Origin of the sequence: Paenibacillus sp. FSL H8-0048, from assembly GCF_038002825.1 — a bacterium.
In the GTDB taxonomy this organism is placed as follows: domain Bacteria; phylum Bacillota; class Bacilli; order Paenibacillales; family Paenibacillaceae; genus Paenibacillus_AQ.
This window is the reverse complement of the sequence record NZ_JBBODF010000001.1, coordinates 5,013,419-5,071,089: the sequence shown is the minus strand read 5'-3', so window position 1 is coordinate 5,071,089 and position 57,671 is coordinate 5,013,419. Positions and strand designations below refer to the sequence as shown.

43 protein-coding genes (2 of these 43 running past the window's edge) are annotated in these 57,671 nt (G+C 55.2%); 20 read left to right on the top strand and 23 right to left on the bottom strand.

From position 1 onward, the window contains the following. Nucleotides 1–1,005, bottom strand: the 5' end (the start) of a protein-coding gene (locus NSU18_RS21760; protein ID WP_341016053.1) for an ATP-dependent DNA helicase. It extends 1,311 nt beyond the left edge of the window; the window shows 1,005 of its 2,316 coding nt (coding positions 1–1,005); its start codon is at nt 1,003–1,005; its stop codon lies off the left edge, out of view. Between the two features lie 213 nt (nt 1,006–1,218). On the opposite strand from NSU18_RS21760, the gene NSU18_RS21755 reads away from it, so the two are divergent. After that, complete coding sequence (locus tag NSU18_RS21755) at nt 1,219–3,147, top strand: LTA synthase family protein (RefSeq protein ID WP_341150035.1); 1,929 nt, start codon at nt 1,219–1,221, stop codon at nt 3,145–3,147. A gap of 435 nt (nt 3,148–3,582) precedes the next feature. On the opposite strand, the gene NSU18_RS21750 is transcribed toward NSU18_RS21755, so the two are convergent. Further along, entirely contained in the window at nt 3,583–4,014 is a 432-nt protein-coding gene (locus tag NSU18_RS21750; RefSeq protein ID WP_341016051.1) for a MarR family winged helix-turn-helix transcriptional regulator, read from the bottom strand. A gap of 238 nt (nt 4,015–4,252) precedes the next feature. Between NSU18_RS21750 and NSU18_RS21745 the strand changes: the two genes are divergently transcribed. Beyond that, a complete protein-coding gene (locus NSU18_RS21745; RefSeq protein WP_341150034.1) occupies nt 4,253–5,947 on the top strand; it encodes a methyl-accepting chemotaxis protein in 1,695 nt (564 codons plus the stop codon). A gap of 124 nt (nt 5,948–6,071) precedes the next feature. Here NSU18_RS21745 and NSU18_RS21740 read toward each other — a convergent pair whose 3' ends face one another. The 5 genes from NSU18_RS21740 to NSU18_RS21720 all read right to left on the bottom strand — a co-directional run bounded on the left by NSU18_RS21740 (nt 6,072) and on the right by NSU18_RS21720 (nt 15,537). After that, nucleotides 6,072–8,081, bottom strand: coding sequence for a putative bifunctional diguanylate cyclase/phosphodiesterase (locus tag NSU18_RS21740; protein ID WP_341016049.1), 2,010 nt, complete (start codon nt 8,079–8,081; stop codon nt 6,072–6,074). Between the two features lie 225 nt (nt 8,082–8,306). Beyond that, nucleotides 8,307–9,971 (bottom strand): hypothetical protein, encoded by a 1,665-nt coding sequence (locus NSU18_RS21735; RefSeq protein WP_341016048.1) that lies wholly within the window; start codon nt 9,969–9,971, stop codon nt 8,307–8,309. Further along, complete coding sequence (locus NSU18_RS21730) at nt 9,964–10,764, bottom strand: ABC transporter ATP-binding protein (protein WP_341016046.1); 801 nt, start codon at nt 10,762–10,764, stop codon at nt 9,964–9,966. The genes NSU18_RS21735 and NSU18_RS21730 overlap by 8 nt, the downstream gene beginning before the upstream one ends. 194 nt (nt 10,765–10,958) lie before the next feature. After that, the gene (locus NSU18_RS21725) at nt 10,959–14,699 is read right to left on the bottom strand and encodes an S-layer homology domain-containing protein (protein ID WP_341150033.1); all 3,741 of its coding nucleotides are present in this window, start codon (nt 14,697–14,699) and stop codon (nt 10,959–10,961) included. 73 nt (nt 14,700–14,772) lie between these two features. Beyond that, nucleotides 14,773–15,537 carry a hypothetical protein gene (locus NSU18_RS21720; protein WP_341150032.1) on the bottom strand — a complete coding sequence of 255 codons (765 nt, stop codon included), beginning with the start codon at nt 15,535–15,537 and terminating at the stop codon, nt 14,773–14,775. Nucleotides 15,538–15,869: 332 nt separating this feature from the next. On the opposite strand from NSU18_RS21720, the gene NSU18_RS21715 reads away from it, so the two are divergent. Next, nucleotides 15,870–17,240, top strand: coding sequence for a dicarboxylate/amino acid:cation symporter (locus NSU18_RS21715; RefSeq protein ID WP_341016042.1), 1,371 nt, complete (start codon nt 15,870–15,872; stop codon nt 17,238–17,240). A 94-nt stretch (nt 17,241–17,334) separates the two neighbouring features. Here the strand turns inward: NSU18_RS21715 and NSU18_RS21710 are convergent, their stop codons facing one another. Genes NSU18_RS21710 through NSU18_RS21695 form a run of 4 tightly spaced genes read right to left on the bottom strand, consistent with a single transcriptional unit; the run spans nt 17,335 to nt 21,075 of the window. Then, nucleotides 17,335–18,330 (bottom strand): Gfo/Idh/MocA family protein, encoded by a 996-nt coding sequence (locus tag NSU18_RS21710; RefSeq protein ID WP_341150031.1) that lies wholly within the window; start codon nt 18,328–18,330, stop codon nt 17,335–17,337. Nucleotides 18,331–18,344: 14 nt separating this feature from the next. After that, complete coding sequence (locus tag NSU18_RS21705) at nt 18,345–19,298, bottom strand: 1,4-dihydroxy-2-naphthoate polyprenyltransferase (RefSeq protein ID WP_341150030.1); 954 nt, start codon at nt 19,296–19,298, stop codon at nt 18,345–18,347. A 32-nt stretch (nt 19,299–19,330) separates the two neighbouring features. Further along, the gene (locus NSU18_RS21700; protein ID WP_341150029.1) at nt 19,331–20,104 is read right to left on the bottom strand and encodes a DUF6081 family protein; all 774 of its coding nucleotides are present in this window, start codon (nt 20,102–20,104) and stop codon (nt 19,331–19,333) included. Nucleotides 20,105–20,154: 50 nt separating this feature from the next. Continuing rightward, nucleotides 20,155–21,075, bottom strand: coding sequence for a prenyltransferase (locus NSU18_RS21695; RefSeq protein ID WP_341150028.1), 921 nt, complete (start codon nt 21,073–21,075; stop codon nt 20,155–20,157). 171 nt (nt 21,076–21,246) lie between these two features. Here NSU18_RS21695 and NSU18_RS21690 point away from each other — a divergent pair, with 171 nt between their 5' ends. The 6 genes from NSU18_RS21690 (at nt 21,247) to NSU18_RS21665 (ending at nt 29,797) form a co-directional block, all read left to right on the top strand. Continuing rightward, nucleotides 21,247–23,616, top strand: a complete 2,370-nt coding sequence (locus NSU18_RS21690; protein WP_341150027.1) for a bifunctional diguanylate cyclase/phosphodiesterase — start codon at nt 21,247–21,249, stop codon at nt 23,614–23,616. 122 nt (nt 23,617–23,738) lie between these two features. Further along, nucleotides 23,739–24,362, top strand: a complete 624-nt coding sequence (locus NSU18_RS21685; RefSeq protein ID WP_341016035.1) for an acetate uptake transporter — start codon at nt 23,739–23,741, stop codon at nt 24,360–24,362. Nucleotides 24,363–24,623: 261 nt separating this feature from the next. Beyond that, complete coding sequence (locus NSU18_RS21680; RefSeq protein ID WP_341150026.1) at nt 24,624–26,768, top strand: bifunctional diguanylate cyclase/phosphodiesterase; 2,145 nt, start codon at nt 24,624–24,626, stop codon at nt 26,766–26,768. Nucleotides 26,769–26,852: 84 nt separating this feature from the next. Then, nucleotides 26,853–27,164, top strand: a complete 312-nt coding sequence (locus tag NSU18_RS21675; RefSeq protein ID WP_341150025.1) for a hypothetical protein — start codon at nt 26,853–26,855, stop codon at nt 27,162–27,164. Between the two features lie 457 nt (nt 27,165–27,621). Beyond that, a complete protein-coding gene (locus NSU18_RS21670) occupies nt 27,622–28,098 on the top strand; it encodes a DsrE/DsrF/DrsH-like family protein (RefSeq protein WP_076080972.1) in 477 nt (158 codons plus the stop codon). A 181-nt stretch (nt 28,099–28,279) separates the two neighbouring features. Further along, a complete protein-coding gene (locus NSU18_RS21665; protein WP_341016030.1) occupies nt 28,280–29,797 on the top strand; it encodes an aminotransferase class V-fold PLP-dependent enzyme in 1,518 nt (505 codons plus the stop codon). Here NSU18_RS21665 and NSU18_RS21660 read toward each other — a convergent pair. Then, nucleotides 29,783–30,421 (bottom strand): TVP38/TMEM64 family protein, encoded by a 639-nt coding sequence (locus NSU18_RS21660; protein ID WP_341016029.1) that lies wholly within the window; start codon nt 30,419–30,421, stop codon nt 29,783–29,785. The two genes, NSU18_RS21665 and NSU18_RS21660, sit on opposite strands and share 15 nt — an antisense overlap. Before the next feature lie 108 nt (nt 30,422–30,529). Between NSU18_RS21660 and NSU18_RS21655 the strand changes: the two genes are divergently transcribed. The 5 genes from NSU18_RS21655 (at nt 30,530) to NSU18_RS21635 (ending at nt 36,072) form a co-directional block, all read left to right on the top strand. After that, nucleotides 30,530–33,646, top strand: coding sequence for an ATP-binding protein (locus tag NSU18_RS21655; protein ID WP_341016027.1), 3,117 nt, complete (start codon nt 30,530–30,532; stop codon nt 33,644–33,646). A gap of 2 nt (nt 33,647–33,648) precedes the next feature. Continuing rightward, the gene (locus NSU18_RS21650; protein WP_341016025.1) at nt 33,649–34,767 is read left to right on the top strand and encodes a response regulator; all 1,119 of its coding nucleotides are present in this window, start codon (nt 33,649–33,651) and stop codon (nt 34,765–34,767) included. A gap of 82 nt (nt 34,768–34,849) precedes the next feature. Continuing rightward, nucleotides 34,850–35,047 carry a hypothetical protein gene (locus tag NSU18_RS21645; protein WP_341016024.1) on the top strand — a complete coding sequence of 66 codons (198 nt, stop codon included), beginning with the start codon at nt 34,850–34,852 and terminating at the stop codon, nt 35,045–35,047. Next, entirely contained in the window at nt 35,040–35,216 is a 177-nt protein-coding gene (locus NSU18_RS21640) for a hypothetical protein (protein ID WP_341150024.1), read from the top strand. Before NSU18_RS21645 ends, NSU18_RS21640 begins: the two co-directional genes overlap by 8 nt. Nucleotides 35,217–35,397: 181 nt before the next feature. After that, entirely contained in the window at nt 35,398–36,072 is a 675-nt protein-coding gene (locus tag NSU18_RS21635) for a hypothetical protein (protein ID WP_341016023.1), read from the top strand. A gap of 213 nt (nt 36,073–36,285) precedes the next feature. Here the strand turns inward: NSU18_RS21635 and NSU18_RS21630 are convergent, their stop codons facing one another. From NSU18_RS21630 to NSU18_RS21615, 4 genes are read right to left on the bottom strand one after another with little or no spacing between them, the layout of a single operon-like run. Continuing rightward, complete coding sequence (locus NSU18_RS21630; RefSeq protein WP_341016022.1) at nt 36,286–36,522, bottom strand: hypothetical protein; 237 nt, start codon at nt 36,520–36,522, stop codon at nt 36,286–36,288. 1 nt (nt 36,523) lies between these two features. Next, the gene (gene hydA / locus NSU18_RS21625; protein ID WP_341016020.1) at nt 36,524–37,951 is read right to left on the bottom strand and encodes a dihydropyrimidinase; all 1,428 of its coding nucleotides are present in this window, start codon (nt 37,949–37,951) and stop codon (nt 36,524–36,526) included. Nucleotide 37,952: 1 nt separating this feature from the next. Then, nucleotides 37,953–39,242 carry an NAD-dependent dihydropyrimidine dehydrogenase subunit PreA gene (gene preA, locus NSU18_RS21620; protein ID WP_341016019.1) on the bottom strand — a complete coding sequence of 430 codons (1,290 nt, stop codon included), beginning with the start codon at nt 39,240–39,242 and terminating at the stop codon, nt 37,953–37,955. Between the two features lie 31 nt (nt 39,243–39,273). Then, entirely contained in the window at nt 39,274–40,665 is a 1,392-nt protein-coding gene (locus NSU18_RS21615; RefSeq protein ID WP_341016017.1) for an NAD(P)-dependent oxidoreductase, read from the bottom strand. Nucleotides 40,666–40,969: 304 nt separating this feature from the next. On the opposite strand from NSU18_RS21615, the gene NSU18_RS21610 reads away from it, so the two are divergent. Continuing rightward, nucleotides 40,970–42,658 carry a PucR family transcriptional regulator gene (locus tag NSU18_RS21610; protein ID WP_341016015.1) on the top strand — a complete coding sequence of 563 codons (1,689 nt, stop codon included), beginning with the start codon at nt 40,970–40,972 and terminating at the stop codon, nt 42,656–42,658. Here the strand turns inward: NSU18_RS21610 and NSU18_RS21605 are convergent. From NSU18_RS21605 to NSU18_RS21580, 6 genes are all read right to left on the bottom strand, one after another. Continuing rightward, complete coding sequence (locus NSU18_RS21605) at nt 42,624–43,991, bottom strand: aspartate aminotransferase family protein (protein ID WP_341016013.1); 1,368 nt, start codon at nt 43,989–43,991, stop codon at nt 42,624–42,626. The two genes, NSU18_RS21610 and NSU18_RS21605, sit on opposite strands and share 35 nt — an antisense overlap. A gap of 30 nt (nt 43,992–44,021) precedes the next feature. After that, the gene (locus NSU18_RS21600; RefSeq protein ID WP_341016011.1) at nt 44,022–45,485 is read right to left on the bottom strand and encodes a CoA-acylating methylmalonate-semialdehyde dehydrogenase; all 1,464 of its coding nucleotides are present in this window, start codon (nt 45,483–45,485) and stop codon (nt 44,022–44,024) included. A 99-nt stretch (nt 45,486–45,584) separates the two neighbouring features. Further along, nucleotides 45,585–46,694: an ABC transporter substrate-binding protein gene (locus NSU18_RS21595; RefSeq protein ID WP_341016009.1), complete on the bottom strand. Its 1,110-nt coding sequence runs from the start codon at nt 46,692–46,694 to the stop codon at nt 45,585–45,587. A gap of 209 nt (nt 46,695–46,903) precedes the next feature. After that, a complete protein-coding gene (locus NSU18_RS21590; RefSeq protein WP_341016006.1) occupies nt 46,904–47,758 on the bottom strand; it encodes an ABC transporter permease in 855 nt (284 codons plus the stop codon). Beyond that, nucleotides 47,758–48,570: an ABC transporter permease gene (locus NSU18_RS21585; protein ID WP_341016005.1), complete on the bottom strand. Its 813-nt coding sequence runs from the start codon at nt 48,568–48,570 to the stop codon at nt 47,758–47,760. Before NSU18_RS21585 ends, NSU18_RS21590 begins: the two co-directional genes overlap by 1 nt. 2 nt (nt 48,571–48,572) lie before the next feature. Beyond that, nucleotides 48,573–49,355 (bottom strand): ABC transporter ATP-binding protein, encoded by a 783-nt coding sequence (locus NSU18_RS21580; RefSeq protein ID WP_341016003.1) that lies wholly within the window; start codon nt 49,353–49,355, stop codon nt 48,573–48,575. 582 nt (nt 49,356–49,937) lie between these two features. On the opposite strand from NSU18_RS21580, the gene NSU18_RS21575 reads away from it, so the two are divergent. The 3 genes from NSU18_RS21575 to NSU18_RS21565 all read left to right on the top strand — a co-directional run bounded on the left by NSU18_RS21575 (nt 49,938) and on the right by NSU18_RS21565 (nt 54,250). Then, nucleotides 49,938–51,530, top strand: coding sequence for a histidine kinase N-terminal 7TM domain-containing diguanylate cyclase (locus NSU18_RS21575; RefSeq protein ID WP_341016001.1), 1,593 nt, complete (start codon nt 49,938–49,940; stop codon nt 51,528–51,530). A gap of 272 nt (nt 51,531–51,802) precedes the next feature. Continuing rightward, nucleotides 51,803–52,648, top strand: a complete 846-nt coding sequence (locus NSU18_RS21570; RefSeq protein ID WP_341015999.1) for a DUF72 domain-containing protein — start codon at nt 51,803–51,805, stop codon at nt 52,646–52,648. 117 nt (nt 52,649–52,765) lie between these two features. Next, on the top strand, nt 52,766–54,250 hold the full coding sequence (locus NSU18_RS21565; protein WP_341015998.1) for an alpha-amylase: 1,485 nt from the start codon (nt 52,766–52,768) through the stop codon (nt 54,248–54,250). Between the two features lie 788 nt (nt 54,251–55,038). Here the strand turns inward: NSU18_RS21565 and NSU18_RS21560 are convergent. After that, complete coding sequence (locus NSU18_RS21560) at nt 55,039–55,647, bottom strand: biotin transporter BioY (RefSeq protein ID WP_341150023.1); 609 nt, start codon at nt 55,645–55,647, stop codon at nt 55,039–55,041. A 285-nt stretch (nt 55,648–55,932) separates the two neighbouring features. Here NSU18_RS21560 and NSU18_RS21555 point away from each other — a divergent pair, with 285 nt between their 5' ends. Both NSU18_RS21555 and NSU18_RS21550 read left to right on the top strand, forming a co-directional pair. Then, nucleotides 55,933–56,685, top strand: coding sequence for an ATP-binding cassette domain-containing protein (locus NSU18_RS21555; protein WP_341150022.1), 753 nt, complete (start codon nt 55,933–55,935; stop codon nt 56,683–56,685). Next, a protein-coding gene (locus tag NSU18_RS21550) for an ATP-binding cassette domain-containing protein (protein ID WP_341015995.1) crosses the window boundary here: on the top strand, nt 56,682–57,671 show its 5' portion. 831 nt of this gene lie beyond the right edge of the window; the window shows 990 of its 1,821 coding nt (coding positions 1–990); its start codon is at nt 56,682–56,684; the stop codon falls past the right edge of the window. Before NSU18_RS21555 ends, NSU18_RS21550 begins: the two co-directional genes overlap by 4 nt.

Here is a 57,671-nt window from a genome sequence, read left to right as displayed (position 1 = left end):
AAACGGGCAGACCTGATGCTTATGGGCATAGCCGGCAATCGTCTCCCGGGTCATCAGCGTCTCATGCTCCAGCATGTCAATCAGCGCGCCATTGATCCGGTCATAGTACCCTTCTGCATAAGCGCAGGACTCCGTGCCGCAGATGCCTTCCTCCCGGAAGCAGGCCTTCTCCTTCGCCGTCAGCGCAATGACATGCAGATGCAGCCCGCGGCGGTTCAGCATCGCGGCCGCCTCCTGCGCCGCGATCCGCGTAACAGTCTTGGCGGTCAGATAGAAGATACCGGCTGCCTTGCCTTCGCCCAGCGCTTTGACCGCCGGGAACAGGGTGGACATGGTTTTGCCGATGCCTGTCGGTGCCTGGGCGAAGAGGTTCGCCCCCTCAGCAATGGAGGTGTAGACTGCGGCTGCGAAATGGCGCTGGCCGGGCCGGTAGGCTGAGAACGGAAAGAACAGCGCCGTGATACTCTCCCCTCTCTTCGCCTTATACCGGACCATCATCTCGGCATACGGTGCATACCTGCTTATGGTCTCTAGCGCAAAGGCCGTCAGTGCTTCGCGGGACATCTCCCGGTAGAGACTGTACTGCGCCTCGCTTCCCCGCTGTACATAGGTAAGCTTCACGTGGATATAGGGAAGCTCAAGATCTGTTGCCAGCATGTAAGCGTACATGTAAGCCTGGGCCCAGTGTACGTGCTTCCCTTCAAAAGCAGGGTCCGGGATTCCGGCCATGGACTTAATTTCCTCCACTGTCAGGCTCCCATCCTCTGCCGTAAGCAGGCCGTCGCAGCGCCCGTCAATCTGGAACAGCAGCTCTCCGTAAGGAATTCCGGTCTTCAAATAGACCTCCTTGCGGTCTCCTTCCTTGTATTGCTTCTGGATCAGCTGATGGCTGCGTGTCCCCTCCGCCATGGCGGCTCCGCTGCGGAAGCCCGGCTCCAGACTGCCGCTGCTGTAGGCAAATTCTACAAGCGCCCTCACGGACAGTGTGATTTCTGTATGCTCCATCCGTCCCCACCTCCAATAATTTCCGCCAGCTTCCGCTGCGTAAGGCTCATATTCTTCGGTTAACGCCGATATTCCCCCGCCTGAGGGAGTGGCCTGCGCCGGATTCGTTCTAGCCGTAGTTTACGCGCGCTTCAGGGAGTATACGGCCGCTTCTGATTTTTGACATTCCTTCCCTGGCACTGCATAATAAGTTCTATTGATAATGGTATTCTTATGTCCTCATGCCGCTGTTTCCTATCAGCCGGAAACCTGTTCATTCTTCAGAAAGAAGGCGAAGCTGTGTCATCCCAAACTGTGAAACGATGGCTCCTTAAGCCATTTGTGTTCTTTTCCATTCTTTTTCTGTTCAAAAGCCTGCTGGCCTGGGGTGTAATCTTTGATGATCTGAAATTCTGGCAATCGCTGCTGACGGAGCTGCCCTTTGTCTGGGCCCTGTTTTTCCTGATTGAGCGCTTTGCCTCCAGACGGAAGCTCGGCTATTACATGACGGTCAATCTGCTGGTTACCGCGATCTTTTTTGCCGCCATTATGTACTTCAAATATTACGGGGTCATTGTCACTTACCATGCCGCCGAGCAGGTGAACCAGGTCACGGCTGTCAAGAACAGTGTATTCTCCTTGATGGACCCTTATTATCTGCTGATTTTCACCGATATTATCGTGCTGGGCTTCTACTTCTTCATTAACAAGAACGGCCGCACTTATAAAAAAGACCAAATCAACCGTCCGAATGGCCGGACGCTGCATGTCGTACTGTTCGCGGTCTCGCTCGGACTCTGCCTGTTCAATATTCTTCCGAATAAGGCGAGCATGAATGAGATCAAGAAGGCCCAGGAGATGGGCATCCTTAATTATGAAGCATACACGATCTTTGCCAAAGATAAAACCGAGCTGGTAGAGGCCAGTAAAATCACACAGAGCACGATTAACCAGCTCAAGGGCATCGACCCTTCAGCAGTCTCGGCTTATGCCGGTGCTGCCAAGGGCAAGAATCTGATTGTGATCCAATTGGAGTCCTTTCAGAACTTCCTGATGGGTCTTAAGGTAGACGGCCAGGAGATTACCCCTAACCTGAACCGTCTGATGGAACAGAGCCTGTACTTCACGAACTTCTATCAGATGGTCGGCCAGGGCAACACCTCCGATGCGGAATTCGTGGTCAATTCGTCCTTCTATATTCCTCCGCAGGGTGCGGCTACCATGTCTTATGTCGACAAGCAGCTGCCAAGTCTGCCCCGTCTGCTGGGAGACAACGGCTATCAGACAGCCACGTTCCACACCAACGTGGTGGAATTCTGGAACCGGGGCGAGCTATACAAGGCCCTCGGCTGGCAAAAGTATTACGATCACCAGTTCTTCGGTGACGAGGATGCCTTCTTCTTCGGTGCTTCCGATGAGGTGCTCTACCGCAAATCCTCGGAGAAGCTGAAGGAAATGAGTGATGCTGGCAAGCCGTTCTATGCCCAGGTCATCTCCATGTCGGCGCATCACCCGTTCACTATTCCTGAAGAGAAGCACAAGATGAAGCTTCCTGAGCGGTATGAAGGAACCTTTGTCGGCGATTATGTGCGGTCGCAGAACTATGCGGACTACGCCTTCGGACAGTTTGTAGATGAACTGAAGGCGAATGGTTTATGGGAGAACAGTCTGGTTATGGTCTACGGCGACCATATGGGACTGCCGATCTATTCGCTGGATCATGACGACAAGCAGCTAATGAAGGAAATCTACGGATATGATTACAGCTACGCCAATATGCTCAACATTCCGCTGCTCATCCATGGCGAAGGAATTGCTCCGCAGAAGCTTGCACAGGTAGGCGGAGAAGTCGATATTATGCCTACAGCCGCCGGCCTGCTGGGGGTATCGATGGATAAGAACATTCATTTCGGCCAGGATCTGCTCAGCCAGTCCTACAATTTGCTGCCTCAGCGGTATTACCTGCCTACCGGCTCCTTCATTTCCAGCTCTGCCCTGCTGATTCCGGGCAACAGCTTCGAGGATAATACCCAATATCCGCTGGCTACCGGAGGTACTGCTCCGGCCGGCAACGAGGATGAATACAACCGCGCGCTGCGGCTGCGCCAGCTGTCTGACAGCTACGTTACACAATTGCCGGACAAAGAACCTGCCGCAGAATAGCCAGTTTTGGGGTAAGCTTGGGCTTACCCCAAAACTGGCTTATCTTTTAAAAAAATCATCCTAACGGATGATTAGGACTACCTTCGCGCGAGCACAACGTATGCTGTTTTCCACATACATTTGGTCCATATGGGTGCTTGTGAGCACAATGTATGCTGTTTTCCACATACATTTGGTCCATATGGGTGCTTGCGAGCACAACGTATGCTGTTTTCCACATACATTTGGTCCATATGGGTGCTTGCGAGCACAATGTATGCTGTTTTCCACATACATTTGGTCCATATGCCGCTGTATCAGCCCAATGGATTTTATTTTAAGGAAAATAATAAATAAGGGTACACTTGGACTTATCCCAAAGCATATAAAATCCATCAAGACAAGAGGCAGCGTCTCTCCTTAGTGGAGAAGCGCTGCCTCTTTGTAATGCTTATGTTAACGCTCCTGATTCTCCAGCATGAGATAATAATCCGCGAAGTTCTCCAGCTCTGCCGGCTCCAGAATGGCCAGATGCTCTTCCAGCAGCAGCAGTGACCGGCGCTGTGCTTCTTCCAATACCTCTTGTCCCTTGCCCGTGATCGTGACGATTACCGCTCTGCGGTCGTTCTCGTCCGTCACGCGGGCGATCAGCTCCAGCAGCTCCAGCCGGTCCAGCATGACGGTGACTGCACTGGACTTCACTTCCATCTTGTCCGCCAGCTGAATCACCCGTGCCTGCTTCTCCTGAAAGATCATATGCAGCAGCCCGAATTGCGGCACAGTCAGCCCCAATTCCTTATGCATTGACATCTGCGACATAATTCTGCGCTGAACCTTCCACATGGATAATCCCACACGTTCGATCAAAGGATTGACTTCTTGTGACATTCCTTCAGCTCCCAGTCCGTTTGTTCTGCTTCAAGCCTACCATTATACCGGTCCGACATTCAATATTTTTTGAATAAGCGCCTATTTTTCAATGATTTTTTATACATAATCCATCATTTTCCGACACAAAAATTCTTTTTTCTGACGTATGCTCAAACCGCAGCGTATGCGCTATAATCGTAGCAGTGAACCCCATAATTCACTTAATCTTTTAGAGTCAGGGCTGGTGATATTTGTTATGAAATTGGCAACAAAATTAACATGGATGATGCTGATTGTATTGCTGTTGGTTGGTTCATCCATAGGCTTCTTCGGTTATCATGCTGCTTACAAGCAGATCGATGAAGCTGCGGGCATTGAATTGGTAGGCTGCGCGAATATAACTACCGGCCTTATCGATCCTGCCGACATAACCGCTCTGGCTGCCGGGGATACCAGCAAGCTGACTGCGATTGAAGACCGCATCGGATGGATCAGTGATCACAAGCCTATTTTCAAAGAAGCCTTCATCTTGTCACTGGACGGCAAGGTATTGGCTGCTGACAAAAACTTTAAAAAGCGTGGCTACAAAGCCGGAGACTCCTTCTACTTCTCAGATGAAGATAAAAGAATGATTACTACCATGAAGCATTCCGCCTACTCGAAGGTGTATACATATCAAGGCACCTCCCTCAAAACCGGCTACGGCCCCATCTATCAGGACCATGACCCTACCAAACCCATCATTGCATTAATGGCGATTAACTTCGACGGCCCCTTAATTCAATCCCGGACCATGGATATCATCACGCAGCCCTTCCTGATCGGCAGCTCCATTCTGATTATTGCGATTCTCGCTGCTTATTTGCTGATCCGCCGGATGGTCAGCCCGCTGACCAAGCTGTCCGCATCTGTCAACACGGTAGCCAAGGGCGATCTGACCCGGGAACCGCTGCTCTTCACGGCTAAGGACGAGATCGGCGAGCTTGCCCGTGACTTCAATGCGATGACCCTGAATCTGCGCGACCTGATTACACAGGTCAACGATACATCCATGCTGGTTGCTTCCTCATCCCAGGAGCTGTCCGCCAGCGCCCAGGAGACTAACCGGGCCGGAGAGCACAGCGTTAATGTCACGCTGGAACTGGCCGACGGGGCACATACCCAGCTGCAGAATCTGGAGGGCAGCTTCAAGGCTGTACAGGATATGTCGCATTTCATTACCGAAATTGCAGGCAATGCCGACAGCGCAATGAACCAGGCGGCCATCAACTCCCAGAAGGCCCGGACAGGCCGGGAATCGATGGACTCAACCACCTCTCAGATGGCTATAGTGGGTGCAAGTATCTCGGATCTTTCCGGCATTATCGAGACGCTGGGCAGCCATTCCAAAGAGATTGAGAATATTGTCGGCACTATAGCCAGTATTGCCGAGGAGACGAATCTGTTATCCCTCAACGCGGCGATTGAAGCCGCACGGGCCGGAGAAGAGGGCCGCGGCTTCGCCGTTGTCGCAGGCTCTGTACGCAAGCTGGCTGAACGTTCAGCCGGATCTGCCCGCCAGATCGGCGAGCTGGTCAGCCTGATTGTCCAGCAGATGGACAAGGCGGGAGAGACCATGAAGCACTCCACAGAAGAGATGCATCACGGCAAAGAGATGATTATAGCTGCCGGGCATTCCTTCTCCGAGATTGAGACGTCCGTCTCCGAGATGTCTGCACATAGCCAGCAGATCTCAGCCACAGTGCGTGAGCTGGCCCTGCTCTCTGACGGGCTTGTATCTTCGATCCAGAAGATCGTAGCGGTCTCCAATCAGACGGCCGAGGGCGCGGAGACCCTGTCCGCCTCGTCCCAGGAGCAGCTTGCCGCCATGCAGGAGGTCGAATCCTCCGCCGCCTTCCTCTCCTCCCTGGCGGAGAAGCTGCAGGTGCTGGTGGAGAACTTTAAGATCTAGATCTGTGCCATTGTGATCGGTTTTTCGATTACATTTGCTGAGTAACTAAAAAGGCTGTCCTGATGCGGAGCAACTGCTTCGCATCAGGACAGCCTTTGTATCATTTAGGTCGCCCACCGGCCCGTCATGCCGTATTCTCAATGAACCATTGGCCTAATTCATTAACCGGCATCGGACGCCCATAGTAGAAGCCCTGCATTACCCGGCAGCCCAATGATTGCAGCAGCTCAATCTGCTCCGTAGTCTCCACGCCCTCGGCCACAACCTCCATGTTCAGATTGCTGGCAATGGCAATGATGTTGCTGATGATCGCTTTCTTGGAATGCATTTTGCTCTTACGGATGAAGACCTGATCAATCTTCAGAGTGTTCACTGGAATCTCATCCAGATTGCCGAGCGAAGAGAAACCGGTTCCGAAATCATCCAGGGATACGCGCACACCGAGATCCCGCAACTTGGAGAGCTGGGCAACCGTCTCTTCCATATTGTTCATCGCAATCGATTCGGTAATCTCAAGTTCCAGGAAATGCGGCGCAAGGCCAGAACGCGACAGTGCCTCTTCCACTACCTCATACAGGCTCCCGCCTTCAAACATCCGCGCCGACATATTAATCGAGACCGCTACACTGGCAACCTTCGCCTGATGCCAGAGCATATTCTGTCCGCACACCTCATGCAGCATCCAGTAGGTAATAGGGACAATCAGACCGGTCTCCTCAGCAATCGGAATGAACTCTCCCGGAGAGATGACGCCATGCTCCGGATGTCTCCAGCGCAGCAGCGCTTCAAGCCCCACGGTAACATTCAGCAGCGAATCCCATTTGGGCTGATAGACTACCATGAATTCCGAGCGGGCCAGCGCCTTGCGCAGATCCTTCTCAAGGGACATCCTCCGGACCTGATGACGGTTCATCTCCAGATCGAACACACTGAATTTATTCTTGCCAGAATCCTTGGAGGTATAGAGCGCCGTATCGGCTGCCTTCATTAACGCCGAACGGTCGGTGCCGTGCGCCGGAGTCATGCTGATTCCCACACTCGCAGTTACGTACAATTCATTACCTGCAATACTGTAAGACTTCTTGAGCTCCTGGAGGATATGCTGTGCCACTTCCTCGGCCGCCAAGGCGGTGCAGTCCGGCAGAGCAATCAGGAATTCATCCCCGCCAAGCCGGAACACCTTCCCCTTCCCGCTCACACAGCACGTCAGTCTGGCAGAGACATCCCGCAGCAGCAAGTCGCCAATATCATGCCCCAGCGTATCATTAATCGATTTGAAGCGGTCCAGGTCAACAAAAAACACGGCGCCCGAGACCCCGCCGAAGAAATCATCCTTGAAGTAGCGCTCCAGACCATGCCGGTTCGGCAGCTCGGTGAGCGGGTCATGATAGGCCATGCGCTCCAGTACATCCCTGTCCAGAAACACAGTCCCGCCGGAGATCGCCAGCACGAACAGGGTAACCAGTGAAATCCCTGTCAGCAGAACTACATCGGTCTCCATCAGCATCGGGGAGGGCGCCTGCCAGCTGTAATGATGCAGGTCGCTTGCTCTCAGACTCGTATAATGCATACCGGTAACTGCCAGAGCGATGAATAGTGCCGAATACAGCTTCCAGCGGCTATAGCCCGTATGATCCTTGAACCTGCGGAACATTAGAATTCCTATGTAGGAAGCAGCAAGGGCAACCAGCACCGATACAGCCTGATCCATTGCCCTGTAATGAATCTTGGCCTCCATCTCCATCGAGGACATTCCGGCATAATGCATGAACGATATACCGCTGCCGAGTATGCCGCCTCCCGCAAGAAGCCGCCAGCTTCTCTGGCGGGGAGCCGTAACTATCTGCAGGGTTACATAGCAGGAGGACATAATAATGATCAGAGACAAGGCAGCCATCAACGGATGGTAGCTGACCTTGAACGGCAGCCGGCTGGCCATAATGCCGATATAATGCATGGCCCAGATCCCGCCGCCAAGCACACAGGCACCCGAGAGCAGCCAGAGACGTCTGACCCGGCCCGCGGAATGGGAAACCTGCGAAATCAGATTAAGCGCGGAATACGCTGCGGCGGCAGCAAGCGCATAGGATAGTAAAACAATCCAGATATTATAGTGGATTCCCATTTGATCCATAGTTGACCTCTTCACTGGTTATAGTATCAGCGTCGTTTCAGCGTCTATCTTAAGTTAAAAATCAATATACGAATAGCGGATAAATGGAAGAGTATATAATGATTGCAGGTATTCTCTGAAAACTAACTTTAGCTGTATTTTACCTTGTATTCACCGGGCTGTCTAAGTAAATAATGGAACTTGGACCCTTTTTTGAACGCCGGCAAAAATTGTCCATATTTGTCCTCAGCCGCCTGCGCGGAGGGTTGGAAATCCGTTGTCCCGGGAGGTGTCCGGCAGGAAGGCTTTGCGCCAGATCCAGGCATTTGCAGCTACCAGAATTACCATGTAGATGTATATTCCTGCAGGAATCAGGGTGAAGACATAGTGCACTCCGGCCAGCCCCCCCAGAATGAATAACTGCACAAAGGCACTGCCGGTGAAATCCTTCCGCTGCACCGCCTCATACTTCTCCGAGAACGGGAGCGCCTTCGGGAACGTAAGGAAGCATATCACAGCATACAGCAGCAGAGCCAGCAGAACCACTGCCATGTCTGCAATAATGCTGGAGCCTAAGAGAGCGATGAACACCGCCGCCTCCAGCAGAAAGAGGGGCACCAGCAGCTTCACGACCGCTGCCTTCAGCATTCCCCGGTAGACCATCCCCTTGCCCGGCAAAGGAATTACCTGATAGATCCATGCCCCCTTATAGCTGGCTGAGTAACGGACCATCTGCACGACTGTCATCAGCAGCAGCGCACTGTAATAGATAAACAGAAAGGACTTGGAGCTTCTGATCCCGGCCAGATCGCCGCTCCACACCTGATTGAAGATGAAGATAAAGGGAAAGATCAGCGAGAAGCCGATGGTCGGATAGACCCGGAGCTTGAACTCGCGCTCATTCTTCATCATCGACCAGGTGAAGCGGAAGAACATAGCCTCCGCTTTGTTCCGGCACACGGTCTCTGACAGCACCCGGGCAAGCCGCCCGCTATCCCGGCCCTCTGCGCCATGCTCAGCCAGCTTCTGAAGGCTGCGTTCAAATACCGGCATCAGCCGGGTATAGGCGGCGAACATTACGGCAGGCACCACTACAGAGAGCGCTGTCAGAATAATCACGGACCGGCTTCCGGTTCCGCCGCCCAGCAGCTCGAACGGCGCCCCGAACCAGACCGGAGCCAGCAGAAAATGCCACCAGGCGGGAGTGAAATCCAGGCCCAGCGCCGATAGATTGAACATCCGGCTAACCAGCTGGGCACCGACAGTTACCGCCACAGACAGGATAATCTGTACGTAGTTGATAATATCCTTCAGCTTTTCCCCGTCAAAGAACCTCAGAATCAGCAGATAGATTAGCGCCGTGAACACCAGAATGAAGCCGTCCATCAGCAGAATCTCAGCTGCGTACACGAAGAAGAAGCCCGGCCCATGCCGGAATAGAGAGAACAGCAGCGAAGGACCGGTGAAGGTCAGCGTTAAGGTCATTAGATAGATCAGAGTATGTAAGCTCTTGGCCATGTTCAATGTGCGGCGGTCCACCGGCTTGGAGAAAAGGATGTTCTTGTCGCGTAAATCCAGCATCACGGTCGAGAAGTCGGAAATCAGCGTCGTGGTAATCAGAAACATCACCATACTGAACAACAGACTCATCGTCAGGATATGATGGCCTCCAGGCGCAACAAACACAATCAGCATCAGCCCCAGCAGCAGATAGAGCCACTGGACTCTAAAGGGCGAGCCCTCCATCTCCAGCTTGGAATTCTGCGACCCGGAGAACAGGGTTGGCGTCCGTCTGCCGTCCATGGTCAGCTTGACCTGAAGAATGCGGCGCATGAGCGCATAATCGGCTCCCAGGCCCTTGAAGATCCACTGTACCCGGTCAAGCAGCTTCAGAATCCGGAATTCAGTCATACGCCGCACCCTCGCCAATCACAGCCACGAACTCACTTGCAATATCCCTGTATTGATCGAACCCGGTCAGCTGATTGAAAATCTCCTCCAGCGACCCCTCCCGGCTCTGCTCCCGCAGCTGCGTGAAGGTTCCGTCCGCGACAATATCGCCTCCGTCCAGCAGGATGATCCGGCTGCTGATCCGCTCAACCACATCCATAATATGCGAGGAATAAAAGATCGTCTTCCCCCTGGCGGCAAGCGTGGCGAAGATCTCCTTGACCACCATGACACTGTTGGCATCCAGCCCGCTGAGCGGCTCATCCAGAAACAGAACATCCGGGTCATGCAGCATGCTGGCAATCAGCAGCACCTTTTGCTTCATTCCCTTAGAGTAAGAGGCAATCCGCATATCATAGGCCTTCTCCATGCCTAGCAGCCCTATTAACCTCCGCGCCTTGTCATCGGCATCCGCCTGCTTCAGTCCATACAGCTCACCGGTGAAGGTCAGATATTCCCGCGCTGTCAAGCTGTCGTACAGCTCTGCCACCTCAGGCACGTAACCGATTCTTTTTTTGTAAGCCGTATCCCCGTCCGAGATATCCCTGCCAAAAATCCGTATCGTTCCGTTATATCCCTCCACCAGCCCGAGCATAATCTTGACTGTCGTGCTTTTACCGGCCCCATTGGGCCCGATATATCCGATAATCTGTCCGCGGTATACCTTCAGATCAATCCCCCGCAGCACCATCCGGTCACTGTAATTCATCCACAAGCCCTCAATTGATATCACCGGCTCTTCCGTTAAGCCCATTGACGTCTCTCCCCCTTCGGTAAGCATACTTTTCCTTCCGGCAACAGAAAGTACCATTAACCCTATTCTAGCAAATTTTAGCACTTGATTCCTGTGATTTATCGCAGCCCGATTTCTGCATAGGCCCGCAAACAGCAAAAGAGCAGCCCTTAGGCTACTCTTAATAAACTTGCTATGCTGCTGAGGAAGCGCTGCTATTGCGCCAGCAAATTGTAAATAACCTGGGCCGCCTGTGCTCTAGTGGACAGCGCAAGCGGTTGTAATCTGCCGCCCTCACCCTTAATCACTCCGCGTTCCGCAAGAGCCTGCAGAGCTTCTTGGGCGTACCCGGAAATTTGTTGTGCATCGCTGTAAGCGGCAAGTGTTACGCCTTCAGCCTGCCCGGGAAGCTCGCCCAGCGTATTCAGTGCGCGGTACAGCAAGGTGAATAGCTCCTGCCGTGTAATCTGCCGGTCCGGCCTGAACTGGTTATCGCCGGAGCCGGAAGCAATCCCCAGCTTCTTGGCAGCAGCCAGATAAGGGGTGTAATAGGCCGCTCCTGCATCGCTAAAGTTCGCTGCGTCTTCACTCTCCGGCGTTATTCCGTAAGCCTTAAGCAGCAGAACAATGAATTGGCCTCTGGTTACGGCGGCATCCGGGCTGTACTGATTGTCATCTGTCCCGGAAGTAATTCCTCTCGCTGACAGGAAGCTTACCGCGTTGTTAAACCAGGCCGTCTCCGGCACATCGGCAAAGCTCACTTTGTTATATCCGATGATGTACTGGGAGAAATGCGGAGTCACGAAATTCACACTGGCTGCCGCTTGGTTGTAGCCGCCGCGTATCGTCTCCAGGGTACCGGATTCCGTAATATAGTAGATCACCAAAGCATTCGCATCCTCAGCTTCCTTCAGAGTGTACGGCACACTGATATGGGCTTTGCCGCCGCCGAACGCCTTGATCTCACTCTCGCCTGCCGTCAGGGACAGGTCATAGACCGGCCGGTTGCCGAGTACCGCCTGCCCCTCCTCGCTCAGCGAGACCTTGGCGATCCGGAGATGGATATCTCCACCGTCTGCCGCGCTGCTGATGCTGGCTACCGACCGGGCATCAAGGGTAATCGTCCCCACGTTCAGATAGCTGACTTTAATGTCAGCCTTGGTCCCCGAGGCTAAGGCATTGAATGCACTTCTCGGCAAAATCAACTCTGCGGTCTGCGTATCAGTCTTTGTCTCCACCTTAATTTCCAGGATGGCTTTTTTACCGGCTGCTTCAGCCTTTGTGAGACTCTCCACAAGCCTAGACAGTGTATCCGCTGTAAGGGACGCTGTAGTTACTCCGGTAGTGTCATCGGTAGTGGCCGAAGCGGCTGCACTTACCGTCACCGTGGACCCTTCTGTTGTCGTAACAGGCTCGCTGTTGACAGGCGTAGCCGGTGCTGATCCTGGCGATGTACCGCCGGGGGATGCAGGTGGATTGCCGCCGGAAGCCGGTACATATTCAGGCACAGTGACGCTGGCAGCGGCACCCGCCTTGTAGCCTTCTTTGGCTGAATATCGGACGTCATATGTGCCCGGAATCAGACCGGTAATCTCTGGACCCACAGCATACACGTAACTCGTAGCCGTAGATAGCTTATATTCCTGCGCTGCGTTGGTACCGGTAATCCGTCCATCCTTATTCTCTGCAGATGTCGGAGCAATTCCGGCCAGTCCCGTTGGGGCTGCCTGCTCAGCCGCATAGGCCGGCACAGTTACATCCGCTGGTCGCCCCGCCTTATAGCCTTCTTTGGCTGCAAATCTTACATTGTATACGCCCGGCACAAGTCCGGTAATTTCACCCTCCGTCGCATAGACATAATCTGTGACTGTGGAGAGCTTGAACTCTAGTAGCGTGGTGGTGCCTGTTATGCGTCCATCCTTATTCTCAGGAGTGGTCGGTGCAATGCCTGCCAGTCCGGTCGGCGCTGCCTGTTCCCCGTAGGCAGGAACCTCAACCTCCGTGGCCGGGCTGGTGCTATAGCCTTCTCTGGCAGGATATCTCACCAGATAGATCCCCGGGGTCAGTCCAGTGATCAACGAACCTTCTACCTTAAGGTATTCAGCGCCTTCAGCCAGCTTATATTCCTGTCCGGCCACCGTCCCTGTGATTTGCCCGTCATTATTAGCTTCTGTAGTGGGAGCTACCCCCGTTAATCCGGAAGGTGCTGCTTGAGACTGAGTATATTCCGGCACCACTACCTTCACCGAAGCTCCTGCCGGGTAAGGGATAGAAACTGCACCGCCGGTGGATGTAATCGGACCCTGATACCCCGGCTTGGAGGCATAGCGGACTGCGTAGGTTCCCGGAGCGAGTCCGGTAATTGCTTCACCTGCTACAGGGGTGAATGCAGCTTCCCCCTCCCTCGCATACTCCAATGTTCTGTTGCCTGTGCCTGTAATCTGCCCGTCAGTCTCTGCGGCCGCAGTCGGGGCTATTCCAGTCAATCCGCCCGGCACGCTCTCCAGTCGCGAATACAGAGCCGACAAGGCCGTTACGGTATTGGAATACCGGACGCCGACTGGATACACAGAAGGATATCTGGTATCCACATAACCCGGCTGAATGTTCGTCCAGGAGTACATCAGCTCCACATGCCCCAGGATCGGAGCACTGTTCCCGGCGGCATCTGTATTGCTTTTGCTATAAGTGAACAAATACGGAACCTGAAGCCGGTCACCGCTTACCTTAACGCCGTTGCTGTCAGTATAGCTGATTACGTTAGGCTTCGCTGCCGTATTGTTCTCTGTCTTGATGTTGGTCAGATAGGTGTTAACCAGATCTACATACAGGTTCGCGTAGGGATGGCCTGTCGCCCGGATCTGAAGCTCCTCATTGCCATGAGGATTGACCGGATAGGTACCGCCGCTGTTATTATCCGGCTCGGCAACATTCACCCCGGAATCCAGCTTGGTATCGAAGAAATATATTTTGTCCACCTGATATTTCTTGGCATACTCGTTAATGTATTTGATTACAGCTTGCGTATTCGGGCACCAGGACCCGCCGAACAGAATCGCATAATTCCCGTCACTGGCCAAAATCTGCTTGAGCTGATGGTAGGTTACATGCTCATAGACAAGACTGCCGTCCCCTTCCGTGAAGATTGCCGGCTTGCCCGGATTCTCCCCCAGATAGTTCTTATTGAATGCCGCCTTAATATAAGCTGACTCATCAATTGTGTTAAAGGAAGTTGCTGAGCGGAATACAGGCTCAAGCAGGGCTTTGTAATCCGCCACCTTAACAGGGTCAAGTGTTCCGCCCGTCTGGAAATCACTCCAGGACCTGCTCTCGTTCAGATAGGAGACGATCGGAGCACTATTGCCCTGGCTGTCTTTATGATCCTTGTTGTAGACGAACAGAAAAGGCGCTTCCAGCTTGTTCGCAGTAATTACAGCTCCTGCTTTGTTGACGTAGCTGACATTATGCTCGGGAATGCTTTTGTCGTACAAGTCGAGGTTCTTCAAGTACTTATTAACCAGGTCCACGTATTTATAGGCATATTTATTGTTGCTGTCCGCAATATCCAGACTGTCACCATCCAGCTTCGTATCAAAATTATAGATAGTGGATACACCATACTGCTTGGCCGCCTCATTAATAAAACCTATCTCCGCCTGGGTATGCTCGCTCCATGCTCCGCCCACCAGCACCGCATAGCTTCCTTCACTCTCAAACAGATGGACGATATCCTCATACGTTGCTGCCTTGAACACATGATTCTCATCCTTCAGATGGCTGTAGACATTGTTGAAATAGTTATAATGGCTTACGCCGCTCTTGGAAGCTGCTTGAACTAAGGCCTCTGCTTCCGGCAAGGCAGCCTGGTCTGCTGTTGCCTGGTGAACCGGGAGAACGAATAGAGAGGCTGCCAGCAGCAGCGGTACTATTTTTTGGAGCTTACGCAGTTTTGTCATTATGTGCACCTCGACTTGTATTGGGTTAGGGTCTGTAACAGCTAAATTCTTATATTTGAAGCAGGCTTGCCCGTCAAGGGCAAACCTCTTCTGTAGCGGCCGGAGCCGGAGCAGCCTCTGCAGGAGCAGCTTCTGCCGGTGCTGGCGCAGGAGCGCTAACCGGTTGTTGCGGTACAGCATTAGCTGTGTTAGCCGCAGAAGCAGGTGCTGCAGTAGCTTTGGCTTTGACCACTTCGGTTGTCGAGAATGTAACGGCCTTGGCTGGAGCCTGTGTGGCAGCAGGGGCCTGTGTTACAGCAGGCGCTGCGGCAATCACAGGCTGTTGCGTGGCGGTAACAGCAGCCGGAGCGGCCGTAGGAACCGCTGCAACGGCTGATTTAGGAGCAGGGGTGCTAATAACAGGAGCTGCTGAAGGAACGGCAGCTTGCGGGTTGGCGGCGGCAGCCTTCACTTGGGGAGCTTGAAGGGCAGGTGCGGAGGTAGCCTTCGGTGCTGCTGAAGCTGCTGCGGCTGGAGCCGCCAAGGCTGGGGCTGCCAAGGCTGGGGCTGCGCTGGCCTTAGCCTGCACGGCGGCAGCTACAGCCGGGGCTGCTGATGCCTCAGGCTGGACCGCTGCAGTCTGGGCCGCTTCAGCCGGGGGTGCTTCAGCCTGCACCGCTACAGCGGGAGAACTCGTCTGCGCCGGTGCCGCCGTTGGCTGGCTGGCCGCTGCGGCAGCGGCGGCCTTCTCCTGAACCGGCTCAGCCTCCGCTGTTTTTCGAGTGGCGGATACTGCGGCAAAGGTCAATGCCGAGAAGACTACCGCTGCGGTAATAACGGATACCGTAAGCTTTTTCATAGATGAATCATTCCTTTCATTTCGCCCTAGGCTGATAGTTGGCATTGCCGGTTACAGGACCTTAAAACGCAAAAAGAGATTCAACAGCACGCATGATTATGCGCTTCTGTTGAATCTCTGGCGGTCCAGTCGATCCCGTAACGGCTTGCAGATAAGTTCCATATTATTCATCCTGGTATCGCTTGTCAATCACGAATTTATTTATCACATGTGTTTTATCGGAATTAATAAATATTAACATATTTATACATTGACATTCATAAAATTACCATATACATTTAAAACCATTAATTCCGACCAAAAAACTATTATTTAGGAGGCTTTAGCGCAGCATGAATAATATCGACAACAATCTATTAACCGCCATCGAGACGAACTGGCATGGCTTCGTGGTTTCTATTATCGTATTCGCCATCCTGTTCTTCATGGCCCGCAAGAGAATCGGCTTCGGCACCCGTGTGCTGGCAGGGCTGGGCATCGGACTGATCGCGGGCATATTTTTTCAATATTTCACATTGGAGACTAAGGCCATCAGCACGTTCGGCAGCATCTATGTCAGTCTAATCCGGATGCTTGTTGTGCCACTGGTGTTCATTCTGGTGCTGAACAGCATCTCTTCCTTAACGAACCTGGAATACCTGCGCAAAATCGGCATCAAGACCTTCGCCTGGTTCCTCGGCACCACCGGAATCGCCTCCATCATCGGCCTGTCCGTGGCTCTGCTGTTCAACCCGGGCAAGGGCATCCAGCAGACCGTTCCCGAGGACTTCACCGCCCGTGAAATCCCCACCTTCTCACAGGTGATCCTCGACCTTGTCCCGTCCAACCCCGTGAATGAAGCGGCTACTGGTAAGGTGGTACCACTGCTGATTTTTGCGATCTTCCTGGCTGTGGCCATTATTAAGGTCGGCTCCAAGAAGCCGGAGGCCGTGAAGCCTGTCCGTGATCTTATCGAATCCTTGACAACCGTGCTGCATCAGGTCGTAAAATTCGTTATCCGCTTAACGCCTTACGGCGTATTCGCATTGATTGCCGGAATCACGGCACGCTACGGCTGGGATACCTTACAGGAGCTGGGCAGTGTCATACTCACCTCTTACGCCGCACTGATTCTGCACTTTGTTCTGGTCTTCGGCGGGCTGGTGCTGCTTGTGGCCAAGGTGAACCCTATCCGCTTCTTCCGCAAAATCTACCCGATGCTGACCGTGGCCTTCACCACCAGAAGCAGCTATGCCACCTTGCCGGTGAATCTGGAGGTGATCACCAAACGGCTGCATGTCTCACCGCGCATTGCCAGCTTCGTGGCTCCGCTGGGCGCGTCCGTCAACTTCAATGGCTGCGGCGGCGTATGGCCGGCCATTGTAGCTGTATTCACCGCCCAGGTCTACGGAATTCAGCTTACCGGAACCGACTATATTACGCTGGTGCTGGTCAGCATCATCTCCTCCATCGGGGTAGCAGGCGTGCCCGGACCGGCTGTCATCTCCACCACTGTGGTATTGACCGCACTCGGCTTGCCGCTTGAAGGTATAGCCATTGTTGCCGGGGTAGAGGCTCTTATCGATATGGGCCGCACCGCAGTGAATGCTACCGGAACGACCGTTACAGCCCTGCTGGTCGCCAATTCGGAGGGTGAATTCGACCGTGAAGCCTTTAACCGTGGCGGCAAAGACGAGGATGAGCTCCTTCTGAACCCAATCTAACCTGGACCCTCTCCTCACCACAAAAGCAGCGATTCCTCCGTAACTGGAAGAATCGCTGCTTTTTGGCGTTGTTTATGAAAATGAACTCAAATGATTACCCTAATTGGATTCGCTCACGCCTCCGGGCGGATTCCAGACAGCTCTCGATTAACCTCATATTCAGCAGCGGGTCCTCTTCCGCAATCCAGGGCTTGCCGCTGAAGACTGCCCTGGCGAAATGGTCGGCCTGCTGGACGTAAGGGTTGGCTCCGACGGCTGCGACACGCCGGGGCTCACCGCCGCCGTACACGAAGAACTCCGCATCATCGAATCTCGCATTGAACGGCATCGGAACCTCAATCCGCCCCTGCGTACCGAGCACCTCCAGCAGCTGGCGGTTGTACGCCCACATCCCGCAGTCGAAGATCAGGCTCTTCCCGCCGGGGAACTCCACCAGCCCGGAGGCAACCATATCTACATTGTCATGCTCCGGCGAGAACAGCGCGTGCACGGTTACAGCCTCCGGCTCTGTACCGAACAGCAGCCGCGCCGCAGTGAGCGGATAGCAGCCGACATCATAGAGCGATCCGCCTCCCCAGGCAGCATTGAAGCGGATGTTGGAGGTATCCGTAGCATCGTTGTAAGTGAACGTGCCGCGGATGGTACGCACTGCACCGATCTCGCCGCTGGCAATAATCACCTGCAGCTCATTGATGCGCGGATGATGCCGGTACATATAAGCCTCCGCCAAGTGAATGCCCGCCTTCTGGCAGGCCCCGACCATCTCGGCCGCCTCACGGCTGTTCAGCGCAATCGGCTTCTCGCATAGGATATGCTTACCGGCTTCAGCCGCGCGGATCACCCACTCACAGTGCAGATGATTCGGAAGCGGAATATAGACAGCATCCACCTCCGGGTCCGCAAGCAGCTCTTCATAGCTGCCGTATGCCTGCTCAATGCCGAATTCGGCGGCTACGCTGCTGCTCTTCGTGAGTCCCCGGCTGGCCACCGCCCGGATCACCCCGGTCTCGGACTCCTGGATAGCCGGCATGACCGAGCCTGTAGCGATCTGCGCACAGCCCATGATTCCCCAGCGAAGCTTCTCTGCCAAAGTTATCACCTTCCTTATCTTAGTGTGACCCATATAACAGCTATACCCAGCACAAGGATTCTTGCCGCACTCATCAGCACGAAATTCTTCACCGCCAGAATGAAGGTCGTGCCTTTATGCTGCTCCTGATAGAAGCGTGCAATATTGCGGCGCAGCGGAATCAGGGTCAGCAGGAGCAGCAGGACCAGGACCGGATGGACCCCGAGCAGCACCAGCACAATCAGATCGGCAAAAGACACATAATAGAGCAGCCTCCACAGCAGCAGCGCATTCTCCCGTCCGATGTACACCGGCAGCGTGTATCTGCGGTTCTCAATGTCATCCTCAATATCGCAGATATTGTTCGCGAGCATAATTCCGGCAATCCCCAGTATTGCCGGGACGGAGAACCAGAACAGATACAGCACCTCAAGAAAATTAATATGCAGGCTGATCCATTCGCCCTTCAGCAGCAGCGTGACCACCGCCTGGTCCGAATGAATATAGGCCGAGATGAAAATAATGACGAACCCCATGAACAGCCCGGAGAACAGCTCACCGAGCGGCATCCGCGAGATGGGGATCGGTCCGAAGGAGTACAGGATGCCGATCAGGAAGGAGAGTCCTCCAAGCAGGAATACCAGCAGTCCAGTCTGGAATACCAGGGCAATGCCCCCGCCTGCCGCCAGCACAAGGAGAATGACGATCAGCGTCACCACCGTAGACTCCTTCAGCTTGAAGCGGACAATCGGATTATGTGTCTCATACCCGTAGCCATGGGTTTTGGCGGCCTTTTTGAAATCATAATAGTTGTTGATCGCTGTTGTCGCCATATCAAAGCTTAAGAGGGACACCAGCATCAGCATGAAGCGCAGGATATAGAAGTCCTCAAACCGGTACAGGGCATACAGCGTCCCCAGCAGCAGCGGAAGCATACTGGCCACCTTCGTCGGCAGCTCGACAAACTTGAAGAAAGTTCTTAGATTCACGGCTATTCATCCTTATCAGTCATATGAGCACGTTACTGTGCGGTGGTTGTGATAGTAACCGGCGACCATTCAGCGATAACCGTCTGGCCATGTGCCGACACGCTGCCTTCCGGGGTCAGGTCCTTCTCCGTCATAATGCCCAGAGCGATGGTGAAGCTGTTGAATTTCACGGGCACATTCCGCTCGCGCCGCACTTCATTCCCATTCACATAGAAGACAGCCTCATTATTGCCCCGGTGGTAGGTGATGGCGTACGTGTTGAATTCACGCGGCTTGAAGTCCGTATCCTCCTTGAAAATACAGAAGTATTTGGTGCCTCCCGTCTCGGGTACGGTCACCCCGGGGAACGGAAGGATGCCGTACACACTGGCATATTTATCATTGCCCGCAAAGAAATCAAGTGCCGCGCCTGTGGTAAAGTCCAGCAGATTCAGCGACACATAGCCGTCATACAGATCCCCCGGAGCAGTCCCCTGCGTGCGGGCGCGGATCTGGAGCTCGAAGCGGATTTCGCCTTCCTCCGGAATCTCTACCGGCTGGGCCGAATAGTACATATGCTTGGCATTATCCAGAATTTGCACCTGATCATGGCGGCGGCTCAGCTGAGCCCGCACATACAGATGATCATTACGCACGATCACCACCGCTTCCGGCTCACGATACGCCCAGAACGAGCCGTCCGGCAGCTTGAAGCCGCCCGTTTGCCAGACCTTTCCTTCCTCCAGAATGGTATGGAAATCCCCGATTACCGTTTGCTTGCCCTGCGTTGCAGGATTGCCTTCGTTCGCTGGCAGCTGCTTGTCCATGAATTCTCCCGCTTTCTGTAGTGTAGTAGCTTATCAATGATATATATTAGTTAAAATAGACTCTGGATCAGCAGCGCCACCGTCATGACCGCCCCGCAGCGTACCGATGCGCGCTGTGAAGCCCCCATAAGCGGCAGGTAGGCTTCCGACGGATTCTCCGGCAGGAGGCTGCGGTAGATCCGTATCGGGGCAATGGCTGTCAGCAGAGCGAGCAGCGCATATACCGGCAAAATATGAAGCAGCACACACGCAATCAGCGAAGCGTAAGAGATATAAAGCAGCACCTGGGAGAAGATCAGCGCTCTGCGTTCCCCCCATACCACGACCAGTGTAAGCTTGCCGGCCTGCTTGTCAGCTCTCCAGTGCAGAAAGTGATGATTGAACAGCAGCAGGGTGGTGAGCAGTCCGCTGGGCAGCGACAGCAGCACCGGCTTCAGGCTGAACGCCCCGGTCTGAACGAAATAGGCGCCAAGCACCGGCATGAGTCCAAAGGACAGGAAGATGGCAAGCTCGCTGTAGCCCTTGCCACGGTATCCGAACTGCAGCGGCGGCGCCACATAGAAATAAGCGATCAGTGCCCCTCCGGCCACGAACCAGAGAATCTCCCAGCCGCTGTACAGGCTGAGCAGCAGGCCGCAGCCAGCCGCAACGGCCAGCAGCCCCCAGGTCAGCAGGGCAAACAACGACTCACGCATGACGCCCCCGGACAGGAACCCCGAGTTCGTGGAGATCGCTCCAGGAGTATGCTGGGCCTCCGTATCGGTTCCGTTGCGGAAATCCCACAAGTCATTTACCATATTGGAGAATAAATGCGCAGCAGCCGCTCCAATGAACGTGATTACAAATAAAAACGGATGGAATACTCCCTGCCATACATAGGCCCCGGCCGTTCCCAGGACAACCGGTATGAGCATAACAGGGATCACTCCAAACCGTGAGGCTTTCTTAAATAGAGTCCACTTCTCCATCATGCCAAGAGTAATCTCCTTTTATTATTATTTGATAATTATTATCATTAAATTATTATACATCAAAATTCGACACTTCGGGCAGATTTACGCTGCAAAATATTCCCTAATCGTGGTACACTATAATCGATGGTACTTATTTCCTATTAAATCTTAAATAATGAAGGGGATCAGATGAAACTCCGCAAAAAAATAATCATCTTCATTAGTTTTGTCGCTATCCTCGGCATTGGCACCACCTATCTGATGCTTCACCTGATTCTGCTGAACCGCTTCGAGAAGCTGGATGAGGCAGAGCTGGAGCGCAACCTGAGCAAGGCTACCGCCGCTTATCATCAAGAGCTGGAGAACCTTAGAACAGGACTCCTTGATGTTGCCGTCCGTGATGAAACCTACCGGTTCATGGAGAGCGCAGCGGCTACCGGCTCTGCTGACACCCGCAGTCCAGCTGCCGCCTTCATCCGCAGCAGTCTTGAACCGGCAGCTTATCCAATGAATCTTTTCGATATGATTGCCCTGCTTGATCTGGACGGACAACCGCTATATGGCGGCTCTTATGATCTGCAGGCAGGAATAGTCACCCCTTTAACCCAGGAGCAGCTAACGCTAATGAAGCTGATTCGAAGCCGTCTGCCTGTGCCGGGGGCTCCCGGCGAGAGCAGGAGCGGCTTCGTTAATCTGGACAAGGGGACTATGCTAATTACCCTTACCCCTATTCTTAACAGCACCAAGGGCAAGCCGGTCATCGGAACAGCCATTGCCGGACGGATGCTGCACCAGGACGGGATCGCGCAGATCTGGGAGGATACCCTGTCCACGGTGGAGATGTCGCGCCTCACCACCCCCCTGCTTGCAGACAGCGGAGGCGAGCGCGTCTGGACCGGCCCTGTCCGGGGCGGGCAGATGTGCATCCATACTGTACTAGACGATCTGTTCGGTGATCCCGGAATGGTCCTCACCCTGAAGGAACCCCGCCAGTTCTACAACAGCGGGCTCAAGTCACTCTCCACCTTCCGTATCTTCTATTTCATCTCCATTATGTTAATGCTGGGCGCAAGCCTCCTCTTCGTGAACCGGTTCATTCTGAGAAGAATGTCTTCTCTGGTCCGCAACATCCGTAGAATCGGCAGCAGCAAGGATCTGTCGATCCGGATTCCCAGCTCCGGGCAGGATGAATTCAGCGAGGTTGAGGTCGAATTCAACCGGATGATTGATTCGCTGGAGCAGACCCAGGACGAGCTGCGGCAGCAATCGATGCTGGACCCGCTGACGCGGCTGCCCAACCGCTCGCTGTTTTTTGACAAATTAAATGAAGCCATTGCCGCCGTCAAGGGCAGTGACCGCCAGATCGTGCTGGTCTTCATTGATCTGGATCATTTCAAGACGGTGAACGATACCCTCGGCCATGATTTCGGCGATGCTATCCTGAAGGAGACTGCGTTCCGCATCACACAGGTTGTCGGCAAGCGTGATGTGGTCTCCCGGCTCGGCGGGGATGAATTCACCATTCTGCTCTACGATGTGCCTGATGAAGGCAGCATTGCCCGGCAGCTCTCCCGGATTCAGGAAGCCCTGTCCATGCCGCACCGGATCAAGGGACATCTTCTATATAATACCGCCAGCATCGGCATCAGTATTTATCCGCAGAACGGGGAAGACGCCGATTATCTGGTCAAACAGGCGGATCTGGCCATGTTCCATGTCAAGGAGACCGGCCGCAATAATATTTTTCAGTATTCAGAGGATCTGGAAGCAGGCATCCGGCGCAAAAAAGTGCTGGCCCAGCAGCTCCTCTCCGCTGCCGCCGGGAACGAGTTCGAGCTGCACTACCAGCCGATTCTCAGCACGGGGCATGGACAGGTGTCCAAGGTGGAAGCCCTGCTGCGCTGGAACAATCCGGGCTATGGCAACATCTCACCGGCCGAATTCATTCCGCTGGCGGAGAGCAGCGGCTCCATCGTCGGCATCGGCAGCTGGGTGCTGCGCCAGGTGTGCTCTGATATGCGCGATTTCCGCAGCCGGGGGCTTGAGCTCACCGCCGCAGTGAACATCTCCGCGCTGCAGCTCATGCAGCCGGGCCTGCTGGAGCTGCTCTTGGAGCTGCTGGATGAATATGAGCTGCCGGCCTCCAGCCTGGAGCTGGAGATCACGGAGAGCGTGCTCGTCTCCGGCGACGGCATCTTCCTGTCGCTGCAGCAGCTCCGGGCCCACGGGTTCCGGATCTCGCTGGATGATTTCGGTACCGGCTTCTCCTCCCTCAGCTATCTGCGCCGCTTCCCGGTCGATGTGATCAAGATTGACCGCTCCTTCATCTCCGAGATGTCACGGGAGGCCCAAGGGGATGTGCTCGTCAAGGCGATTATCGAGCTGAGCCATAATCTGGGACTGCGCGTAGTCTCTGAAGGCATCGAGCATAGAGAGCAATTCGACATGCTGCGGGAGCTGGGCAGCGACGAGCTTCAGGGTTACTATATCAGCCGTCCGCTTCAGGCTCAGGCGCTGTATTCTTTTCTGGAGCAAGGTAATTATTACACCGGGCGGTAACAGACTTCTTTTATAGGCAAGCTACGGGCGATATGATATGATAGGCAGGCTGATAACAGCACCCGGTCCAGGGTGCTGTTATCCTATGCGAACACTTATGAAAATTGGAGGCTTTCATTGTTATGTCAGCGCAACCGCACACCTCACAGTCCGTCAAAATCGTTACCGCCGACCCGAGCGCCATCGGCTTGTTCGGACTAGCCATCGTTACCCTGGTCGCTTCTTCACAAAAGCTCGAAATTACAACAGGTCTCAGCTATGCTATTCCATGGGCCATCTTCCTTGGAGCCTTCGCCCAGCTATTTGCATCCATCCAGGATGCCAAGCACAACAATACCTTCGGCATGACTGCCTTCGGCGCCTATGCGTTCTTCTGGTTCGGCATGGGAGCAAGCTGGCTGATCAAGCTCGGTGTGTTCGGTGCAGTGCTGGCAGAGGGCGTTGATCCCAAGCAGCTGGGATTTGTTTTTGCAGGATATCTTGTGTTCACACTCTTCATGACGCTCGGCGCCGTTGAGGCGAACCGCGTACTGCTGATTATCTTCATCCTGATCGACTTCCTGTTCCTCGGTCTCTCGATGGATGCCTTCGGCGTTGCTGCGGAATTCTTCCACAAGCTGGCTGCCGTATCGGAAATGGCGATCGGTATCGTATCCCTCTACGGCTGCGGCGCATCTGTGCTCAACGCCCACTTCGGACGTACCTTCCTGCCGATGGGTGCCCCGCTGGGCATCTTCAAAAAATAACTCCGGCCTTCCTGCCGGGCAGGGCCATGCCCTTCTGTCCAAAAACTCGGATAAATGCTTACTGCCCTTTTATGCAGACGGTGTTTATCCGTTTTTGGATTCAGCCGGGTTTTGTTAGGAATTCCCTTGCGCAAACACGATAATAATGACATGCTATAGAGACCCAAGCGACATTTATCGACATTTCCCTGCGGTCTAGGAACCGCTTATTATATACTTTGACATCTGCGGCTTTTATTTTTCCGGTATCGGGGGCAATCCATGGCTTTCCTCAGTAAAAAGCCTTTAAGCATCATCATCGGCTTCATTATCGTCCTGCAGCTCTGCCTGTTCTATTACTATTCCGTATCCCTGGCCCGGGAATATAGAGCCGAGAAGGCGGATCTGGCCTCACAGGCGGTCATGCTGGCCTCCAACATCGAGGAACGGGTGGCCATTGTGAAAGGGGTCAGCTCCTTTATCCAAACCGTCGGCTTCGATGCCGATCCGGCCCTGATCCAGAGCTACCTGGCCACCGCACACGCCAAGAACACCAGCAACGTCACGAATATCATGATCGCTCCGGATGGTCTGATCCGCTACCTCTACCCGCTTGAGGGCAATTCTTCACTGCTAGGCAGAAGCCTGCTGCTGGACTCCTCCCTGGCCTCTCCCGGCATGATCCAAGAAACGCTACGTTCCCGCAGCATTACAGTAGACGGTCCGCGCACACTTGCCCAGGGCGGCTATGGCATGGTGATCCGGCAGGCCATCTATAAGGATAACTCTCTGGAGGGCATCGTCTCCGTCACCGTGAAGATTGATAATATCATTAACCAGCTCGTGTATAAGGATAGTAATATCTATGTCACTGCCAAGGATCATACCTTCCTGTTCGGCAATAAAGCCCTTGCGTTGGACCCGCGGCTCACGGTTCCCGTCAACACCTACAATCAGCACTGGCTGATGGGGATTTCCCTGCCCTCCCACAAGAAATGGCAGGTGCTGCTCAGCGTGCTGTGGATTGATCTTGCTTTTCTGCTGGTGATTGCCTTCATTCTATATATCTTCTGGTATCAGAGCCGCTTCAACCGTGAACTGGAGCGGTTGGTCAGCATCCGGACCCGTGACCTGCGTATTTCCAAGCGTCTCTATGAGAAGCTTGCCCATTACGACAGCCTGACAGAAATCCCCAACCGGCGCTTCTTCATGGATGAATTCGAGCGTCTGCTGCAGAGCTCGGAGCCGACGCAGACCTATACCTTATTCTTTTTCGACCTGAACCGGTTCAAGGAGATTAATGATACGCTCGGGCATTCTACAGGGGACCAGGTGATCAAGACCCTGGCCGGACGGCTCAAATCCGGGGGTCTGCCCTTCAAGCTGTTCGCCCGTACCGGCGGAGATGAATTCGTGATGATCTTCGCGGGTCTGCCGCACACGGATATTCCTGTGATCGCCGGGCGGATCAGCACGCTGATCTCACAGACTCTCCTGATCTCGGGAGCGCATCTGAGCCTGTCGACCAGTATCGGCATCTCCCTGTACCCCGAGCACTCGCAGAAGACGGACGATCTGCTGAAATTCGCCGATATGTCAATGTACCAGGCCAAGTCGCAGGAGGATGCTAATTACTTCATCTTCGACTGGGATCTGCGCGAGAAGCTGGAGCAGAAGACGATGATCGCCAAATATCTGCACTCCGCGCTGGAGCGGGAAGAATTTGTACTCTACTATCAGCCCCAGATCAACGCCATCACAGGGGAAATGATCGGGATAGAGGCGCTGATCCGCTGGAATCACCCCGAGAAGGGGCTGATTGGACCAGGGACGTTCATCACCGCAGTGGAAGAAGCCGGGCTGATGATCCAGCTGACCGACTGGGTGCTGCGTGAGGTGTGCCGCCAGCTCTGCGAATGGCGCAGCCTGGGGATGCCGCTGCTGCGGACTTCAATTAATATCTCCAACAGCTGGTTCTACAACCGTAACCTGATTGAGAATCTGCTGGCCGTGCTTGACGAGTACGGACTGGATACCGGTGTGCTGGAATTCGAGATTACCGAGAGCACCGCGCTGCTGGAGGAGCATTATCCGCTGCTGCAGCAGATGCGCGATCACGGCATCATCGTCTCCATCGATGATTTCGGCACGAAATATTCTTCGCTGAATTACCTGAAGCATTTTCCCGTGAACAAAATCAAGATTGACCGCACCTTCATCACCGGCATCGGCGTCAGCTCCATAGATGAGACCATTATTAAATCCATCGTCTTCGTCGCCTCGCAGCTTGGCTATGACCTGATTGCCGAAGGGGTCGAGACGCCGGAGCAGCTGGCCTTCCTGGTGCAGCATAATTGCCCGCATATTCAGGGATTCCTGTTCTACCCTCCGCTGCCTGCCGATGAGATCCGCAAGCTGGCCTCCTGATCCTGACAGGATGCTTTGCACGCGGGTATGGCGGTCGTTATAATTAGCTTAATTAAGATGTTACCCCGAAAGGATTCTGAGACCATGAATAGATTAACCACCGGCGAAATGGCCGGAACCGCCCTGTTTGCGCTGATCCTCGCCCTCCTGGCGTACCGGATTATCCGCGGCATGCCGAAGATGGCCGGAGACATTACCGCCTTCCGCAAACGGACCCTCGTCTGGACCCAGGTCGCCCTGGTGCTTACCGTCCTTCAGCTCAACTTCAAGGCCGGGGACTGGCGCTTCGGCATTATCCTCGGCCTGATCGTCCTGTTCACCGGTAGCATCTGGCTGTCCGCCCGCCGCTATGACATCGCCCGCCAGGCTGAGTCTGAGCATCGGGATGGGCATTGAGGCATACGGTACGAATTAGTATCAGAGAGCAGAGATAGCGGATTGGGCGGCAACCTGGAGTAACCCGGCCACCAAATGTATGCTGTTTTTCGCATACATTCGGGCCATGCGCCTGCGATGAGCACAATGTATGCTGTTTTCCGCATACATTCGGCCACACGACCTGCATGTGAGCACCATGTATGCTGTTTTCCGCATACATTCGGCCACACGACCTGCATGTGAGCACCATGTATGCTGTTTTCCGCATACATTCGGCCACACGACCTGCATGTGAGCACCATGTATGCTGTTTTTCGCATACATTCGGGCCATGCGCCGCTGTACCAGCTAATATATACGTTTCAGGCTCCCGCCAGGGAGCCTTTTCTGTGTCTTCCGGCCGGACGGCAGGCATACTTTCCCTCTCCCTAACCATACTAATGACATTCTATGGATACCGATGGAGGGCTGATGAATGGGCAAAAAACTGAATCTGCTGATGTTCAGCGGGGAGTATGACAAGGCGATGGCCGGGCTGATTCTGGCGAATGCAGCCAGGGATATTGAAGTGGAGGTTACGATGTTCTTCTCGTTCTGGGGGCTGTTTCTGGTCCGGGACCCGGAGACTATGACGCTGGAGGATAAGAGTATCTACGAGAAGCTGATGGATGTCATTACACCCAAGGGACCGGAGCAGCTGCCGCTCTCGCGGATGAACTTCAGCGGGCTTGGCAAGCTGATGCTGGAGGAGATGATGGAGGATCAGGGAGCACCGAAGCTGATCCATTTCCTGAAGGGCGCGCGCAAAAAGAACATCAAGTTCTACGCCTGCAAGCTCTCGGTGGAGATCATGGGCTTCAAGCCGGAGGAGCTTCTGCCCGAGGTGGAGATTATCGATGCCGCCGCATATCTGAAGGATGCGCTGGAGAGCGATATTCAGCTTTTCATCTGATCGTTATGGGCGTTAACCTAATTACATCACCGGGCATATACTGAGGCAGACGAAGACGGACCGGTTACGCCCGGCGGGTATGCGGAGGCTGCGACACACACTTTACTTGCCTTGAGCAGCACCAGTGCCTGCCGGAATCCGTCTCAAATGATAGAGCATTCATTGCCTGGAGGGATTGTCCGTGCTGAGTATCCACCGCGCCGCTGCGGCAGACGCGCCGTCTTCACTGCAAGAGCATTTCGCGGCATTCCGTGAGCACACTGTCGGCAGCCGCCATCTGATCTCCACCCCCTATGGACGGCAGCCGCTGCTGTATGCCGACTGGACGGCCAGCGGCCGCCTGTATGAGCCGATTGAGCGCAAAATACAGGAGAGCTTCGGCCCCTATGTCAGCAATCCGCATACTGATTCCAATACCACGGGCCTGACCATGACCCTGGCTTACCATGAAGCACGGAGCATCATCCGGCAGCATGTGAATGCCGCCCCCGCAGATGCCCTGCTCTTCTGCGGCAACGGCACCACCGGCGCGGTGAACAAGCTGCTGCGGATCATGGGCCTGAAGCTGCCGGAATGGCTGAACCAGGAAACCCTCTGCGCACCGGAGGAGCGCCCGGTTATCTTCGTCAGCCATATGGAGCATCATTCCAATCTGCTGCCCTGGCAGGAGAGCTTCGGCGATGTGGTTACCGTTCCCTCCGGGCCGGGCGGAGAGGTGGATCTGCAGCGGCTCGGGGAGCTGCTGCAGCTCTACCGGAACCGCCGCTTCAAAATCGGCTCCTTCACCGCCTGCTCCAATGTCACCGGCATCGAGACCCCGTATCATCAGCTTGCCTCACTCATGCACCGGCATGACGGGGTATGCTTCGTGGATTTTGCAGCAAGCGCCCCTTATCAGGAGATCAATATGCATCCGGCAGACCCGCAGGAGAAGCTGGATGCCATCTTCTTCTCGCCGCATAAATTCCTCGGTGGCCCGGGAACCGGCGGCGTGCTGCTGTTCGACACCGCGCTCAGCAACGGCCGGCTGCCGGATGAGCCCGGCGGCGGCACCGTGGTATGGGTGAACCGCTGGGGCGGACGCCGCTACATCGATGATGTGGAAGTGCGCGAGGACGGGGGCACTCCCGGCTTCCTGCAGGCGATCCGCACTGCCCTTTGCGTGAAGCTGAAGGAGCAGATGAACGGAACCGGACAATATATGATCGTCCGCGAACAGGAGCTATGCCGGAAGCTGCTCTCGGGGCTGGTGCAGATTCCCGGCTGCTCCGTGCTGGAGGGCACACACCGCAAGCGGCATGGCATTGTCTCCTTCACGCTGAAGGAGATTCATTACAATCTCGCGGTACGGCTGCTGAATGACCGCTTCGGCATTCAGGCACGCGGCGGGTGCTCCTGCGCCGGTCCGTACGGCCATCAGCTGCTCGGGCTGAACCCGGCGCAATCCCAGGCGTTCATCCAGGCGATCCATGCCGGGGACCAGTCGCTGAAGCCGGGCTGGGTCCGCCTGTCCCTGCACCCGATCATGACGGACCGGGAGATAGAGCACATGGTCTTCGCTGTACAGTCTATCGTCAGTAATATTGCTGAATGGAGTAAGGATTACCGCTACAATGCGGTCACCAACAGCTGGCCTCATACCGGAGAGAGAGGCGTTACAGAAGGTGTGGAGGAGATCCGTGAATTATTTGCGCTGTAGCGGCGCTTGGCCGCGCAGCTCCCGTTCCCGCGCCAGCCGGGCAAACCTGGCTTCAATCGCTTTAACCCCCCAGAGTGATGCTCCGATAAACAGCAGCACATAGATAATCTCCACCGGATGGCGGATGAACCGCTGCACATCATTGCCGATGTAGGATACCGCAAATACCATAATGGCTTTGCCGGCACACAGCGCAATCAGGTAGGAACGCAGCCGCATTCCGGCCAGCCCCGCCGCCATATTAATCGCCACGAACGGACCCACCGGAAACAGACTAAGCAGGAACACATAGCTGAACCCGCTCTGGCGGACCCAGGTCATCGCTTTGGCTACCTTGGGCCGTTTGGCCCACTTGGCGAGGTAGGGATGTCCGGCAATTTTGCGGATGATCAGGAAGGTGACCGTGCAGCCTGCAACCAGACCGATCCAGGAATACAGGAACCCCAGCCATAACCCGTACACCGCTCCGTTAAGCCCCACAATCGCTATAGTCGGCAGCGGGGGGACGAACGATTTCATGAAGGTAAGCCCCACACCCGGCAGCGGCCCGAACGAGCGGTATTGCTCCAGCAGCTGCATCAGGCGCTCCTCGGTCAGCCATGACATAATATTTAGAAAGAACATTTCTTCAGCGCTCCTCAGGGTACGATATGAAATTCAATTATACAACACTTCCGGCGGGAAGTAGAAGGAAGCTGGACAAGCGCAAGCTGCCGGAGATATGATGAAATCATGAGAACATTTGATTATAATCTGCTGGCCAAAAGAATGCTCGCCCTGTTATGCATAGGCCTGCTCATCGCAGTGGTGTTGATTCCCCTGCTCAGCCCCTCATCTAACTGCAACAGCCCACGGTCAGGTTGGGCCGATTTGTCCACCTGCACCTTCGATAATTCTGCCGTCTACCCGCTTGAAGGGGAATGGGAATTCTATTGGCAGGAGCTGCTGAAACCGCAGGATACCTTATCCGGAACAGCAGAGGCACCGGCCTATATGCCTGTGCCGGGCGCATGGGGCCGGGGATCGGAGGCTACCGGCTTCTCCCGCTACGGATATGCAACCTACCGTCTGCTGGTTCAGCTGCCGCCGGAGGTTCCTGCCTTCGCCCTCAAGGTGAGCAATATCCGCAATGCCAGCGAGGTATATGTGAATGGTGAGCGGCTGGGCGGAAGCGGAACACCGGGGAAAGCCCGGGAGACTACCACGCCGCGCAACCAACCGTATTCCCTGACTTTTCACAGCAGGGATAACCTGGCGGAGATTCTGATACATACATCCAATTTCACCTATTCAAACGGAGGCATTGCCGAATCTATCCGGATTGGCACTCCCGCTGCTATAGCTGCCATCGATCAGCGGAAACGGACCTACGACACTTTGCTGGTGGCAGGCTTTGCTTTTATCGGCTGCTATTTCATCGGCCAGGGCTTGCAGCGCAAAGAGGACAAGTCTTCGCTCCAGTTGGCCGTCTACTGCTTCGTGATCGCTCTCTATATGCTGACTCACAGTGAGAAGCTGCTCTTCGAGTACCTTCCATCCCTCTCCTATGAAGGATTCAGCAAGCTGCAGGCGGTGTCGGGTGTAATCGGATTCTATTGCGTGTCCAGCTATACTTATTCCTTATTTCCCGCACTCTATTCCCGGCTCTTCAAACGGATCTGCTTCGTATATGCCTTGAGCTTCTGCACCATTGTACTGTTCACCACACTGCCTGTATATTCGCGGATTACCGGGGTGCTGCTGGCCTTCAGCTTCATCTCTGTCTGCTATACCTTCTATGTCATGGTAAAAGCCGCCTGGCGGAGGGAAAGCGGCTCTAACTATCTGCTGATCGGTGTGATTGCCGCAGTCATGTTCACCTTGTCTTTAGTCAGCAATCTGTTCTTCGGTACTGAACTCTATGCCACTGCGCCGGTAGCCGGTCCGATCTTCATTCTTGCCGAGGGACTGTTCCTGTCTGCGCGCCATGCCCATGCCTATGAGACCATTAAGCAGCTGTCCCGGCAGCTGGAGCGCAAGGACAGGGACAAGGACGAGTTCCTGCTGAAGACCTCCGCCGAGCTGCGTACGCCGCTGAATGCCATCATTAACGTAGCGCTATCCATGCATGAGGGAGCCGGAGGACCGCTAAGCCCCTCCCAGCGGGAGGATATACGGCTGATTCTCGGTACTGGCAGAAGGCTGGCCTTCCTGGTCAGGGATATTCTTGATTACGAGCAGATCAAGCGCCAGCGCATTAGCCTGCAATGGGGGACCGTCGATATCCAGGGTGTGGCTTCCATTGTCATTGAGGTCTTCCAGTTCCTGAACAAAAAAGGCAGCATCCGCATCAAAAATCATATCCCGCCGGGCCGTTTCCTGGTCCAGGCCGATGAACAGCGGCTGATGCAGATCCTCTATAGCCTGCTGGATAATGCACTGAAATTCACGGACCGCGGCAGCGTGGTCATTGAGGCCATCTGGCAGGAGGAGTTCCTCTCCATTGCTGTAACCGATACCGGAAAGGGCATTCCCGAGGATCAGCTGGAGTATATCTTCCGCGACTATGAGCAGATCAGCGAGGCCGATTCCCTTGAGACCGGCGGCCTCGGGCTGAGCCTTGCGATTAGCCGTAAGCTGGTAGAGCTGCATGGCGGGAGCATCTCCGTCTCTTCCCGGGTTGGCCGGGGCAGCACATTCTCCTTCACACTTCCGGGCACCCAGGCGGAAGCTGCCGCTGCCGCCCAAGCAGAGCAGACACTCCCGCGGCCAGAGTACACCCAGCCAGAGATGCTGGATGACCTCTGGAAATACCGGTCGGCTGATCCGCCGCAGTCCAGCGGACAAGCTGCGCCCTATGCGCCGCGTATCCTGATCGTGGATGACGATTATGCGAGCCTCAAGGCACTGACCAACCTGCTGTCGCTGGAGAATTACAATATCACAAGCCGCAGCAGCGGCAAGGAGGCACTGGCCCTGCTGGCTGAAGACCGGAATTTCGATCTCTGCATGATCGATGTCATGATGCCCGGAATGTCGGGCCTTGCGCTGTGCAGGATCATCCGCCAGACCTATACCCCGCTGGACCTGCCGATCCTGATGGCCACGGCCGGGCAGCAGCTTCACTTCAACGAGGCGGCGTTCCGCGCCGGAGCCAATGATTTTATCCATAAGCCTTATATCTGGAGCGATCTGAAGGGACGGGTCAACACGCTGGTTCAACTACGGCGATCTGTCTCCGAGCGGCTCAGCTCGGAGATCGCCATGCTGCGTGCACAGATCAAGCCGCATTTTCTGTACAACGCCATTAATACAATTATCTGGATGAGTACGCGTGACACCGAGAAGACACAACAGCTGCTATACGATCTGAGCCATTTCCTGCGCGGCAGCTTCGACTTCAGCAACCAGGAGACTGCCATTCCGTTCGAGAAGGAGCTGGAGCTGATCGAAGCCTATCTGTCGCTGGAGCAGGCCCGGTTCGGGAAGCGGCTGAATGCCGAGTATCATATTGAGGTCAGTGAATTCCCGCTGCCGCCGCTGATTGTGCAGCCCATCGTGGAGAACGCCGTCCGTCACGGACTGATGGAGAAGATCGACGGAGGAACGGTAATCATCTCCACCCGGCAGGAGGGGGATGATATCCTGATCACCGTCTCGGACAACGGGAAGGGAATGAGCGATGAACAGCTAGCCTCATGGATGAAGGATGATTACCGTTCTCCGCATGGCGAAGGCACCGGAATCGGCCTGCGGAACATTAACCGCCGGCTGCTCACACAGTTCGGACGTCCGCTGATTCTTACACGGGGAGCCAGCGGAGGTATAGATGTACTGATTACAATCCCATGGAAGGAAGAGGTCTTCTGAGTATGAGCATCTCTGTAATGGTAATTGATGACGAATGGCCGGCACTGGATCACATGAAGGAGCTGCTGCTCCAGTGTGAAGGAATATCCTCTGTCCTGACCTACGATAACCCGCGTGAAGCCCTCACTGCTGCTTCCGAGCTGAAGCCGGATGTTCTATTCTTGGACATCCAGATGCCGGAGCTGTCCGGTCTCACTTTTGCCGAGAAGCTGTTGCCCTTCTCTCCGGACACAGACATCGTATTCGTAACCGCCTACCGCAATTATGCTGTCGAAGCCTTCGACCTGTCTGCAATGGATTATCTGCTCAAGCCTGTTGATCCTTCGCGGCTGCGGAAGACCTGGAATAAGCTGCTCAGTAAGCGCCTATCGCCGGAGGCTGCCGGGGCAACCGCCGCAACCGGGAAGGCAACCTCGTTCCGGCTGCTGGGGGATTATGAGCTAATCAGCCCTCTGGGCCTGGTGAAGTGGAGGACACATAAGGCACAGGAATTATTTGCTTATCTGTGGATTCACAGGCAGGGCAGCGTCAGCTTGATTCTCAATGACGTGTTCCCGCAGTGGAACTACGAGAAGGGCAAGCAATATCTGCATACTACGGTCTACCAGATCCGCACCACCTTGAAGAAAGCCGCGCTGGAGGACAAGATTGAGCTGACCTTCGGCAGGGAGAATTACAGGCTTGAGTCGGGGGGAATTGAGGGAGACATTGAGAAATTCCAGGAAGCTGCCGCCCTTGCGCTGCAAACTAGCAGGCTTGAGGACATGCAGCAGGCCGCCGTCCTGTACACCGGTGACCTGCTCCAGTCGCTGGACAGCCTCTGGGTATATTCCGCCCGTGACAAATACCGCCGCCTGTACCTCAAGCTGCTGGAGCAGCTTACTATGGGATTGATGGAGGCTGAACGGCCTAACGAGGCCGAAGATTACGCCGTGCGCCTGACGGAGCTGGAGCCACTGGAGGAGAGCTACGCCCTGCGGCTGATCGCCATCTATTACGAAACCGCCAAGCCCCTGCGCGCCCAGCGCAAATTCGCCCAGTTCAGTGAGTCCTACATCGCAGAGACCGGCGACGCCTTGCCGGACTGGTTCGTTGATGAATACCAGCGGCTGGGTAAATAGCCCGGGGCATTTCCAGGGGGAAATTGGATTGTGTTATACTATTTTAAAATAAATCTCAATATCCAAGTGAGGTGCTATCCTAATGCTGCCCCAAAGAGAAGAATTGCAACGGTTACTAAAAAAAGCCAACCAGCATGCAGTCGCAGAAGCCAAGAAGGCCGGAGCTTCCATCTATTATATAAAAAACGGGAAACGAATTCGTGAAGATGCCACTGGACAAAAATTCGAAATCACTTATGATGTAGCTGGTAACCGGACTGAGCTTGTTAGTCATGACTAAATCTAAATCTGTAATGACGGTTTTTGCCGGAACTAATGGAGCTGGAAAAAGCACAATCAGCTTCCAGTTAAGGGACTACGTTGGAACCATTATCGATCCTGACCAGATTGCCAAAAGGATTGGTTGTGATGGAGATTCAGAACTCGCGAATCAGCTTTTGCAGAGATGAGGTTCCTGCATGGGCTAGAGGAGCTTTAGAATTTTTTATATAATACAAGCATTTTTTCGATATTTTACGCCATGGTTCGACGTTTATCAGTGTTTTATCAGTGACAATTGTTACCATTGTTCATATACAAGATCATTCGTGCATAGGGATGCATCATTATGATGGCAATGGGGGATGTAACATGAAGAAGAGAAATAGATTCAAGCAGGCAATCAGAGGAATGAAGGTACTGCCGCTTATGATGTCCATGATTCGTGAGGCTGCAGCGGATAACACCGCACCTGCGATGTCTGTTGAGGTTACCACTGACAAAGAGGTTTATACTCCAGGGGAAGAGGTTACCGTGCTGGTGCATTTAAAAGACTTCGCGCCAAATGACCGCGGCTACAGCTATCTTAACTTCATTGTCCAATATGACAGCCAGGTATTCGACAACCTTGAATATACGCAGCACTCGGTCTACGCAGAAGGGAATTATACGGCTGGAAGCGAAGTCGATAACCTGTTCCAGTTCAATTTCCAGAGTCCTGTGGATGGCAGTATCTATCTCGGGAAAAACACAAGCATGCGCGGCATCGATATTCAGGTCGAAGCAAGCAGCGGACAGCAGACGATTCCGGCGGTAGAGCAGACGCTGGTCACCTTCAAGCTGCGGGTCAAGGAACTTACACTTGCCTCCTCCTCAACAATCAGCCTGGCCAATGAATTCACCAGAATCCGCACCTCCGAAGCCGCGAGCAGCTTCTATCTCTACTCGCCCGATGTCACAGCGAACTCTCCGGCAAGGGTCGAAATTACCCAATCCCCGTCCGTCTCTGTCTTCTCTCCACAGGAGTCCGTTAACCGTCTGACGTAGCAGCGCATCCTGCAACAGCGGCAGCTCCTTTTACATACATATCCCTTACATAATTGGCTGCCGTCTATAATTCTTGTACTTATGAAGCGTCCGGCTTCAAAAAGGAAGGCACCCTCCGCGATTGTATACGGACGGAGGGTGGATTTGAATCGCTGACAATCATGTCGATCCTTCGTCAGGAATATAAGGGGGATTAATCACTGTAACGCGTGTTCACCTATGAATCTCAGCAGCAGTCTGTCTGGTTCGGCTAACAAGCAGCGTCGTCACATGCTTGCGCGCGTCCGCTGTGAGCAGCAGCAGCTCCACCGGCCCGCCGGCCGGCTCACTGCGGATGAACGTAACCCTGGCACCGTCCAGATCCTCGTAGATCCCGGCAACGGTATAACCTAGCCCGATGAGATTGTCGATTTCCTGCCGTTCCCGGTCGAACTCTGCAAATGCTGACATCTCAGACCACTCCTCCGCTGATTTCTGCCTGTGCCGGATGGGGAGCTTCGGCCTCGAAGCGCTTGCGGTGCAGGTATTTCCCCTGTCCTGCGGCACCGACGAATATCTTGTCCTTGATGACAAACTCGCCCCGGCTCAGCACGGAGACCGGCTCGCCCTTGACCGTAAGCCCCTCGAACGCATTGTAGTCCACATTCATATGATGGGTCTCTGCCGACAGCGTCCGCTCCACTGCCGGGTCGAAGATCACAATATCGGCATCGCTGCCCACGGCAATCGTGCCCTTCTGCGGGAACAAGCCGAACAGCTTGGCGCTTGAGGTGGCGATGATATCCACGAATTTGTTCAGTGTGATCCGGCCCTTCTGCACCCCTTCGGAGTAGAGGACACTGAACCGGTCCTCGATGGTGGGTCCACCGTTCGGGATCTTCGAGAAATCGCCCCGGCCCAGCTCCTTCTGCCCCTTGAAGTTGAACGAGCACTGGTCAGAGCCAATGGTCTGCAGCGTCCCGCTCCAGAGGGCATCCCAGAGTACATCCTGGTTCCACTGTTCGCGCAGCGGAGGAGACCAGACATACTTGGCGCCTTCGAAATCCGGCTTCGCCAGCGCCGACTGATCGAGCACCAGATACTGCGGACAGGTCTCGCCGTAGACACGAAGCCCTTTCTTGCGGGCTTCGGCAATCTTCCAGGCCGCCTCGGCGCAGGTGACATGCACCACATAGAGCTGTGAATCCGTCAGCCCGGTCAAATAAGCTGCCCGGCCAGTCGCCTCACCCTCCAGTTCAGGGGGACGGGTCAGCGCATGATAGAGCGGATCGGTATTGCCTGCGGCCAGCGCCTGATCCACCAGATATTCGATAACATCGCCGTTCTCGGCATGCACCATGACCAGCGCCCCTTCGCGCTTCGCCGCCTGAAGCGTCTTATACAGAACTCCGTCGTCGGCCTGGAAGGTGTTCTTGTAGGCCATGAACACCTTCAGCGAGGTGATGCCCTCCTGCTCAATAATCTGCGGCAGCTCGCTGAGCACATTGTCATTCAGCTCTGACACCATCAGGTGGAAGCTGTAGTCAATGACCGCTTTATCCTGCGATTTGTGATGCCAGGTATCTACGGCCTGCTGGAGCGGCTGCCCCTTCGTGGTCAGGCAGAAATCGATCACCGTAGTGGTTCCGCCGTAAGCAGCGGCAATCGTACCGGTCTCGAAGTCATCGGCGGTAACCGTACCGCCGAAGGGCATATCCAGATGGGTATGGGGATCAATCCCTCCCGGAAAGACATAACAGCCGGAAGCATCAATGATCTCCGCTCCCGGCGCTTCCAGATTCAGGCCGATGCCGCTGATGATTCCGTCCTCAATCAGGACATCTCCCGTATACGTATCCGCCGCTGTAACGATAATTCCGTGCTTGATGATCTTCTTCATCTTAACCCACCTCCGCTTCCGAATAAGCACCGTTGACCCCGCTGATGATCCGGCTCCGCTGATTCCAGCTCATCGGGGCCGCTCCGCTGTCCAGTGCTATCATATCAATGGCTCCCTCTGCCGGGCAGACAATCGAACACAGATTGCAGCCTACACAATCCTCCTCACGCACTTGCAGAATCGCCTTACCCTCCGCATTCGTCAGCATATCGATGCATTGATGAGAGGCGTCTTCGCAGGCAATATGGCATTTATTGCAGTTGATGCAGTTCTCCTCGTTAATCCGCGCAACGACTTGATAATTAAGATCAAGATCGCCCCAGTTGGTATATCTGGGCACCGACTTGCCAATCAGCTCGGTTACCGAAGCCAGTCCCTTCTCGTCCAGGTAATGGTTCAGACCGTCGATCATCTCCTCCACAATCCTGAAGCCATGATGCATAACCGCTGTGCAGACCTGAATTCCGGTTGAGCCCATCAGCATGAATTCGACGACATCCTGCCAGGTGGAGATGCCGCCAATGCCGGAGATCGGCACGCCGACTTCACGGTCCCGGGCACATTCCGCCACCATGCTAAGAGCAATCGGCTTGACAGCCGGGCCGCAATAACCGCCGTGTGCTCCCTGGCCGCCGACATTTGGAATCGTATTCCAGCTGTGGATGTCTACCCCGGCCAGACTGTTGATCGTATTGATCAGGCTGATTGCATCCGCTCCGCCCTTGACGGCATGCCGGGCCACCACGGTAATGTCAGTGATGTTCGGTGTCAGCTTCACAATGACAGGGGTGGTCGCTACCTCCTTGACCCAGGCGGTCTGCGCCTGTACCAGATCAGGCTGCTGGCCCGAAGCCGCGCCCATCCCGCGTTCAGCCATGCCGTGCGGACAGCCGAAATTCAGCTCCAGCCCGTCTACGCCGATGGCCTCCACGCGCTTCACAATTTCATGCCACTTCTCCCGCTTCGGCTCCACCATCAGGGAAGCAATAATCGTATGCTGCGGGAATCTTCGCTTCGTCTCATAGATTTCCTTCAGGTTAACCTCCAGCGGACGGTCGGTAATCAGCTCAATGTTGTTGAAGCCCGCTACACGCTGTCCGCCAAAATGAACGGCGGCGAACCGGGCCGAGGTGTTGATGACCGGCTCCCCGAGCGTCTTCCACACCGCGCCTCCCCAGCCTGCCTCGAACGCACGCTGCACCTGATAGCCTGTATTGGTAGGCGGCGCAGAGGCCAGCCAGAACGGATTCGGTGACTTGATGCCTGCAAAATCAATACTGAGATCTGCCATTGCCATTCCTCCCCCATCTATGAAATCTGTATTATACGGCAGAGCCGATTGCGCTGTCCTGACGGCCTGACCACTGCTTCACAATTGCATAGGCAGCATCCTTGCCCTGCTGCGCGGCAGAGACCACCATGGCCTCCCCCGTCCCTGCGCCAAAAACAATATCGCCGGCCGCATAAATCTGCGGATCTGAGGTACGGCCGGTCGCGGGATCAATCTCCACTACGCCCCGCGTATGCTTAAGCCCCAGCGCCTCAATAAGGTCCATCCGCCGTTTCTGGCCGATAGCCACCACTACGGCATCCACCGGGAGCAGGAATTCCGAGCCGGCCACTGGCACGGGAGAGGGGCGTCCATCCGGCCCGGCCTCCCCGGTCAGCTCCATCCGCACACATTCGAGTGCCGCAACATTTCCCTCTTCATCCCCTACAATCCGCTTCGGCAAGGTCAGCCAGTTGAATTCCACACCCTCCTGCTTGGCGAACTCATATTCGAAATCATAAGCCGTCATCTCCCCGCGCGTCCGGCGGTAGATCATCTTCACGTTCGCCGCGCCGAGCCGCACCGAGCAGGTAGCCGCATCAATGGCCGTATTGCCTGCACCAATGACAGCGACACGCTGTCCCATCAGCTCCAGGGCAGGAATCCCGGTCTTGGTGGTCTCCACCAGCCCGATCGCATCATAGACACCGGACAGCTTCTCGCCTTCAATCCCCAGCGGAGGGACATAACCCATCCCGGCCGCCAGCACGATGGCATCATAGCCGGCCTTAAGCTCTTCTATGGAAATATCCACTCCCACCTTCATTCCCGTACGGATCTCTACGCCCAGTCTCTCCACCTGCTCCACTTCCCAGAGCGAAATGTCCTGCGGCAGCCGGAAGGAGACAATCCCGTGGGTATCCAGGCCACCGGCCAGCGGCTTCGCCTCATAGATCACCACCTGGAAGCCTTCGCGCGCCAGCTCTCTGGCCGCTGACAGACCTGCCGGTCCGCCGCCGATCACCGCTACTTTTCTGCCGTTAGGCTCACCCGCCCGGAACAGCTGGAGCCCGCTGCGGATCGCCCAATCCGTGGCGTAACGCTGCAGCAGGCCGATCTCAATCGGCGCGGAAGTGCCGTTCAGCACACAGGCTCCCTCGCACAGCTCCTCCGTGGGACATACCCTCGCGCAGCTTGCGCCGACCGGGTTGGCATCCATAATGGTCTGCGCCGACCCTCTGAGATTGTCCGTCGCGATTCTTTTGATGAAGGAAGGGATATTGATGCTGGTCGGACAGGCCTTGATACACGGCGCATCATAACAGTACAGACAGCGGTTGGATTCCTCGATGGCTCCCTTGCGGGTAAGCCCCGGCTCTGCCTCGGCAAAATTACGCATGAACAGCTCAGGTGTCAATGTGCTTAACGGTGAAGATTGCTCCATCGGGTACCCCTCCTTCTGGCCAAAGTAGCTTCCACTCTCGGCTTTGATTTATGTTATATAATATAACATTATTACGATGATCGCCTTAATATTTTGCATACTTGTAAGAATTATTGTAGTAAAATAAACTTCAAGCCGATAAAAGCGCTAATCACACTCCAATTTAAGTTAAGTTTTCTGACATATTATATTCAAACTATAGTCAATCCGCTTTTTCGTTACATTAGACAGATTGTCTAATTTCAAAAGTCACTTTTTTACCTGTGAGAATGGCCTGAGAACGAAGGGAATGAGGGGGAAGCTTATGGACTGGGAACTTGTATTTACGATCCGCGACGCGCTGAAGCGGCCGCTGTTCGCTGAAGCTGAGCTGATCGGGGGAAGAAACGGCCTGAACCGGGCCATCCGCTGGGTGCATGTGCTGGAGAGCGCAAGCCTGGAGAGTCTGATTCACGGGGAAGAGATGATTCTGACCACCGGAATGAGCGCAGGCACAGATCTGGACGCCGCCCTGTCTTTCATGCAGAATCTGATTGATAAGAATGCCGCCTGCCTGTGCATTGAGCTGGGAGCTTACTTCAGTGCCATTCCGCAGGAGATGATCGCTCTTTCGAACCTGCATGATTTTCCGCTGATTCAATTCACCCGCACTGTACGGTTCGTCGACATTACACTCGATCTGCATTCCCTCATCATCAACCGCCACCACCGGATGCTGCAAGAGCTGGAGAGTATTTCCCGCGAATTCCACCGGCTGACCCTAACCTCCCAGGGAACCCTAAAGGTCCTGCAATTGTTATGTAAAAGCACCCGCACACAGATTCTCTATATGCAGCTGCAAGGCAAACCTCTCTTCTTCCCGGCCCTTGCGCCCGAGGAGCAGCGCCCGCTGCTGGACTTCTTCGAGACCTTCAGCGAAGAGATGGAGGGAGCAGTCCCGGAGGCCGCCCCCTATATCCGGGAATACGGCCACAAGACCATCGCCGTAAAGCCCGTTGGAGCCTTAGACCAGACCTGGGCCTATATCCTGATGGTCTGTAATCATAAGCCGCAGGAATTCGACTGCCTGCTGCTCGATTCGGCCTCCTTATCCATCGCACAGGAGCTGCTGCGCACGCGGTACATGGAGGAACGGAAGCTGTTCTCGGAGAATCTGTGGGTGGATGAGCTGGTAGGGGGACGCACTCAGGACGACAACCGGCTCAAGGGACTGGTCGGCCCGGACTTCAACCTGGTCAATGAGCTGCCCTACCGGGTCTGCCTGATCGAGATCGAGAATCCCCGGGATGTCAAATGGAACAGCTCGGAGAATGACTGGGAATCCATCACCTTCCACCTCTCACTCATCCTGCGCTCCATCTTCGAGAAGTACTCCCTCCGGCCGCTGATCACCCTGAAGAACAACCGGCTGACCGTCATTGCGCTGGATATCCAGTCTAAGCTGCCCGGCAAGCTGCGCCTGCAGCAGGCGCTTGATTCCCTGCAGCATATCCGCGCCGATGAGAAGCTGAAGGACCTGCAGCTCGTCATCGGAGTCAGCAAGTCCCACCGGGGCCTGAAGCATGCTCATGCCGGTTACCAGGAAGCCGTACAAGCGCTGTCCCTCTATTCCTGTTACCAGAAGCCGGTCCTCATGTATGAGGAGTTAGGCGTCTTCCAGCTGCTGCTGAGCCTGAACGACGGCAAGACGCTGGAGAATTTCATCCGCAGCTATATCGGCCCGCTGATTGACCACGATGAGGCAAAAGGCAGCGAGCTGCTGCTGACGCTGCGCGTCTACCTCGATCATGACGGGTCGAAGCAGATCGCCGCCCGCAGCCTCTTCATCGTCCGGCAATCCCTCTACTACCGGCTGGACAAAATCACCGAGCTGCTCGGAGAGGACTTCATGCTCCCGGAGAACCGGATCTCCATTCAGGTCGCCCTGCGCGCCTACCAGTTCCTGTACCCGGAGAAATTCACTCTGCCCAGCTCCCGTTCAGCACAGCTGTGAAGGTATCGATGATGAACTGCACATCCTCATCCGTCGAGGATAACGGTGGAGCGAAGGTGAGCACATTATTGAAGCCCGCTACCGTATCGCCGTTCTTGCCGATGATCAGCCCCTTGGCTTTGCAGTCGGCAATAATCCCCTTAACCACACTTAGCTCAGCGGGCTGTTTGGTGGATTTATCCGCCACCAGCTCAATCCCAACGACCAGCCCGAAGCTGCGGATATCGCCAACCAGCTTATGCCCAAGCAGCCCGGCGAACCCGCCTTCCAGCCTGCGGCCCAGAATCCCGGCGCGTTCAACCAATTGTTCCTGCTCCAGAATCTCCAGGTTGCGCAGGGCCAGCGCACAGGCAGCCGGATTGCCGCCGAAGGTGTTCACATGACGGAAATGCCCGTAATCATCGCTGTTATCCTTGAAGGCCTCATAGATCTCCTTGCGTACAGCGGTAGCCGATAACGGCAGATAGCCGCTCGTCAGCCCCTTCGCCATTGTGACAATATCGGGCTTGATTCCGAAATTGTGGTGACCGAACTTGCGGCCGGAACGCCCGAAGCCGCAGATCACCTCGTCGATAATCAGCAGTACGCCGTGGGTACGGCAGATCTCCTGCACCCGGTCCATATAGATCTGATGCGGGACGATCACACCCCCGCCGGTAATGACCGGCTCCATAATCACCGCCGCTACAGACTCTGCACCTTCCCAGACGATCATATCCTCAATCGCCTGCGCACACTGGAGGTTGAACGCCTCTTCGGTCATGCCGGCCGGACGGCGGTAGCTGTCCGGCGGCGCCACATGCAGGAACCCGCCGCCCAGCGGCTCGTACTTGTACTTGCGCTGCGCCTGCCCGGTCGCCGCCAGGGCGCCAAGAGAGCTTCCGTGATAGCCCCGGTAGCGGGCAATGAATTTATGGCGGTCAGGCTGGCCGATCTGCTGCTGGTACTGGCGGGCGATTTTGAAGGCTGCCTCGTTCGCCTCAGAGCCGCTGTTGGAGAAGAAGATGACATACTCATCCTCAAGCCATTCATTCAGCTTCTCAGCCAGCGCGATGGCCGGCATATGGCTCTGTGTCAGCGGGAAATACGGCAGGCTCAGCAGTTGATTGTACGCCGCCTCCGCCAGCTCCTTACGACCATACCCCACATTCACACACCACAGGCCGGACATGCCGTCCAGGAATGTGTTGCCGTCGATATCGGTTACCCATGAGCCACTTGCGGAAGCGGCAATCATCGGCGGATGCTGCTCACTGTAAGGGGTCATATTATGCCACAAATACCGCTGGTCCTTCTTAACCGCCAGCTCGCTTTCTTTACCCAGACTCTGCACGGCACACTCTCCTCCTTGGGTTTCCTTCTTTTAGTAACGCGCGGTAATCATTTTCTTGCGGGTGTAGAACTCCACACCATCACGCCCGTTCGCATGCAGATCTCCATAGAATGATTTCTTGTATCCTGAGAAAGGGAAGAATGCCATCGGCGCAGGCACGCCAAGATTGACACCCAGCATCCCGGCATCGATCTCCTCGCGGAATTCGCGGACCGCCCTGGCGCTGTCCGTATAGATGCACGCTCCGTTGGCGAAGGGCGACTCATTGGTGACCGCTATCGCCTCCGCCAGATTCTTCACCCGCACCACTGACAGCAGCGGCGCAAAAATCTCGTCACGCCAGATCTTCATCCCCGGCTGCACATGATCGAAGATCGTCGGGCCCAGGAAATAGCCGCTGCCCGCAGCTGCAGCATCCTTGCGGCCATCCCGCACCAGCACCGCCTTCTCGGCAAGTCCCGCTTCAATGTAATCGATCGTCCGGTCTTTGTTCGCCTGCCGGATGACCGGGCCGAGGAATACGCCCTCCTCCTTGCCGTTCCCGATCTTCAGCCCGTTCGCAGCCTCTGCAATCCGGCTCACCAGCTCATCGGCAATGTCCTCCTGCACCACCACTACGGCGCAGGCCATGCACCGCTCGCCCGCAGAGCCGAAGGCTGCGGATAAAATATTCTTCACCGCATGGTCCAGATCGGCATCCTTCAGCACAATCGAATGGTTCTTCGCGCCGGCCAGCGCCTGCACCCGCTTACCGTGCGCAGTCCCCTGCTTATAGACATATTCCGCCACCGGCTGGGAGCCGACAAAGGAGACCGCCTTCACCTCCTCATGCGCCAGCAAGCCGTCCACCACCTCATGCGCCCCATGTACCACATTCAGCACCCCCGGCGGGAAGCCCGCTTCTGCGAACAGCTCGGCCAGCCGGTTCACCAGCAGCGGCGTCCGCTCGGAGGGCTTCAGCACGAAGGTATTCCCGCAGGCTACCGCCAGCGGGAACATCCAGCAGGGCACCATCATCGGGAAGTTGAACGGGGCGATGCCACCCACAACTCCCAGGGGATAACGGAACATGCCGGACTCTACACCTGTCGCGATATCCGGCAGCTGGCTGCCCATCATCAGCGTGGGAGCGCCGGCGGCGAATTCCACGCATTCGATGCCGCGCTGCACCTCGCCCAGCGCTTCCTCCAGGCTTTTGCCGTTCTCCAGCGTAATCAGTTCTGCCAGTTCCTTGGTATGCTGCACCAGCAGCTGCTGGTACCGGAAGAAATAGCGGGCCCGGCGCGGGACAGCGACTCTTTTCCACTCGGAAAAGGCTCTCGAAGCTGCCCCCACCGCTGCATCCAGCTCCTCCCGGCTGGAGATCGGCACATAGGCAATCACCTCACCTGTCGCCGGGTTGAACACTTCCTCCTGCCGCCCGGAGGAGGACTCCACCCAAGCTCCATTCACATAGTTCATCACTTTACCGGCCTGCCCCGTAAGCAGTGTCATCGTCTGCACCTCTTTTCCTGTGTTCGTCCGCTACCTAGAAGAGATGACCGCCTTACCAGGCGGCCATCTGCTTCAGCTATGAAAGAATCCTGTTACCTGTTATTTCGCCGCCATCTCGACAATCTCGTTCGTGTAAGCCTCCTCCACCTTGGAAGCCGTCTTAATGACCCCGAATTTCAGCGCGATATCGGCGGTCTGCTGGAAGGCGGCAGCATCCGTATAGCCCAGCCTGGAAGCATCGAAGCCCTCCGGCTGGATCAGCTTGGCAACCTCCGTCATCATCGTCAGCTGATGCTCCCGGGTCGTGCTGCCCGCTTCGGCAAGCTTCATCACACTGTCAACAGCTGCTTCGGGATCAGCAATCGCATCCGCCCAGCCCTTCAGGGAAGCGCGGACGAACTTGGCCGCCGTCTCTTTGTTGCCCTCCAGCCACTCCTTGTTAGCGAACAGATTGTCTTCGAGCATCGCCACACCTTCATCATTCATGTCGATGACACTCAGGTCCTCTGCCTTGATGCCCGACTCCAGCACCACCTGATATTCGTTATAGGTCATGGCCGAGGCCGCATCCAGCTCACCGCCCAGGAACTGGTCCATCGTGAAGCCCTGCTTGGTGAAGTTCAGATCCTTGCCTGAATCCAGCTTGTATTTATCAAACAGCGCCAGAATCTCAAACTCATTGCCGCCCATCCAGTTGCCCACCTTCTTACCCTTCAGCTCAGCCGGTGTAGTGATGCCCGCCTCCTTCTTGGATACCAGCACCAGCCCGCTCTTCTGGAAAATCTGGGCAATCTGCACCAGCGGCATCTCCTGCTCCTGGCTGGTCAGCAGACTCGCCACCCAGTCCACCCCGATATCGGCCGAACCGCCGGCCACCTGCTGCTCAGGCACGATATCCGGCCCGCCGGGCAGAATCTCGACCTTCAAGCCTTCTGCCGCATAATATCCTTTGTCCTGCGCCAGGAAGTACCCGGCGAACTGGGCCTGCGGCACCCATTTGAGCTGCAGCTTCACGGTGACCGGCTCAGCCGCCGGTTCCGTGGTTGCCGCCGCTTCCGGCGAAGCCGTTGCCGCATTCCCCGCAGTTGCTTCTGCTCCGGAGGGGCTGGCGTTGTTGTTGCCGCCGCAGCCCGCAAGCAGCGAGATCAGCATTAGAGCCGCCGCAATCCATAACCCGCCACGAGTTTTGCCCTGTTTACCCTTCATCATAGCAACTCCCCCTACCACTCAAGTTTTTTGTAATAAGACAGACTGACACAGCATGATTTCGCTCTTGTTGCTATATGCATACAGCTTGTGCCTGGCAGCTCTCTATCTCCTGCCAGTGTACAAACCGGATGTAACAGTTCCAGGGTTGCGGATATTGCGATTACAGGCCTTGCGATTACGGGTGCAGCGGATACTGCGGGAACTACACACTACGCTCTCCGGGAAGGGTGCCACTTGATAAATACCTTTTCCAGGCGCTCCACGACCAGGTAAAAGATTACTCCGGCAATCGCAGCAAGCACGATGCAGGCCCAGCCCAGCGGCATCTTGGCCACCTTGATGGAATTGGAGAGCAGATAACCCAGCCCCCGCGAGGAAAAGAAGAACTCCCCGACAATCGCCCCGATCATGCTCGCTGTAGCGTTGATCTTCAAGGCAGTGAACACATAAGGCAGACTGTTCTGAATCCGCAGATGACGGAATACCGCCCGCTTGCCAGCCGCATAGGAATGCATCAGGTCCAGCGCCAGCGGGTCCACAGCCGCCATGCCCTTGTAGGCATTGATCGCCATAGCCGCCATCGTGGTCGCGGTCACAATCGCCGCCCGTGAGCCGATGCCGTCTCCGAACCACAGGTTCATGATCGGGGCAAGCGCCACAATGGGCACGGCATTGAGGGCAGCTACCATCGTGAGGCTGCCGCCACCCCAGCGGGGCCAGACCGTAGCAGCCAAGGCAATCAGGAAGCCGCAGCCGGAGCCGATCAGCATACCAAGAACAGCTTCAGTGAGGGTATACCCGGTGTAGGAGAGCAGCAGACTGAGATTGTCCCGCATCGCTTCAGCGATGGCGGAGGGCAGCGGCAGCTGGTATTTCTTCAGATCGAAGATGCGGTGAAAGATCTGAAGCTCCCACAGCAGCAGGAACAAAGCTCCGGCAAGCAGCGGCAGCACGAACCCGGGGTTCAGCCATTTCAGGAATTTCCAAGGGTCTCCGCTGTGTTCTGTATCTGGCGCAATAACGTTGTTAGAGGACGGGAATTCACGAGCCGTATTGCTGTCCATTAGCGGCCGCCTCCTTGGGGACGGAATTCCGGCTGCCATGGGGCTACCAGACGTTCCACCAGACTCATCAGCCAATAGCTGGCCATACCCAGCAGAGCACCGACCAATACCGTGGACCAGAACATATACGTATGGGAAGGTCCGTAATAGAGATTGCGGAGCATAATAACCCCGATCCCGCGCTGCGCACCCATCAGCTCAACCAGAATTGCGCCCGTTACAGCCAGCGGTGCTGCAATCTTCAGCCCGCTGAACAGACCCGGCAGCGCTGCCGGGAAGCGCAGCTTCCAATATACAGCCCACGGCTTAGCGGCATAAGAGTGCATCAGCTCCAGAGCAGAGGGGTCCACACTCCGCAGACCGCGCAGCATATTCAGCGCCACCGGGAAAAAGGTGATATAGCCGGATATGATGATCCTCGACAGCTGCTCATCCCGCACAATTCCGTATATGATCGGTGCCAGTCCCAGAATCGGAATCATCTGCGAAGCAACGGCATACGGGAAGGCAAGCTGCTCTATCGTCCGGGAGAGGCTCATCAGCACGGCCAGCAGCACTCCAGAGAGCGCTCCGATCAGGAAGCCCACCCCAGCATTGCCGAAGGTGGCGCCCCCTTCCCGGAGAAGGGTGCCGCTGTACTGCCACAGGGTGAGCGCCACCTCGTGGACATAAGGCAGCTTGGACTGGGCCAGCGGCGTCTTCGCCACATGCAGCAGCCACCAGGAGACCGCCTCCCACAGCACCAGCAGACCGCAGATCCAGACAAGCAGCGGCAGTGCTCGCCCCCGCATTAACGCACGGTTCAGCTTCATGACTACACCCCTTCGAAGCTGTCGCGGATACGGGCGATCAGCTCGAAGAACTCCGGACTGTTCCTCATGTCCGCCGTACGCGGACGGGGCAACGGAATATCAACAACCGCCGAGAGCCTGCCCGGATGCGGAGACAGGACGAATACCCGGTCCGACAGGAAGATCGATTCGGGAATGCTATGGGTAACGAACACAATCGTGCTCTGTACCTTACTCCAGACAGAGAGCAGCTCCTCATTCAGCCGCTCGCGCGTGAATTCATCCAGCGCCGAGAACGGTTCATCCATGAGCAGAATTTCCGGCTCCATGGAGAGTGCCCGGGCAATGGCTACGCGCTGCTGCATCCCCCCGCTGAGCTGCCAGGGATACTTGTCGGCGAACCCCTGGAGGCCCACGAGATCAAGCAGCTCCAGCGCTTTGTCCTCACGGACCGATTTCTTTACGCCCAGCAGCTCCAGCGGCAGCGTAATATTATGCTTGACCTTCCGCCAGTCATACAGCACCGGACTCTGGAACACAATGCCGTATTTCTGGGCCAGCCGGGCCTCCTTGGCGCTTTTGCCTGCCACCATGATATTCCCTGCCGTTGGTGTGATAAGATCTGCCATCAGCCTCAGCAGTGTAGTCTTTCCGCACCCGGAAGGACCCAGCAGAGAGACGAACTCCCCCTTGGCAATATCAAGACTTACCTGATGCAGGGCCAGCACATCTGCCGTCTCCGTCTGATAACGCATTTCGACATGCTCCAGCTGTATTTCAGGAATTGTTGCTGCTACTAGTGACATCTCCAGTCCCCCTCCATCCCTGAATCTATTTAATGTTAATTAACATAACATAATCATCTTAATCTCTGTACTCATTCTTATTTCATGTAGGATTATTTAACATGTTACACGTTGCCCGGGAATCCCACATTAGACAAAGCGTAAGATTGAGGCTATGAAATTCCGTCACTTTGTCTAAGGGGCCGCTTACAGTGTAAATAATAGAACAGATTGCCGATAAAAATAGTAATCACATGTAGAAGCGGCTTTGCTGTCCTCACAGGGAAGGTACCGTTTTAACGTGAAACAGAAGGATACGTGTTCGCGTGAAACATATACATTCGGACCATGGGCCTACGCCGCGCCGAATGTGATCGGTTTTTCGATTACATTTGGACCACGCGCCTACGCCGCGCCGAATGTGATCGGTTTTTCGCATACATTCTATGTTGCTCGCGTCTCTCCCACAGCCGCACCAGTCCGAGCCCTGGGATGCATCCTCTTAATTCGGATGTGTGCTTTTTCTTTACTTGCATTTCATTTTGTGTCCAGGAGACTATTCACAATGTCCAATGCTTATCCCAACCCATGGAGGCACGCCCCATGGCATCTATGATTTCCAACTACATTATTATCGTTTCGATTTCCGGTGTGCTGAACGCCTTGCTCGCCCTGTTTGCTTTTTACAGGAAGACTGACTTCTCGGGTCTGCGCGCATTCATCGTCAGCTCCGCCGCCTCGGCGGTATACACATTCGCCTTTGCGCTTGAGCTCTCCGGGAACTCGATGGAACAGATTAAGTTCTGGATCAAGCTGGAGTATCTCGGAATGCCGTACATCGCACCTTCCAGTCTGCTGATGATCATGCATTTCGTGGGCTTAGAGAAGCTGATCTCCCGGAAAATGCTGGTCCTCCTCTACTCCGTCCCCGTGATCTCCACGGTGCTTGTCTGGACCAACGACTCCCATCACCTGTTCTATAAGTCTATCTACTTCCGGGGAGATGCACCTACACCGCTGGTGGATATCGTCATGGGACCCTGGTATATCGTGCAGGGCAGTCTGACCTTTGGCTGTATGCTGGCAGGTATGTGCCTGATCCTCTGGCGCTGGGGACGGATGCGGCGGGCTTACCTGCGGCAGATGCTGATTATTTTTGTCGGACAATTCCTGCCTGCGCTGGGGGCCTTCCTCTATCTGATGGACCTGACCCCGTATGGAACAGACCCTGTTCCCGTAGTGATGAGCGTAACCTCGTCCCTGTATATATGGGCCATTCTGTCCAGAGGGATGCTGACCGCCGCACCGATTGCCCGCGAGAATCTGTTCGAGAGCATGCGCGACGGTGTATTGGTCACAGACCTCTCCGACAAGCTGGTGGACTACAACCGGGCTGCTGCCGAGATGCTTGAGGATCTGGATGCCGCCGCTATCGGACGCCCGCTAGCCCAGCTCTTCCTGCCTGCCGGCAAGGAGGCGGTCGATTATGTAATGAATTCCAATCCGCAGATTAGCGAGGAGCAGGAGCTGGTATGGCATTCCGGCGAAGAAGTCCGCTATTACCAGGTCCGTTCCTCCCCGGTGCAAAAGCATGACGGCCATCTGGCCGGGCGGATGATCATGCTGATCGATGTTACCGAACGCACCCTGCTCCAGGAAAAGCTGCTGCAGCTCGCCACCATCGACAGCCTGACCGGCATCTACAACCGGACCCACTTCATGGAGCTGAGCCGCGAGCGGCTGAAGGAAGCTGCCGGCTCAGCCGCCCCCTTTTCGGTCATCCTGCTGGATATCGATTTCTTCAAGAGCATTAACGACCGCTACGGGCACCATCACGGGGATATGGCCTTGCAGCATGTAGTAAGCGTATGCCGTCAGCATGTCCGGGAGGGGGATGTCTTCGGACGGTACGGAGGCGAGGAATTCGTCTTAAGCCTGCCGGGAGCCTCCTTGAAGGAAGCGGCCCTGATCTCTGAGCGCATCCGCAGGGACATCGAGCACAGCACCTTCTCCACCTTCACAGGAACAATTAAAATCACAGCCAGCTTCGGCGTGACCGAAGCCCTCGGCCGTTCGATCTCACTGGAGGAGCTGCTCTCAGAAGCAGACCATGCCCTCTACTCCTCCAAGCGGAACGGCCGCAATAGCGTTCATCTGTATGGCGTCTCCTCCATCACCCGCTTCAAGCCCATGTGATGGAGGCAAGCCCTCTTTTCCTGCCCCGCGCGGCACCTCCCGCTTCCCCTGCGCATATCAAGTAGAAAGAATAAATAACACCCGCCGGGTATATCCGCCTGCTCTTTTGGTGATACCAGCTTCCATAGCCCTTTTCCCTCCAGTTCCTTCCTGTTTCTGCACTGATTTCAGTCACTCCTGTTCTCCTGTTGTTTGCATTGGCGGGTTTTCAGTTTAATAAGAGTTAGCCGATCCGTTCGGTCTTCATTCCGTAGTTGCGAGGGGGAGGGACTATGATCAAGATTGGGCTGACCGGCTTCGGAGACCATGAGGAGCTGTACGGCAAAATCAAACCCGCCGACCGCCTGCCCGCCTACAGCGCCCATTTTCCCATTGTGGAGATTGACAGCTCCTTCTATGCGGTTCAGCCGGTCCGAAATTACGAGAAGTGGGTACGTCAGACGCCAGAAGCATTCCAATTCATTGTGAAGGCTTACCAGGGAATGACCGGACATCTGCGGGGGAAAAAGAACTACTACGATACGCCGGAGGAGATGTACCGTGCCTTCCATACCTCTATCGCCCCTGTCCGTTCAGCGGGGAAGCTGGCGATGGCCCTGTTTCAATTCCCGCCCTGGTTCGACTGCACCAAGGACAACGTGAATTTCCTGCGTGAGGCGAAGGAGCGGCTATTGGATGTGCCCGCTGCCATCGAATTCCGTAATGATTCCTGGTACAACCCTGAGATGCGTGAACGGACCCTCCGGTTCCTGGAGCAGGAAGGCTGGATTCATACGATAGCCGACGAGCCGCAGGCTGGCTCCGGCTCCATCCCGATTGTCCCTGTCGCCACCCGGCCCGATCTCACCTACGTGCGGCTGCACGGGCGCAACACCGCAGGCTGGAATCAGAGCAGCCACCCGGACTGGCGCAAGCTCCGCTATCTCTACTGCTACAGCACCGGGGAATTGACGCAGTGGCGGGACCGGCTGCTGGAGCTTGAACAGACCTGTAAGAATATTTACGTGGTATTTAATAATAATTCTGCCGGGGATGCCACTCCTAATGCTCTGGAGCTGCAATCGCTGCTCGGGATCGACGGCGGACTGGCCCCGCGCCAGCTGGACTTGTTCACCTGATGTACAGAGGTCTACATATCTCTCTTCTACTCCTTGCTTAGGTGCCAGCATTAGCAGAATCTCCAGATCAGGATAACCGCCGGAGTCGTCTTACACATGTAAAGGAGGCCTACTAATATGAAGAGAAATCATACAATGATGCAGTTTTTTGAATGGCATGTCGCGGCGGATGGACAACACTGGAAGCGTCTTGCCCAGATGGCCCCGGAACTGAAGGCGGCGGGAATGGATGCGGTGTGGGTCCCCCCTGTTACCAAAGCCGTCTCCCCCGAAGATACCGGCTATGGGGTCTACGATCTCTACGACCTTGGTGAATTCGATCAAAAGGGCGACGTGCGCACGAAATACGGTACCAAGCAGGAGTTAATCGACGCAATTGCCGAGTGCCTGAAGAACGGCATTGCAGTCTACGTGGATCTGGTCATGAACCATAAAGCCGGAGCGGATGAGACGGAGGTCTTTGAGGTCATTGAGGTGGACCCGAACGACCGCACCAAGGATATCTCCGAGCCGTTCGAGATTGAAGGCTGGACCAAATTCGATTTCCCTGGGCGCGGGGATGAGTACTCCAGCTTCAAGTGGAATCATACTCACTTCAACGGGACCGATTTCGATGCCAAGGAAGGCCGCAGCGGCGTCTTCCGGATTGACGGCACGAATAAAGGCTGGAATGAGAATGTGGATACCGAATTCGGCAACTACGACTATCTGATGTTCGCCAACATCGATTACCTCAATGCAGATGTGAAGCAGGAAATGCTGAACTGGGGCAAATGGCTGGTCGATACGCTGCAATGCAGCGGATACCGGCTGGATGCGATCAAGCATATCAACCACGAGTTCATCAAGGAATTCGCCATGGAGATGAAAAAGAAACGCGGCGAGGATTTCTACATCGTCGGTGAATTCTGGAACTCCAATCTGGAAGCCTGCCGCGAATTCCTGAACACTGTCGATTACCAGATCGATCTGTTCGATGTCTCTCTTCATTACAAGCTGTACTCCGCTGCACTGGCAGGCCGGGACTTTGACCTGACGCATATCTTCGACGATACACTGGTCCAGACACATCCCGCGAATGCTGTCACCTTCGTTGACAATCACGATTCCCAGCCTCATGAGGCGCTGGAATCCTGGGTAGGCGACTGGTTCAAGCAAAGTGCCTACGCCCTGATTCTGCTGCGGCGCGACGGATATCCCGTGGTCTTCTACGGGGATTATTACGGCATCGGCGGCCCTGCCCCGATGGAAGGCAAGAAGGACGCCATCGATCCTCTGCTCTGCGCCCGCTATACCAAGGCCTACGGAGAGCAGGACGATTACTTCGACCATCCGAACACCATCGGCTGGGTCCGGCGCGGCGTTCAGGAGATCGAAGGCTCCGGCTGCGCTGTAGTCATCTCCAACGGAGACAACGGAGAGAAGCGGATGTTCGTGGGCGAAGCGCGCAGCGGAGAGATATGGGAGGACTTCACCCATAACCGCGGGGAGTCCGTCACTATCGGCGAAGACGGCTGGGCCGTATTCCCGGTGAACGGCGGGAGCGTGTCCGTCTGGGCGCTGCCCGAACCGAAGCCGGCCGATGCCTGCGCGGAGGAGTAAGCTTGTAGAGATGACGAATGCCGTCCCTGTTGTTAGGGGGCGGCATTGTTTTATAGGTTAGAGGTGACTCGGGGTGGAGTCAAGAGCACTAGTAGACCTTCAAAGTTAATGAAGTGATCTCCTTCCATAAATATAGTAAGGGATGAAGCTGCGTTCGTAGCGAAAAACAGGTATAAGTGTATTCTGTGCAACTAAAAACAGTGAAACGGGTGGACTTCCTCTTCTAATTGTAGTCTGTACAACTAAATATGCCCGGATTGGCGAAAATTCAGGTATAGAGACATTTTAATTGCACGAACTACATCTAAACGGAGATTTGGCGGCACATCGGACGATTTAGTTGTACGAATTACAATTAAGCCTACTCTTGCACCTTAATCGGGGCGAGGTAAACCCTCAGCAAGCCATTAGTTAAAGTATTTCTCACACGTTTAGATCCGATGAGCTACTGTGCTCCGTTTCACCTACGACTTCCTTGCTTCCGCAATCAATCTCCCATTTTACCCACATATTATCCACAAAAGAAATATATTACTCTCTATGAACCAAAACATGTTACTCATTTACTCATCCGGCCCACTCCGAGCTCAGCAAACGGGATTTATCCCCGATGTTATCCACATTTTATCCACAACCTGCATAACAACTGATGAATGCCTACAGAATTCCTATTGTGAATAACGCAAAATAGGCGAATCCACGCCGCAGGGGCTATGAATTCGCCTGTTTATGCTGTGCAAGACATAGCTTGCAGTTAGCATTTACATTTATTAGTGAACAGCTTGTGGTTAGCGGCTTGTGGTTGTGTTGTCCCCGTCAGCCCAAACGCCTGTGTCATGGTTCAGAATACGTTCGATCGGATATACCTTCCATACCGCTGTTACTACAGCCGAACACAGGACTGCTTTGAGCAGGTCGCCCGGAAGAAACGGCCACATGCCAGCCGTCAGTGCCTTGCCGAGTGTATCCATGCCTGTAGAATAGGCAAGCCAGCCCACACCGCCCGGATAAACTAACAGTGCCCCGAAGATGAAGTTAGCCGCCATCAGCTTCACAAAGGTGTATTTGTCCTGCTTAATGCGTTCGGCGAAAAAGCCAATCAGCCAGGCCACGAACGGCCAGGAGAATATATATCCGGCGGTAGGGCCAACCAGGACCGCTAATCCTCCGCTTCCGCCCATCACCTGGAACCCGGCAGCGGCAAGTCCGATTACGATTAGTACTGCAAGTGCCCCGTATCGGGCCCCAAGAATAGAACCAGCCAGCATTACCGCGAGGGTCTGCATGGTGATGGGTACCGTGGAGAAGGGCAGCGAGATTTTCAAATAACTCAAAGCTATCATGACAGCGGCAAATAAAGCACTGAATATCAGGCCGCGGGTTGTCCATTTCTTCATGGCCGGGAGGTTCCCCCTTTTTTTAAAAATATGAGAATTTATATGTTTCACGCTACAAATTATCCTTCTATTTCCCGCCAAAACGGTACCGTCCTTCAAAAGGACGGCAAAGCCGTTTCCACTTGGCATCACTATATCATCCCCCTCCAGATACATCAATCCTGAAATCTTTGTTATAATGGGTAGCAATTGTTGACTAGAGCTGGACGGAAAGCAGGCATGAGGATGATCAGGGCGCATAATATAAGCTTGTCCGTGCGGGAGGGTCAGCATCGCCGTACGGTATTGCAAGGGATTAATATTCATATAATGCCTGGGGAATGGGTAGCGATAACGGGAGCCAACGGCTGCGGCAAAACCTCGCTCATCCGCTCCTTCAACGGACTGAACACCCCCTCCGGCGGCAGTCTGTCCGTGGCCGGACTGGACCTGCGCCTGCCGGAGAACCGGACGGTTGTGAAGCAACGTGTACAGCTTGTATTTCAGAATCCCGAAGCACAGACGGTGGGCTCCACCCCCTTCGAGGATATCGCCTTCGGGCTGGAGAACCGGGGACTGGAACGGGAGCGGATGATTGCACGAATCCATGAGATTCTACAGCAGGTAGGGCTAAGCCATAAAGCAGAAGCAGAGGTATCCACGCTGTCCGGTGGAGAGCGCCAGCGCCTGGCGGTAGGCAGCTGCCTGGCACTGGAAGCTGAAATGATGATCTTCGATGAGGCCACCTCGATGTTGGACCCTGAGGGGAGATCGGATATTATGGAGCTGGCTCAGGGGCTATGGCAGACGGGCACTACCATCCTCTGGGTCACGCAGCGGATGGAGGAACTGGCCGCAAGCCCGCGCATTGCGGTGCTGGGCGAGGGACAGCTGCTCTATGACGGCAGCCCGCGCAGCCTGTTCTATACCTCAGAGCTGCCGGAGACCCTCGGCTGGCTTCCTTCTCCGGCCGTCCGGGTCGGGAAGCTGCTGCTGAAGCAGGGCTGGCCGCTTCATCTGCTGCCGCTGACCGGGCAGGATCTGGAGGAGCTGCTATGAGAATTCATACGGAACAGCTCTCATTCTGCTATGTAGGCGGCAGGCCAACGGTTCAGGATATCTCTCTGGATATCCCTACAGGTACACTGACCATCCTCTGCGGAGTGAACGGGAGCGGCAAGTCTACGCTACTACGTCTGCTCGCGGGTCTTGCACAGCCCTCCTCCGGGCAGATACTATACAATCACGGGAAGAAGCCGGACTACAAGAACCCTGAAGCAGTATCCATGGTATTCCAGCAGCCGGAGACGCAGCTGTTCGCGGGTACGGTGCATAAAGATATTGAATATGGCCTGATAGAGCGCAGGGTGTCCAAGGAGAAGCGGACGGAGATCATCGCCAGCGCCCTGGCGAAGACCGGGCTGGCTTATGATGAATTCGCCGGGCGTTCGCCCTTTCTGCTTAGCGGAGGGGAGAAACGGCGCGTATGTATTGCAGGAGCCCTGGCCGTACAGCCCGGGCTCCTGATTCTGGATGAGCCGACCGCAGGGCTGGACCCGCAGGCGGAACAGGCACTGCTCGAAATGGTGCAGGAGCTGCGTAGCAGCGGCCTGACCTTGATCATCGGCACCCACGATCTGGACAGCTTCCTGCCGGTTGCCGACAAGGTCATCGTGATGAAGCAGGGGGCTATCCATTATGACGGTCCTGCTCCGGCATTGACTGCCGATCCCGGCCTGCTGGCAGACGCCGGACTCACGCTCCCCGTCTATGCCTCCATGGGACGCAGAGCAGTGCAGCATGGCCTGCTGGAAGCAGTCCCGGATAGTCTGGAGGAGCTGCTGACCGCATTGGAAAAGCACCCGCTGCCTATCCCGCAGATGGACAAACGGCAGGCAGGCGATGTAGCCGCTGCGGGCAGAGGCGCCATATGGCCCGGCAGCCCGAACGGCAGCGCAAGCGAACACGGAACGCAGCATGGCAACGCCAGCGAACACAGTGCGCAATACAGCACAGTAGAGATCCGGCACCGGGAACATTCCCCT

Excerpts from the sequence above, each read along its gene's own strand:
- NSU18_RS21755 (WP_341150035.1), top strand. The coding sequence starts at position 1,219 with ATGTCCTCATGCCGCTGTTTCCTATCAGCCGGAAACCTGTTCATTCTT.
- NSU18_RS21750 (WP_341016051.1), bottom strand. The coding sequence starts at position 4,014 with ATGTCACAAGAAGTCAATCCTTTGATCGAACGTGTGGGATTATCCATG.
- NSU18_RS21745 (WP_341150034.1), top strand. The coding sequence starts at position 4,253 with ATGAAATTGGCAACAAAATTAACATGGATGATGCTGATTGTATTGCTG.
- NSU18_RS21740 (WP_341016049.1), bottom strand. The coding sequence starts at position 8,081 with ATGGATCAAATGGGAATCCACTATAATATCTGGATTGTTTTACTATCC.
- NSU18_RS21735 (WP_341016048.1), bottom strand. The coding sequence starts at position 9,971 with ATGACTGAATTCCGGATTCTGAAGCTGCTTGACCGGGTACAGTGGATC.
- NSU18_RS21730 (WP_341016046.1), bottom strand. The coding sequence starts at position 10,764 with ATGGGCTTAACGGAAGAGCCGGTGATATCAATTGAGGGCTTGTGGATG.
- NSU18_RS21725 (WP_341150033.1), bottom strand. The coding sequence starts at position 14,699 with ATGACAAAACTGCGTAAGCTCCAAAAAATAGTACCGCTGCTGCTGGCA.
- NSU18_RS21720 (WP_341150032.1), bottom strand. The coding sequence starts at position 15,537 with ATGAAAAAGCTTACGGTATCCGTTATTACCGCAGCGGTAGTCTTCTCG.
- NSU18_RS21715 (WP_341016042.1), top strand. The coding sequence starts at position 15,870 with ATGAATAATATCGACAACAATCTATTAACCGCCATCGAGACGAACTGG.
- NSU18_RS21700 (WP_341150029.1), bottom strand. The coding sequence starts at position 20,104 with ATGGACAAGCAGCTGCCAGCGAACGAAGGCAATCCTGCAACGCAGGGC.
- NSU18_RS21695 (WP_341150028.1), bottom strand. The coding sequence starts at position 21,075 with ATGATGGAGAAGTGGACTCTATTTAAGAAAGCCTCACGGTTTGGAGTG.
- NSU18_RS21690 (WP_341150027.1), top strand. The coding sequence starts at position 21,247 with ATGAAACTCCGCAAAAAAATAATCATCTTCATTAGTTTTGTCGCTATC.
- NSU18_RS21685 (WP_341016035.1), top strand. The coding sequence starts at position 23,739 with ATGTCAGCGCAACCGCACACCTCACAGTCCGTCAAAATCGTTACCGCC.
- NSU18_RS21680 (WP_341150026.1), top strand. The coding sequence starts at position 24,624 with ATGGCTTTCCTCAGTAAAAAGCCTTTAAGCATCATCATCGGCTTCATT.
- NSU18_RS21675 (WP_341150025.1), top strand. The coding sequence starts at position 26,853 with ATGAATAGATTAACCACCGGCGAAATGGCCGGAACCGCCCTGTTTGCG.
- NSU18_RS21670 (WP_076080972.1), top strand. The coding sequence starts at position 27,622 with ATGGGCAAAAAACTGAATCTGCTGATGTTCAGCGGGGAGTATGACAAG.
- NSU18_RS21660 (WP_341016029.1), bottom strand. The coding sequence starts at position 30,421 with ATGTTCTTTCTAAATATTATGTCATGGCTGACCGAGGAGCGCCTGATG.
- NSU18_RS21655 (WP_341016027.1), top strand. The coding sequence starts at position 30,530 with ATGAGAACATTTGATTATAATCTGCTGGCCAAAAGAATGCTCGCCCTG.
- NSU18_RS21650 (WP_341016025.1), top strand. The coding sequence starts at position 33,649 with ATGAGCATCTCTGTAATGGTAATTGATGACGAATGGCCGGCACTGGAT.
- NSU18_RS21645 (WP_341016024.1), top strand. The coding sequence starts at position 34,850 with ATGCTGCCCCAAAGAGAAGAATTGCAACGGTTACTAAAAAAAGCCAAC.
- NSU18_RS21640 (WP_341150024.1), top strand. The coding sequence starts at position 35,040 with ATGACTAAATCTAAATCTGTAATGACGGTTTTTGCCGGAACTAATGGA.
- NSU18_RS21635 (WP_341016023.1), top strand. The coding sequence starts at position 35,398 with ATGAAGAAGAGAAATAGATTCAAGCAGGCAATCAGAGGAATGAAGGTA.
- NSU18_RS21630 (WP_341016022.1), bottom strand. The coding sequence starts at position 36,522 with ATGTCAGCATTTGCAGAGTTCGACCGGGAACGGCAGGAAATCGACAAT.
- hydA (WP_341016020.1), bottom strand. The coding sequence starts at position 37,951 with ATGAAGAAGATCATCAAGCACGGAATTATCGTTACAGCGGCGGATACG.
- preA (WP_341016019.1), bottom strand. The coding sequence starts at position 39,242 with ATGGCAGATCTCAGTATTGATTTTGCAGGCATCAAGTCACCGAATCCG.
- NSU18_RS21615 (WP_341016017.1), bottom strand. The coding sequence starts at position 40,665 with ATGGAGCAATCTTCACCGTTAAGCACATTGACACCTGAGCTGTTCATG.
- NSU18_RS21610 (WP_341016015.1), top strand. The coding sequence starts at position 40,970 with ATGGACTGGGAACTTGTATTTACGATCCGCGACGCGCTGAAGCGGCCG.
- NSU18_RS21600 (WP_341016011.1), bottom strand. The coding sequence starts at position 45,485 with ATGACACTGCTTACGGGGCAGGCCGGTAAAGTGATGAACTATGTGAAT.
- NSU18_RS21595 (WP_341016009.1), bottom strand. The coding sequence starts at position 46,694 with ATGATGAAGGGTAAACAGGGCAAAACTCGTGGCGGGTTATGGATTGCG.
- NSU18_RS21590 (WP_341016006.1), bottom strand. The coding sequence starts at position 47,758 with ATGGACAGCAATACGGCTCGTGAATTCCCGTCCTCTAACAACGTTATT.
- NSU18_RS21585 (WP_341016005.1), bottom strand. The coding sequence starts at position 48,570 with ATGAAGCTGAACCGTGCGTTAATGCGGGGGCGAGCACTGCCGCTGCTT.
- NSU18_RS21580 (WP_341016003.1), bottom strand. The coding sequence starts at position 49,355 with ATGTCACTAGTAGCAGCAACAATTCCTGAAATACAGCTGGAGCATGTC.
- NSU18_RS21575 (WP_341016001.1), top strand. The coding sequence starts at position 49,938 with ATGGCATCTATGATTTCCAACTACATTATTATCGTTTCGATTTCCGGT.
- NSU18_RS21570 (WP_341015999.1), top strand. The coding sequence starts at position 51,803 with ATGATCAAGATTGGGCTGACCGGCTTCGGAGACCATGAGGAGCTGTAC.
- NSU18_RS21565 (WP_341015998.1), top strand. The coding sequence starts at position 52,766 with ATGAAGAGAAATCATACAATGATGCAGTTTTTTGAATGGCATGTCGCG.
- NSU18_RS21560 (WP_341150023.1), bottom strand. The coding sequence starts at position 55,647 with ATGAAGAAATGGACAACCCGCGGCCTGATATTCAGTGCTTTATTTGCC.